Origin of the sequence: Streptacidiphilus sp. MAP5-3 (genome assembly GCF_041262505.1) — a bacterium.
Classification (GTDB): domain Bacteria; phylum Actinomycetota; class Actinomycetes; order Streptomycetales; family Streptomycetaceae; genus Streptacidiphilus.
Genome location: NZ_JBGCCL010000036.1, coordinates 1 through 55,338 on the forward strand (window position 1 = coordinate 1; position 55,338 = coordinate 55,338).

The window sequence follows — 55,338 nt, forward strand, 5'->3', positions numbered from 1 at the left end:
CCGATCGAGGTGATGATCCCGTCGGGCATGGCGGTGTACGCCTGGCTGTGCGGTTGGACCCTGGCACGGGCACACGCACGCTCCGGCGACCGCGTGGCGCTGGCCGCCTACCTCGGTGGCTCGAACCGGTTCGACCACGCCATCGCGGACTTCGCCGAAACCTACGCCGACCAGAACGAAGCCGACTTCGCCGCCTTCCAGACCGCGGTGAAAGAGGGCAGAGCCGAAGCCACTACCGGGATCTGATGGACGCCTGATCTCGTGGTTCCCGTCCGGGCAGCGCGTCGAGTTCGCGCAGGAACTCCTCGGCCTGCGGCCACTCGCCGTATCCGGACGCCGGGTTGAGGTGGCCCACCGCGCCCAGTCCGACGACGCGGCTACCCCAGTCCCCCGCCAGGGAGATGACCCGGTCGAGGTCGGCCAGCGGGTCGTCCGTGCTGGCGGCCACCGTGCTCGGGAACGGGAGCGGGCGTCGCGGTACCGGAAGCCAGCCGTTCTGCTGCAGGACCTCCGGGCTGGGGTGTGGCTCGTGCATCGGCTTGTCGAGGTCGGGCGGGGTGGCCAGCAGCGCGCCGCGGATCCGGTCGGTGGAGTGATGCTTCGCCCAGTGCGCGACGGTGAGCACACCGGCGCTGTGGGCGATCAGGACGACCGGCCCGGAGACCTTCGTGACCACCTCCTCCAGGGCTGCGACCCTGGCCGTGCGGCTGAACTTCTCCTCGGTGAGCGGCGGGACGGTGTGCACCTCGCGACCAGCGGTGGCGAGCCTTGCGGCGAGCAGGGTCTGCCAGTGCTCCGCGACGTGGTCGCGCAGGCCCGGGACGATGACCACGGCGGGGGAGCCGTCGGCGGACCGGAGGGGATCAACCGGGAGGATCATCCCGTCATCTCCAGTCGGGCGCTCGCGGCGTCCCGTTGCAGGGCGGCGACGAGGCGGAGGTTGAAGTGCCTGCGGCCGATCAGGAACGCGACGGTGGCGGGGATCGAGATCAGGGGGAGGGTCTGCAGCGCGGCGCGCAGGCCCATGTGGTCGGCGAGCAGGCCGGTCACCGCGGGGCCGGGGGCCAGGCCGAGCAGACTGTTGGCCAGGGTGAGGGTGGCGAAGGCGGTGGCCGAGATCGCGACCGGGGTCAGGTTCGCCACCATGGCGGCCGCGGGACCCGAGGTGCCGGCCGACAGCAGGCAGCCCAGGGCGAGCAGCGCGAGCTGCGCCCAGCCGTTCGGCAGTTGGAAGGCGGTGACCAGCAGCAGCATCGATCCGAGGCAGCACCCGATCGCGACGGTCCACTTGCGTGCCGCGGTGATCCGGTCGAGCCGGTCGGAGAGCATGCCGGCGCCGATCATGCCGATGCCGATGACCAGGGCGAACATGCCCGCCGTCGTGCCCGCCTTCGCGGAGGCCATGTGGTAGCAGCGGTTGAAGTAGCTGGGCAGCCAGGCGATCAGGGCTGCGCAGACCGCGAACTGCAGCCCGCTGCCCAGGTATGCGCAGACCACCGAGACCGAGGAGAACAACTTCGGCAGCTGCCCGCGCAGCCGGGCGCGGGCGGCGGTGTCCGGTTCGGAGGCGCCTGCGGGGGCAAGCCGCTTCTCGGTCACCACGACGGCGTAGACGAGGGCCATGACCAACCCGAAGAGGCCCATCGCGCCGAAGGCCCAGCGCCAGCCCGCCTGCCCGGCGATGGCGCCGCCCAGTGCCACGCCCAGTACCGAGCCGAACGCACCACCGGCGATGAACGCGCCGGACAGCGTGGCCCGCAGGGTGACCGGGAAGATGCTGAGGACGACCGCGATGCCGACGCTGCCGTAGGCGGCTTCGCCGATACCGACGACGAAGCGGCCGAGGAAGAGTTGTCCGTAGCTTGCCGCCAGTGCGCAGCCGAGCGTCGCCACGCTCCACACGGTGGCAGCCAGGACCAGACTGCGAACCCGGCCCCAACGGTCGGCGAGCAGGGACATGGGGAAGGTGAGCAGGCCGACCATCAGCGCCACCACACCGCTGAGCGAGCCCAACTTCGAGTCGGAGAGCAGCCATTGGGCCTTGAGCAGCGGAAAGACCGCGTTGAGCACCTGCCGTGACATGTAGTCGGAGAGCAGCAGGCCGAACGAGAGCGCGAAGACCACCCAGGCATAGCGCCTGGACACGGTCGGTCCGGAGGACGAAGTCCCCGGCGCAGCCTCGGCAGTGGAGGGAATCGCCATTGTCGCACCTCACCTTTCCCGGTTGTCCCGGTTGGAAGCGATCCTCAGAAGGGTCTGTCGCCGACGATCTCCGCGCGCTCCATCTTGCGAGGCGCGGGCCAGTAGTCGTTGACGGCGTAGTGCTGGGTTGCGCGGTTGTCCCAGACGGCCACGGACCCGGGCTGCCAGCGCCAGCGCACCTGGTACTCCGGGACCGCGGCCTGACCGGTCAGGTAGTTGAGCAACTGGCCGGCGCCCGGCGCGTAGTCCTGCCCGAAGCGGACCCGCTCGGGCGTGTGGTAGTTGACGAAGTGGGTGGTGAAGCTGTTGACGAAGAGGACCCTCTCGCCGGTCTCCGGGTGGGTGCGCACCACCGGGTGCTCGGCATCCGGGAACCGGGCCGCAAGGGCGTGGCGCTGTTCGGTCGGCAGCACCGCGCCGAAGGTCGCCTCGATGCTGTGACGGGCGCGCAGGCCCTCGATCTGGGCCTTGACGTGCTCCGGCAGCCGCCGGTAGGCCTCGACCATGTTGACCCAGACGGTGTCGCCGCCCATGGGCGGGCACTCGATGCAGCGCAGGACCGCGCCCATACCCGGGCACTCGCGCCAGGTGCCGTCGGCGTGCAGGGCGTTCTCGTAGTCGGGCTTCTTCTCCGGGCCGCGGCTGATGCGGACCAGGCCGGGGTGGTCCGGGTCGCTGCCGAGCGCCGGGTGGTCCATCAGCGGGCCGAAGCGGGAGGCGAAGGCGACGTGCTCGGCACGGCTGAAGTGCTGGTCGCGCAGGAACAGCACCTTGTGCGTGAGCAGCAGCGCGCGGATCTCGGCGAACAGCTCGTCGTCGCCGATCGCGTCGGCGAGGTTCACCCCGTGGAGCTCGGCGCCGATGGTGCCGGTCAGCTGTTCCGCCTCGACGGTGCCGCGGATCTCGGTCGGTGCCACCGCGGCGGCACCCAGGGTCTCGGTCATGGCGTTCCCTTCTGAGGAGGCAGTTCAGGGGATGAGGACGGAGGAGCCGGTGGTGCGCCCGGACTCCAGGTCCTTGTGCGCACGGACGGCGTCCGCGAGGTCGTAGCGCTGGTTCGTCTCGATCGAGATGCGCCCGCTCGCGACGTGGTGGAAGAGTTCGTCGGAGAGCTCCGTGCGCTCGGCCGGGTCGGCGATGTAGTCCGCGAGTGCGGGCCTGGTGACGAAGACCGAGCCGGCGAGGGCCAGTTGCATCGCGTCGATCGGCGGCACCGGACCCGACGCCGTGCCGAAGCAGACCAGCAGGCCACGGCGCTTCAGTGAGGCCAGCGAGGCGGCGAAGGTGTCCTTGCCGACGCTGTCGAGGACCACCGGTACGCCGGCGCCGTCGGTCAGCTCGCGTACCCGCTCGGCGACGTTCTCGCGGCGGAGGACGACGTGGTCGACGCCGTGGGCGCGGGCGAGTTCGGCCTTCTCCTCGGTGGAGACGGTGCCGATGACCGTCAGCCCGAGCAGCTTGGCCCACTGACTGACGATCAGGCCGACGCCGCCGGCCGCCGCGTGCAGCAGGATCGTGTCGCCCGCCGCGAGCGGGGTGATCCGCCGCATCAGGTACGCGGAGGTGAGCCCGCGCATGGTCATCGCGGCGGCGGTCTCGCAGCTGATCGCGTCCGGCAGCCTGATCAGCGGGGCGGCGGGCATGAGCCGCTCGGTGCTGTAGGCGCCGAGGGGACTGCCGGTGTAGGTGACCCGATCGCCCGCGGCGACGTGGGGCACCCCCTCACCGACCGCCTCGACCACGCCGGCAGCTTCGACGCCCATGCCCGCGGGCAGCGGGGCCGGGTAGAGGCCGGTGCGGAAGTAGGTGTCGGCGAAGTTGAGCCCGACCGCCTCGTGCCGGATCCGCACCTCGCCCGGACCGGGGTCGCCGACGCTGACCTCCTCCAGGCGCAGCACGTCGGGGCCGCCGGTCTCGTGGAAACGGATGGCGTTCGCCACAGGGGTACTCCTGTTCGCAGGTTCGACTGGGCTGCCGCCGGGGGCGTGGAGAGCGGTCACGGGCAGGCCGCGCGGTGAACGCGGGAGTTGCGGCTCTCGCCCGTGACCGCCGCTGGTGGACGTGCCGGGTCGTCAGACCAGGCTGCGGTCGCCCTCCGGGCGCAGCATGAAGCCGCGCCGACCGGGCTGCCGGTTCGGGACCATCCCGAGTCGGGCCAGGGTCTCGTCGGCATCGGAGTAGTACTCGCCGATGTGGTAGATCTCCTTGGCCTCCTGGCCGTTGGCGATGTCACGGCCGAGCGTTTCGGAGATCTTCACCAGCTGCTCGATCTGCTCGACCGTGGTCATCCGCTCGCCCTTGCGGCCCCACAGGTTGTCCTCGTTGCCGACGCGGACGTGTTGGCCGAGCGCGATGCCGACGGCGCACATCGGCGCGACCGCGCGCATGGAGGCCTCGATGGTGAGCACGGCGCCGTCCGGGACGCGGCGAATGAACTCGACCAGGTCGGCGGGGTGGTGACCGGCGAAGCCGCCGCCGATGGCGACGTAGTTGAGGACCAGCGGCCCGGTGTAGACGCCCCTGCGGATCAGCCGCTCCACGCTCTCCAGCTGGGCCAGGTTGGCGAGCTGGAAGTGCGGCTGGATGCCGTTGGCCGTAAGCCGCTTGAGGTGCTCCAGGTAGAAGTCCGGACCGGCCTCCAGGTACATGTCCCGGTACGCCTTGTACAGCGCCGGGTTCTTGCCGATCGAGGTGCCGTCGAGGTCGTCGTCGGTCATGATCTCGACGATGTTCATCTGGTTGGTGTTGATCGCGATCGTGACCTGGTCCGGCTTCGGGTCGACCTCGGCGAGCATGTGGCGGGAGTCGTAGTCGAGCCACTTGGCTTCGGCGCCTTCTTCGTCCGACTCGGGAGCGAAGGAGATCGACCCGCCGATCTGCAGCACCATGTCCGGCACCGCCTCACGCAGCCCCGCCATCAGCTCGTTGAACATCGACATCCGCTTGGAGCCGTGGCCGTCGAGTTCCCGGACGTGGATGTGCAGCACGGTCGCACCGGCGTTGTAGCAGTCCACGGCCGCCTGGACATGTTCGTCCATGGTGAGCGGGATGTCCTCGGCGTCACCAGGGAGCCACTCGGGCCCGTAGGGAGCGGCCTGGATGACGAGTTTCTCCTGGGTCTCCGGGAACAGCGAGTCGTCGTGGAAATGCACGGTCGTCTCCTTCGGTGGGATGGAACCGCCGCCGGGCGGGGTGGTCGGGCCGGCGGGGTGGTGCCACCGTAGGTGGGCCGAAGCGCGCTCGCTTTACCGGAGGAGACGAATGACTTGCCTATTCGGGACAGTGCTCTGCGCGCCAGTCACGGGCGCTGCAGCCGAACTGTTCGCGGAACCAGCGGGAGAAGGCGCTCGGCGAGGAGAAGCCGAGCAGGCCGGAGATCTCCGTCAGCGACCTGCGGCGGTTCGCCACGAACCGCTCGGCAAGCTGGGTGCGCGTGGTGTTGAGCAGGGACGAGAAGGTGTCCCCGGTCTCGCCGAGCCAGCGGTGCACCGTGCGCCGGTCGACGCCCAGGCTGTGCGCGACCTGGTCCACCGAGCAGTTGCCGGCCGGCAGGAGCACCTCGATCAGTTCGCGGACCCGGTCCTTGGCCGAGGTGTCCTTGGGTGTGGCGATCACATCGAAGAACTGCCGGGCGTAGGCACGCAGTTGGGGATCGGCGAGGGCGTTGGGAGAGTCGAGGTCGCTCGCATAGAAGACGATGCCGTCGAACTCGCGCTCGAACTCCGCCACCGGCCCGAACAGCCGCCGATGGGTGTTCGCGTCCGACGGGGCCCGATGGGAGAAGCAGACGGTCAGCGGCTGCCAGCGGTTGCCGAGGAAACCGCACAGGACGCGGTGGAACGCCGCCACGGCGAGCTCGGTCGCCTGGCGTAGCTCCAGGCGTTCACCGACGTCCAGGCCGACCTTGAGGGTAGCCAGCCCCTGCGCCTCGGACAGCCGGGTGTGCAGCGCCTCGTTGTACGTGTCCTCGTGTCGCAGCAGCAGGCCGATCGCGCTGCGCACGTCCGGCTCCTCGCGCACCACCAGCCCGATCGGGCCGAGGGTGGACAGGCGCCGGTACTCGGCCAGCCGCAACCCGAAGTCCTCGCGCCGGCTCGCCGCAGCCGAAAGCTCCAGCAGTTGGACGCAGGCCGCGCCCGAGACCCAGCGGTCCTGCACGGTGAGCGCCGCCGCGTCCAGACCGACGCGGCGGAGCAGCGCTTGCGGGTCGATCCCGAGGGAGCGGCTGAGCTCGACGTAGCCGTTGAGAGCCGCGGTACGGACAAGGGGTTTCACGCGTCGGTGCCGTTCTGATCGTCGGATCCGCCCACTCCTGGTCCCGAGAAGGTAAGTCGTGAGTCCCGGGAAGACAAGCACTCCGAGGCAGAACTGCCTCCTGTCCGTCGGCGCCACCAACATCACGGAGACCCTTGGCATCGCCATCGCCATCTGAAGGAGACCCAGTTGCCGTCGTCTGACGGTTTCCGCCGTAGCGGTTACACCGGTCTGCTGAGCCGCCCGTCCCGGGTGCTGCCCGGCCCCGCGGCGTCGTATCCTGAGGGCGTTGCGAGGGTTCGGACATTGCGGCATCCGCACCGACCGGCCGCCTGCGAGCGGTTCGAAATGGTGAATTTCTGATGGTGACGAATTGCGCGAAGGCGCCGCACCGGCCGATCGTCATCGTGGTTCTCGGCGTTTCCGGGGTCGGCAAGAGCACGGTCGGGGTGATGCTGGCCGAAAGGCTCGGGCTTCCCTTCAAAGATGCGGATGACTTCCATTCACCGGAGAACCGGGCGCGGATGACCTCGGGGCGTCCGCTCACCGACGAGGACCGGCGGCCTTGGCTCGCCGCGATCGCGCGGTGGATCGACGAGCAGCTCGAAAGTGGCGAGTCGGCCGTGCTGGCCTGCTCTGCACTGAAGCGCTCGCATCGGGACTTTCTGCGGCAAGGGCGACCGGAAGTTCGGTTGATGTACCTGGAGGGGAGTCAGGAGCTCGTCGCCGCGCGGCTGGCCGCGCGACAGGGTCACTTCTTCCCGGCCCGGTTGCTGGAGAGCCAGTTCGGCGAGCTCGAGGAACCGACCCCTGACGAGCACCCCTGTGTGGTACCGCTCGCGGATTCCCCGGAGCAGACCGTCGCCAGGGCACTGCAGTTGCTCGCCGAGCCACCTTCGCCGGGCGGCTGATGACGTGGGCTCAGCGCACTCGGAACTCCTGCGTACTCGGCTCGACGCGACGTGGTTCCCGGGTGCGGACGACGGGATCACTCAAGGGCCCGCCGCCGGTTCGCCGTTCACGCGTGACGGGTGATGCCCGACAGCGATGTCCGATGGCGCACCACGGAGTGAGGTGTTCAGTTGGATGGAGGTGATGGCCCTGGTCCTCATGGAGGAGTCGGCCCGGATCGACGCCGACTCCTTCCGGGGTATCCGGGTCGAGGCTCTTCGCGCCGTCGCCCCGCCCGCGAGGGACCGGATGCGCACCGACACCGTCCGCGCCCGGTACTCGGCCGGGATGATCGGAGGCCGCCGGATCGCCTCCTACACGGACGAACCCGGTGTCGACGTCCACCGAGACACGGAGACCTACGCCTCTCTGACAGTCCAGATCGACAACGCACGGTGGACGGGCACACCGTTCACACTGCGGTCCGGCAAGGGCCTGGCCGAGGACTCGGCCGAGATCGCCGTCCACTTCCGGTCAGCGCCCGCGTACCTGCTCGCCCGATGGCCAGGCATCGAACCCAACGTCCTCCGCCTCGGCCTCAGACAGCCTTACGTGCGCTTGGCCACCACTCTGAATGCAAGGGGACGCATCGCCCGGAGCCCGGAGCTCGAGCTCTATTCGACCGAGTCACGGCGGACCCCCTATGCCAACCTCTTCGTCGAAATGTTCCGTGGCGACGCAACCCTGTTCATCCGTGGCGACGAGGCACAGGAGGCCTGGCGCATCATCGACCCGGTCGTGAACGCGTGGACCGCCGCGGACGTCCCGAAGCAGGAATACCCCGCCGGCACGGCACCGCCCGGACCGCGTTGATGGTGGTGGGCCGCTGAATCACCCCGGAAGGGTGGTGCGGCTGCACTTCTGGAGCTGCCCAATGGGATGAGCATGCGGGCCCGGCTGCTGAGCACGCAGTCCGCGCCGGGCCCACGGAAGGAACCGGAGGGTGAGCGCCGTGAATTACCCCGTGCTCGACATTTTCTTGACCACCATGTGGTTCTTCCTCTGGGTCCTGTGGATCTTCCTGCTGGTGCGCGTGTTCATGGACCTGTTCCGGGACAGGGACATGAGCGGCTGGTGGAAGGCCGGTTGGTCGGTGTTCCTGATCGTCCTGCCCTTCCTCGGGGTCCTCGTCTACCTGATCGCCCGCGGCAAGGGCATGGCGGAGCGCCAGGCCCAGGAGGCCGCAGCGACCGAGGCCCAGTTCCGCGCCTACGTGCGGGACACGGCGCAGGAGACCCCGTCTGCCAAAACCAGCGAGTCTCCCGAAACGAGCGAGCAACTCGCCCGTCTGGTGGAGCTCAAGAACCACGGAGACCTGACCGAGGAGGAGTACCGACAGGCCAAGTCGAAGGTCCTGGCTGCCTGATCCATCCGGCCGTGCCCACGCCGGGCAGTGCGACGTGGTCCGGTCCGGACCTGTCCGCCCTCGCAGCCGGGAATCCGCGACAAGGACCGATGTGACCCCACACCCAAGGCGGAAGGACCATGGAAGACCTGAAATTCGAGCAGAAATCCACGCTCTCCCGCTCCGAGGCGGCGGCTCTGCTGACTGAGCTGGCCTCGGCACTGGAGCGGGGCGGACACGTGGAACTGGAGCTGGGACCGGGCGTGCTGACCATGCACGTCCCCGACACCGTCAAGAGCGAGGTCGAGGTCGAGGTCGGGGGCGGAGAGGTCGAGCTCGAGATCGAGCTTTCCTGGGCGACTGCAGGGGCCAGGGAGGCCGCGTCGAAGTCTGACCCGGAAGACACGGAGGAATGACGCCCCATTAGGCCCGGAGGAGCCACGCCCCGCGTCCGGTGTCCGCCTGCCCGTAGCCACCGGCTCCGTCAGGACGCCGCACGGGGAGGCCGGAAGGGTGATCGACGCCGGGCGTCAGGATGCCGCTCCGCGGGCGGACGTGAAGCCGGTATGGCCACAGTGCAGCGGCGCGCGGTCACGCGCTGCTCGCGCTCTGGCCGGGGTGTTCGGAGCCCTCCGGCCCGGTCTGCCGCAGCTCGGCGAGGCCAGGGCCGGGCGCCAGGAATTCACGGATCCCGAAGGCGACCAGGACCACGACGGCGAACCAGAACACCACCAGGCCGGTGGGGTGGTCCCAGAAGACGAAGATCAGCGAGGCGATCAGCAGGATCGCGATCCCGATCCAGCGCTTCCAGCGGCGCACGAAAGGCTCGACCGGTCCGGCCCGGAAGCCCACCTGTTCGGCAGCTTGTCGCACCCCTCCGATCCCGGTGCTGGACGCCGCGCGGATGAAGGTCGCTGCCCGGGACGGCCCGATGAAGTAGGCGCCGAGCGCCACCAGCACCGCGAGCGCCCCGACCGACCGCACCGTGACCCGCAGGAAGTGCACCAGCGCGTCGTAGACCGAGCCCGCCGCTCCGGAGTTGACGCCGGGTGGGAGCTGGTCGAGGAAGTAGCCGCGGAAGACAGCGAGTGCGACGCCCAGCAGCAGCATGGCCGCGGCCACGCCGACCGCTGCGCCGATCAGCGCCCGTCTGCGGTTCCGGGCCAGGTACACGCCCGCCGCGGCGACGAGCACGGCGATCACCGGCATCCAGTTGCCCAGGATCTGTAGCAGGCGCAGGTAGGACTTGATCTTTCCGATGGACTTCGAGGAGTAGACGGTGAAGGTCGCGTGGATGGTCGGGATCTTGGCCACCAGCCCGAGTCCGGCACCCGCCAGTTGCGTCTTGACCTGCGCGATGATCGGTGCGAGGTCGATGGTGACCTGGTTGTTGGCCAGCGAGACGGCTCCGCCGCCCTGACCGGTCAGCGCCTTGACCATGGATGCGTGCGCGGTGCGGATCGCGTTGGTCCACAGGGTTGCGAAGGCGGGGCTGGTGACGACCTTGTTCACGACGGTGCTGATCAGGCTGGTGATGCCGCTGCCGATCGGGCCGCTGAGCGAGCCGATCAGGTTCGCCGCCTTCGGCGGGACGCCCTTCTGCGAGGCGGCCTGGGAGAGTTGACTCACCAGCGAGGGCACGTCGATCTGCTGCGCCACGACATTGGTCACCCTCGCGGTGAGCGCGTCCTGCACCTGAGGGTCGCTCGCCAGCGGGGCCATCGTCGCGACGAACCGGTTCGTGTCAGTCACCTGGTCGTGCGCCCACACGGAGATCACCGCCAGCAGTGACAGCACCGCGGCCACCACGATCAGGGCCGCGGATCCGCTGGCCCGGATCCGGTGGTGCTCCCGTGCCGGCCCGCCCCGGGCTTCGAGCTGGGCGATCCGGCCGCGCAACTCCTCCAGTTCACGAGCGTTCCCGGGCTGCGGCTTCGGTTCGGGCCTCTGGTTCGACCCGCCGTCCGCCCCGCTGTCCGCTGGCGACATGCCCTGCTCCGTCCTGACTGCGTCGGCCGTCCTCGTGCCGGCAAAGCCCGCCGCCCTCGGGGCCGCGACAGGTGCTGACCCGGCCGGGTGGAGCGGTGGGCTCTCCGAAGGGCACGTCGACCAGGCATCACGTTCTCCGAGGGAGGAACCCTTGGAGCCCATTCGGTCCGGGCGCGCCCACAGCGACGCCCGGACCGCTGGTGTGTCCCCGGAGCCAGGGCTCGGCAATCGTGCTCTGACCGACTTTCAGCCGCACGGCGGCGACGCCGGCTGTGTCGCTGCACATCGCCGCCGACCGCCTGGTAGCGGTGCAGGGGGATGCGCCCCGTGCCATCTTGACGGCACCCTGTCAGATGTCTTGGACGGCCTGCATCCGATCGTCACCGGGTGAGGTCGTTCTTCTGGGCAGGAGCAGCGAGGAGGCGAGCCCGGCCAGGCTGAACGCGCCCAGCGCGATCATGGCGGCGGCATAGCCGTTTTTGGTGAGCTCGGAGACGAGGATCGTGCCGGCGACGGCCGTCCCGAGGGACGAACCGAGGTTGGAGACGCACCGGGAGAGCCCGGAGATCTCGCCTTGGAGGTTGTCCGGGAAGCAGGACTGCACGACGTTGACCGAGGGCGTCAGCATTGCGCCGAGGCCGAGTCCGATCAGCAGCAGGCCGGGGGTGAACGCCCAGACGTCGCCGAATGCGCGGACGAGCGTGAGCAGGAGGACGATGCCGGCCGTGGTGACCGCGAATCCCGTGACGATCAGGGTGCGCTGGGCGTAGCGCCTGGCGAGGCGTTCCGCCGTGAGTGACGAGGCCAGCAGGCCGACGGTCGCTGCGGTGAAGACGCCGCCGGTGGCGATCGCGCTGTAGCCGCGCACCACCTGGAGGTAGGCGCCCACGGTGAAGGAGGCGCCCATCAGCACCAGCCACTGGGCGTTCTGGGTGACCAGGCCCAGGTTGGAGACGCGGTTGCGGAACAGCGCCAGGGGGAGCAGGGGTTCGCGGCCGGACCGCTCCCGGCTCCTGAGCCAGAGGAAGAACCCGGCCAGGACAGCAGTTCCGGAGAGCAGGAGTGCGAGCATCAGCCAGATGTTGTTGTCCGCGGCCAGGATGCCGGTCACCACCAGCACCAGCCCGACCGCGGACAGGACCGCGCCGACGGTGTCGAAGGGCTGGGAGGGGTCGGCCGGCAGAGGGTCCTCAAGCCTTCGGGTGAGCACGAGGATCACGGCGATGACCAGGACCTGGAAGCCGAAGTTCGCCCGCCAGCTGATCGCCGAGGTGAGCAGCCCGCCGATGAGCGGCCCGGCGGCCGCGCCGATTCCGCCGAGCGCCATGATGGCGCCGAAGGCACGTGCCCGGGTGGCAGTGCCGGAGAACAGCAGGGTGGTCAGGATGTAGACCGGGGGGATCAGCAGTGCGGTCCCGACGCCCTCCAGGATCGAGTTGCCGAGGATGAGCACGCCCAGTCCGGGGGCCGCGGCGCTGATCAGGGCCCCGACGCCGTAGACGGCCAGGCCGACCGTCAGGCAGCGTTTGCGGCCGTAGCGGTTGGTGAGCTTCCCGCCGGGGATCATCAACGCCGCCATCACCAGCAGGAAGACGGTGATGGCGACCTGGACGCCCTGAGTGCTGGTGTCGAGGTCCTTGCTGATGTCGTTGATCATCACGTTCATGCTGGATCCGGCGAAGCTGCAGATGAACTGGGCCAGGGCCAGCGGGATCAGGACGCGCCGTCCGGCGGCCGAGGGGAGGTTGAGGGTGCTGGTCATCCTCGTGCTTCCTCGACGTTCGGCATACGGGAGATCGGCATACGGAAGAAGGGGGCCTGCTCCGTCCGCTCGTCGAGCCCCTTGAACAGGGCGAACAGGTTCAGCGCCACAGCGGCGAGGACCAGCAGGACCGGACGGCCTTCCTGCTCCGGGTGTTCCTGTCCGGGGACGGCGGACGATGCCATGGCGGTGCCTCTTTCGTCAGGCAGGTGGCCGAGCCGCCTCCGGAGAGGGGCGGGCGCTCGGCCGAGGGGAAGTCAGCCGTTGCGCCGACCTCGGTCGCGCCGCTGGGGTCCAGGAACCGGGTCACCACGATGCTCCCGTGAAGGACGAAGGAAACCGTCTGCGAGAAACGGTCTGCTCGTCAACGTAGGGATTGCGGTCGGTCCACGTATCCCCCGGGGAGGGTGACCTGCCGGAGCGGACGCAATCGACAAACCGCCCTGGGGCCAGGAGAGCAGGCCGTAGCCACTGACCGGTTCGCCTGGTTCGGGTGAGTCGGCGGCCGGCGGACACGGGGCAGCATGGGCGGCGACGGGCCAGGCGTGATCGGCTCGTCGGTGGAGCGCCGGAAGTCGTTGGAACAGGAGCACTTGTGACCGTCTCCGGACCGTCCCAGAACCTCTCGCCCGGCCCGTCGGGGGCCTCACCGCGTGGCCTCGTCGCCGGCCGGACGGACTACGCCGGCGCGGTCTACGGCTCGCTGCTGGCAGCGTCGGTCATCGCAGCCTCCGACGTGCACGCGGAGCACCCCCGGCTCTCGCTGATCGTGCTGCTGATCGTCACCGGGGTCGTCTTCTGGATGGCGCATGTCTACGCCCACCTGGCCGGGGAGCGGGAGGGCGGGCGGACGGTCGGCTGGCGCGAGGTGCGCCACGTCGGACGACATGAGTGGCCCATCGTCGAGGCTGCGGTCCTTCCGGCCTTGGCGGTGCTGGTCAGTCCCTTGCCTGGGGCGAGTGACAACGCCTGGCTGGCGATCGGGGTCGCTGTCGGTCAGCTGGTCTTCTGGACGGCTCTCGGGGCACAGCGGGCCGGGGCGTCGAAGAAGCAGACGGCCGCGGAGGCCGCGGTCAGCCTGACCCTGGGACTGATCATCGTGGGGGCCAAGGTTGTCGTGGGCCACTGAATCACCCCGGCCGAGTACTGCGGCCGGGCCCGGATCCGGTGGACGGTGAGGTGGAGGGCGGGTCGGGCGCCGGTGCGGGACGCAGCGACGGCGCAGTTCCCGACGGGCCGGGCGTTGCTCGTGCGGGCGGGACGAGCAGCGGGCGCGTAGGGCCCAAGGAGGCGGGCGATGGCCGAGGCACCACCTGCCCGTTCCGACGACCCCGCCGAGGACAGGGCACGATCGCTGCTGGCGCGGATCCGGCGAGAGCCGGCGCGCATCCCGGAGGAGCTGGCCCTGTTCGCTGTGCGGGAGATGGGCCCGCGGGCTCACGTGAGCGTGGAGCAGTTGCGGCGTCGTCTGCCGGACGCCGACGCGGAGCGCCTCCGCGAGCAGGTGATCACTCGCGGAGTACGGGCGTCGGTGGCCGAGGGTGCCTTCGTCGGCGGGCCGTTCCTTGCCTGGATCCCGGTGGCGTTCTGTCGGGCCCTGCTCGCCCAGGCCCAGTGGCTGCTCGGGCTGGCCTGTCTGGCCGGGAGCGATCCCCGGGCGCCTGGGCGTGCGGCCGAACTGCTGGTGCTGCAAGGGGTCCACCCCGACGCAGGGTCCGCCGCCGCGGCGCTGGCCGGCACCGCCGCAAACGGGGCTTCCGCCGCGGGCCGGAGCGGGCGGCCCGCGGGACTGTGGCACGTGACCATGCGGATGGCGAGCATCCTGGGCCTGCGCCAAGTCGGCGCGGCCCAAGCGTCGACCTCGTGGTTGCGGCGTGCGGGTCAGTGGCTGCTTCTCGGCGCTGTCGTGGTCGTCGGGATCGTCGCTCCGCTGGTGTGGTTGCCGTACATGGCCATCTCCTACCGGCGCGCGGGCCGTGCGATGGCCGAGCGGGCGAGCGCGTTCTACTTCGGCGGGAAGGCGGCGCCGCGGAGCGAGGCGGAGGCCACGGCCCGGACGGACCCCGGCTTGCTGGCGGCGGTCGTGCGTGCCGTGGCCTCGGTTCTGCTCGTCGTGGCCCTGGTGCTGCTGGTTCTCCTGACAGGGGCCCGACTGGCCGATCAGCAGTGGCCGCTGCTGGGGCTCGTACTGGCGGGCTCCTCCATCGCAGTCGGCGCGGGGTGGCAGCTGCGCCGCCGGGCGCGCGACCGCCGAGCTGAGAGGAGCGACCCCTGACCGCTTCCTGCGCAGCGCGTTCACTCACCCGGCGCAGGTGATTCGCGCCCGCGACGGTGTCCATAGTGTCTGAATTGCGTTCGGCCCCGTTGCGCCGCGCGACAACTGCTGTGCGAAGGGAGCGTGGCATGGCTCAGGATGAGTTGACTGAGAGCGGACCCGTCGACTACCTGGTGGTCGAGTTCCCAGGCAACCGGATGACGGGGGAGGGACTGCCGTTGCTGATCGACCTGGTGGATCGCGGGATCATCCGGATCCTGGACTTCGCGTTCGTGCGCAAGGACGCCGACGGGACCGTCACGGCCATGGAGCTCGCCGACTTCGACGGGGACGGAACGCTGGACCTGGCTGTCTTCGAAGGGGTCTCCTCCGGACTGCTGCGCGCGGATGACCTCGGCGAGGCGGCGGCGGTGTTGGAGCCCGGGAACTCCGCCGGTGTCCTCATCTACGAGAACACCTGGGCAGGTCCGTTCGCCGCGGCGCTGCGCAGGGGCGGTGCCCAGGTGGTCGCCAGTGGCCGGGTGCCGGTGCAGGACCTGCTGCGTTCGCTGGACGAACTGGAGGCGCTGGGCTAGCGCGTAGCGCAGGACGCGCGGGACACAGCTGGTGCCGAGACTTCCCTCCGCGCTTGGATTCTCCAAGACCGGATTCTCTCCGAGAGGAACCTGACATGCCTGGACTGCTGCGCGGGGTCGCGCGCACCGCCGTCGTCGCGGGCACGGCCACGGCCGTGTCCAACCGCGTCTCCCGCCGCCAGGCGGGCCGTTGGGCTGAACAGGAAGCCCCTGCACCCGCACCGGCCGCACCTCCGTCCCCGCCGGCCGCACCCCCACCGGCGGCGGCCTCGACCACGGACCAAAAGATCTCCCAGTTGCAGCGGTTGGGGCAGCTCAGGGAGCAAGGGGTGCTCACTGAGGAGGAGTTCGCCGCGCAGAAGCAGATCGTCCTCGCCGACTGAGCCCCGGGTCGCGGGTCGCGCCACCTACTGTCTGCCTGCGGCCTGACGGTGAGGCCACTTCGAAAAGGTCCTCCGCCCGGCGCGGAGCGCCTCCGCCGGGTCCCACGGCTCGCCGCGTCCGCGCGTCAGCGGGTAGCAGGCGAAGCCGATCAGCGCGGCGCTGAAGTGGCCGACGCTGGTGAAGTCGCGGCTCCGGATCAGGTCCAGGCCGTAGAAGAGGACGACGCCCGCCGCATAGACGTACCGCCACGGCTTGGCGATCCGGTACGTCAACACCGCCTCCACGCCCGCAAGGGCATAGCTGACGCCGTAGTCGAGCGTGTAGCGGGCCTGCTCGGGGGCGTAGCCGTGCTGGATGCTCCAATACAGGACGCCCTCGCTGATGTACGTCGCGCCGACGTGTGCGATCGCGGCGACGCAGAGCCAGCGCAGCGTGCCCAGCCAGCGTTCGGCCGGGACGTGGAAGATGTTGTAGAGGACCAGGTAGGAGAACCACCCGCTGCCCGAGATCCACAGCGCGCTGGTGATCAGCACCCGGACCGGGGACTTCTCCAGGTAGTGGATGTTGGTGGAGCGCCGCTCCAGGATCCGGTCTGCGGCCGCCGGAGCGACGTGGCGGATGATCAGCGTCGTCACGAAGAGGATGGCCAGCCAGACGAACGTCCCCGGCGCGCGGCGGACGTAGGCCCAGACCGCACGCGCGGCACGGGCCATCGACCTACCGGCGGCACTCCCACGCGTCTCCATGGACGAGCCCCCTCCCGCTACCGCGGCCGCTCGTCGTGGTCCAGCTCCTCGTCCAGCGACATGGCCGCGTCGATCAGCGCCAGGTGCGTGAACGCCTGCGGGAAGTTGCCGAGTTGCTCACCCGTCGGGCCGATCTCCTCGGCGAACAGACCGACGTGGTTGGCGTAGGTGAGCATCTTCTCGAAGGCGTACCGGGCTTCCTCGAGCCGACCGGCGCGGGCGAGGGCGTTGACGTAGAGGAAGCTGCACAGCGAGAAGGTTCCCTCGCTGCCCCGCAGGCCGTCGGGGGAGGCCTCCGGGTTGTAGCGGTAGACGAGGCTGTCGGAGACGACTTCCTCGCCCATCGCGTCGAGCCTCGCCAGCCACCGGGGGTCGCGGGGGGAGACGAAGCCGCTCAGCGGCATCAGCAGCAGCGAGGCGTCCAGCACGGTGCTGCCGTAGGTCTGGACGAAGGCCTGACGCTCCTCGTTCCAGCCGTGCTCCGTCACCTGGCGCAGGATCGCGTCACGGGTCGCGGTCCAGCGCGGCAGGTCGCCGACGAGGCCACGGTCGGCGATCGGGGGGTACCGGCGCATGGGGCGTTCCTCCGTGGCGTGCTGGACGGTGGACCGGACAGGCCCTAGTTCAGCAGCTTCTCCTTGGCCCGCTGGAACTCCTCGTCCGTCAGCGCACCGCTGTTCTTGAGGTCCACGAGCTTGGCCAGGTCGTCGACGTGACCGGACGACGCGCCGGCGCTCGCGGCCGTGGCACCGCCCGTACCCGTCGCGCCTGCCGCGCCGCCCGCGCCCGCCGCGCCGGAGGGCGCGGCGGCCTCGCGGATGTACTGCTTGAACGCCGCGTCCGCCTTTTGTGCCTGCTCCGCGTCGCGTTGGCCCATCGACCTGCCGCGCGCGATCACGTAGACCAGGATGCCGAGGAAGGGCAGCACGATCACGAAGATGATCCAGCCCGCCTTGCCCCAGCCGCTCATGTCGTGGCTGCGGAAGATGTCGGTCAGGACCTTGAACAGCAGGAAGAACCAGAGGATCCAGAGGAAGAACTCCAGCATGGTCCAGAACACGTTCAACAGCGGATAGTTGGACACGACGTCTCCTGACTCCTGGCCTCCCCGTGCGGGTGACGCACGATCAACAGACCTACCGCCACTCCTCCGCTCCCGCATGTGCACAGGGCCGAACGGGTGTACCCGCACCGCCGGCGCTGTGGTCGTGCCTCCGTGCGTACGTCCGAACGGTGGACATACGGGCGAGCGGTGCGGCGTGGCGGGCGCGGAGTGCGGTGCGACGGTCCTGTACTAGGGCGACCGCAGGGGCCGCGACCGGGATTGGGCGGATTGCAGCAGGTGCACGAGTTGCAGGAATTGCAGGAGCCGCAGGAGTTGCAGAGGACGCCGGAGATGCCCGCCGCGCGGGACCTGATGGGTGGCGCCGGGTGGCCGTCGCTCCAGGACGACGGGCACACCTGCGGACCCCTGTGCGAGCAGGAGCTGGACATCGCTCAGGTCCACTGGACCGAGCTGCGGTTCGCCGCGGGGCTCGGGGAGGCCTGACGCCGTGTGCCGGGTCACCCGGCCGGCGCAGCCCGTCTTCGCCAAGTACGACGTCCGCGCGGACCGGCTCCGCAGCGACCTCGCGGCGCGGGGGACGACGCTGGTCAACCTCTTCTCCGGCCCGCGCAGCGGCAGCACCGCCCTCCTGGGGGCGCTTCTCGCCCGCGCGCGGCAGCGTGACCTCCCGGTCGCCGCCTTCGCTGCGGCGAGGCAGGCCACCCAACTGGAGTACCGGGCAGCGGCGGAGCCGCCGGTCAAGCGGCTGCTGACGGACGGCCTCTGCCACCTCGAACCCGCCATGCTCGACGCGCACCTGCGTGACTGGCCGCCGTGCCCCAACCGGCTGCTGCTCGTCGAGAACGCGGGCGAACCGACCTGCCCCGCGCCCTACGCGCTCGGCGAGTCGCTGCGCGTGGCGCTGACCTCGGTGACCGAGGGGGAGCACCGGCCGCTCCGCTCCCCGCTCGGCTTCGGCCTCGCCCACGCGGTGGTGGTGACCCGGAACGACCTCGCCGAGGCGGTCGACTTCGACCGCGGTGCCTTCCTCGCCGCGATCCACCGGGTCAACCCGGGCGTGCCGGTCGTCTTCACTTCCGCCCACTCCGGCCAGGGCATCGACGGCCTCCTCGACCTGACCCTCTCCGTCGCCGACGGCGCCCCGCCCCACCGACCGGTGCTGACCGTCCCCGGTCCCCGGGTGAGTTACTTCCGCCCGGACGACTGCGCGCACGCGTACGCGCACGCGTATGCCGACGAGCTGGAGCGCTCACCGGCCCATGCTCACGGTCACGACGAGGACGCCGGGTCGGCGTCGCCTCGTTACTGAGGCGACGTCAATCCGGCGTCGAGGACTGGTGGACGGAGCGCCCCGGTCACGCCACCTGGGCCAGCTGGGCGCGGCGGGAGGTCGAGGTGAGCCGGTGGCCGCGGATCCGCAGGACCAGCATCCGGGAGACCACCTCGCCGAGGGCCATGAGCACCAGCGCCGCGACCCAGGCCTGCGGGGTGATCGAGTGCTGGACGCTGAACCGGCCGATAGACGGGCCCATGCCGTGCGTGGAGGCGAAGGCGAAGGCCATCCGCAGGCCGATGCCGACGACCCAGAGCGCGGCTGCGACGACTCCGGCCCGGGCGAACGGCACGCCGTCCTTGCCGAGGTTGAGCCGGGTGGTCGCCGCCGCGCCGATGCCCAGCGCCACGCCGAGCCCGGCCAGGCCGCCGATCAGCACCAGGTCGTTCCCGGCGGTCGGGATGGAGTGCAGGTAGCTGAAGCCGACACCGACCGTGATGGCCAGCGGCAGCACGAGATTGACCAGGTCGAGCCGGGATCCGCGGATCTGCCGGACGACAAGGAGGACCAGTACGGCGTTGAGGAGGTAGTCGGTGAGGCTCATGTCCTTCAGCCTGCCGAGTGACGCGCCCGCCGTGATCGGCTCCGGGGTGGAGCGCCGGGTGGACCTCGGGTGGAGACCGGCGTGTGCCGCAGGTGGAGCGGCAGGTGGAGCGGGGTGGAGGCGTGTACCGTCGGATCATGCTCCGTCGGTTCAGGAGCGCGAAAGTGCGGGGGGCGACCCCCGCCCAGTCGGGGGTCGCCTGCGTTCGCGAGCCGGGGGGAGCCGTGAACGCATAAGGATCATGTCATCGCGGACAGTGTTTGTCCATGGACTGTCAAAAGCTTGACTCTGTGTTCATGCGATTCGCGCGTTCATGAGACTCGCGCGTTTATGAAAATCCGGCTCCTACCTTCCTGACGAGCGTGCCGGGCCCGCCAACGGGGCACGGGTCAGGACAAGGGGGCGCCGAGTACGGAGGAGGCGCCATGCGGTGGAATGCGGCAGGGGTCGTGAGCTGCGCGGTCGCGGTCGTCCTGGGAGTTACGGGATGCTCGCTGTCGATGTCCCCGGCGAGCTCCTCGTCTTCGTCATCGTCTTCGTCCTCGGCGTCCGCGGGCTCATCGGTCCCGCCGGTGTCGGCATCCACGCCGTCGTCGACAGCGATCTCCATATCCCGGGTGGACGCCGGCATGGTCGACCTGCTCAGCCAGCAGGACCTGGCCGGAACGGCCGCTGCCGGGACGGGCATTGTGCTGACCTCGAACGGCGAGGTGCTCACCAACAACCACGTGATCACCGGATCCACCTCGCTGAGCGGGGTCGACATAGGCAACGGCCGCACCTACACGGCCTCGGTGATCGGCTACGACCGCACCCACGACCTCGCGCTCGTCCAACTCCACGGTGCCTCAGGCCTGCAGACCCTCCAGCTCGACCCGGCCGCCAAGGTCGCCGTCGGCGACGCGGTCACCGCCCTCGGCAACGCGGGCGGTAAGGGCGGCACTCCGGCCGTCGCCACCGGCTCGGTGACCGCGGTCGACCAACAGATCATCGCCAGCGACGAGGGCAGCGGCAGCTCCGAGCAGCTCAACGGCCTGATCCAGGTGGACGCGCCGATCCAGGCCGGCGACTCCGGCGGGCCGCTGCTCGACGCGTCCGGGCAGGTGATCGGCATCGACACCGCCGCCAGCGTCAGCTACCAGTTCCAGACCGGGCCCGCCGAGGGCTTCGCCATCCCGGCGGTGCAGGCGCAGACGACGGCCGCGGCGATCGCCGCCGGGCAGTCGTCCGGCACCGTCCACATCGGCCCGACGGCCTGGCTCGGCGTCGGTGTGGGCGCGGCCAACGCGTCCGTGGCCGGGACCAGCGGCGCGGAGATCCTCCAGGTGGTCCCGGGATCACCGGCCGACGGGCTGGGCCTGGCGCCCGGCGACATCATCACCTCGCTCGACGGGAAGCAGGTCGCCGACCCGACCGCACTCACCCGGATGCTCGACCTGCACCACCCGGGCGACTCGGTCACCCTCGGCTGGACCGACGCCAACGGTCACGCGCAGTCCTCCCCGCTCCGGCTGGGCAGCGGCCCGGAGGGCTGAGCCACAGGACCGGTCACAGCAGGTCATGGCGGCAATGACCTGGTGCGTCATCCTGCCGCGCCGACTCACCCGTGCGGTGGCGCTCCGGTTGCCGGGGCCGAGGGGGCGGGCGAGCCTGGGGCGAAGACTCGAGCGTCCGGACGAGGTGAGGGATGTGCTGTCCGCCAAGGGCGTGTTCCAGGAGATCCTGGACGACGACGAAGCGTTCCGGCTCTTCTGCTCGATCGCCGCGAGCGGCGAGGCGCAGGGCGGGTGGGAGAACGGCCGGATCGCCGCGCTGCTGCCGGACGGCATGGGATACCTGACGCCGCGCGTCGCCCGCCACGGGGCCGACGAGGACAAGCACGGCCGGATCTTCAACGCCCTGATGCGCAAGCGGGGGTTGACGCCCGTGCCGGTCCCTCCGGAGACCGACTACACCATGCTGTTGGAGCGGGCGGGCATCGGCCTCTCCCACCAGAAGCTGTCCGGCGAACAGCCGTTGGACGAGCGGGACGTGGTCGCCTACCTCGCGCACAGCCGGGTGACCGAGCAGCGGGCCTCCGAGCAGATGCAGCTGCTGGTCCGGTACTTCGGCGAGGACCCGGACATCGGCCGCGCGGTCCGGATGATCTGCCAGGACGAGGACAACCACCTCGCCTACTGCCACGAGGAACTGCTGCGGCTCGCCGCGACGGGCCGTGGACGCCAGATCAAGGACCTGCTGGACGGCGCCGCCGAGGTGGAGATCCGCGTCTACCGCGACGTCAGCCGCGAGGTGATGGCCCGGATGGCCGAGATCCTGCGCTGGCCCAGGGCCAAGACGACGGCGATCACGGCCGGGATCCAGGGCGTCTACGCCTTCGAGCGGGTCGGCGGCTGGTACCGGATGGTCAGCCTGCACATGCCCGAGCGGCGCGGCGCCCTGGACGGCCCGGCCGCGGCGGTGGCGGCCGAGTTCGGCTGACCCGTCGTCGGACACGGGGAGGCGCGCTGCTCGGTTCGGGTGGACCGGGGTGGCGCGCTGGTGCGTCGTGCCGTGGCAACGCGCGTCCCCGTGCTCCGCTGGAGGCGCGGCGAGCGGTGGTGGCCCGCCCGGAGCGGAGGGCGACGGCATGCGGGCACGGCGTTGGATGTGGCAGTACCCGACGGCGGCGGCGCTGGCCCTGTGCGCGCTGCTGACCGGCGGCGCGGGAACGTCGGGAGCGCGTATGGCGGCTGACGTCGGACTCCCGCTGGCGGGTCGGACCGTCGTCGTCGACCCCGGGCACAACCCGGGCAACCCGGCCCACCTGGCCGAGATCAACCAACTCGTCGACGTGGGCAACGGCCGCAAGGCCTGCAACACCACCGGCACCGCGACCGACGGCGGTTACCCCGAGTCCGCCTTCACCCTGGACGTCGCCCGGCGGGTCCGCGCGCTGCTCAGCGCGGAGGGCGCCCGCGTCGTGCTCACCCAGGACGGCGACCGGCCGTGGGGGCCGTGTGTCGACGAGCGCGCCGCGATCGGCAACCGCGAGCAGGCGGACGCGGTCGTCGCCATCCACGCCGACGGCGCGCGGCCCGACGGCTACGGCTTCCACATCATCCTGCCCGCCCTCGTCGTCGCGGGCGCGGCGGACACCAGCACCATCGTCGGTCCCTCCCGGGAGCTGGGGCTCGCCCTGCGCGCGGCCTTCGCCCAGGCCACCGGCGAGCCGTACTCCAGCTACCTCGGCCACGGCACCGCGCTGGTCACCCGCAGCGACCTCGGCGGGCTCAACCTGTCGCGCGTCCCGGCGGTCTTCATCGAGTGCGCCAACATGCGCAACACGGCCGACGCCGCCCGCGTCACGTCCCCGGCGTGGCGGGAGTCGGCGGCCCTGGGCATCGCCACGGGCATGACGGCGTTTCTGACCGATGCCACGGCGAACGTGGAGACGGCGCAGTGGCGTTGACTGACTGAGCGTCAGTTTCCCCTGCCCTCGAGCCGGCGCAACGCCGTGAGGGTGTCGAGGGAGAGGGACGGGTCGGCCTCGTCGGGGGAGTGGACGGAGAGCCGGGTGACTGTGCCCGCGTAGCGGCGGTGGATCTCCTCGGCCGCCTCGGCCGGGGTTCCGGCGACCGCGAAGGCGTCGAAGACCTCGTCGCCGATCAGCGCGCCCATCTCCTGCCAGCGCCCGCGCACCGACAACGGGTGCAGCTGGTCCTGGAGTTCGCCCCAGCCGTGTCGCTCCAGGACCGCGCGGTAGGCGGGCGTGGAGGCGTAGAACGCGATCCGCTCGCGCACCCGGGTGCGGTTGGCGGCCAGCTCCTCCCCGGTGCGGCCGATCGCGGCGAGCACGTTGCCGACCACCTCGAACGGTCGGTCCGTCGCCGTCGCTGCCGTCGTCCAGGCGGCGCCCTCGGCCTCCGCCTGGGCGCGGGCGGCGAGGACACCGGGCAGGACGTGCTCGGTGAGGTAGGGGACGGTGGTGAACGGGTGGCTGATGAAGCCGTCCGCGACCGCGCCCGCCGTGGCCGTCATCAACGGACCGACGCCGGCCAGCAGGATCCGCGGCAGACCGGCGGCGACCGGTTCGGGGGAGAAGACCGGCGTCATCAGCGTGTGGGTGTAGAAGTCGCCGCGGAAGGCCAGCCGGGTGCCGTGCTGCCAGCTGTTCCAGATCGCCCGCACGGCGTGGACGTACTCCCGCATCCGCGCGGCGGGCTGACTCCACGTCATCCCGAAGCGGCGCTCGATGTGCGGCTTGATCTGCGAACCGAGTCCCACCACCGCCCGTCCGCCGGAGGCCTCGTGCAGGCCCCAGGCCTCGTAGGCGAGCGTCATCGGGGTGCGGGCGAAGGCGATGGCGACGCCGGTGGCCAGCTCGATGGACCGGGTCCGGTCGGCGGCGCGGGCGAGTTGGACGAAGGGGTTGTGCGCGGTCTCCGCGACCACGAGCCGGTCGACGCCCGCCGCCTCCGCGCGCTCGGCGTCGGCCAGGATGCTGCCCGGCCGCCCGGAGGCGGTCGCGTCCAGCAGCAGCGGTACGGCGGCGTCAGTGGGATGGGCGGCGCGGTCTGTCATACGGCCGGATCCTAGGGTTCCGTGTTGTCGACGGCCAAAACGGACGCCCCGTCCGGTCGCGGGCAGGCACGATCGGACGGGGCTCCGGGCTGGGAGGGCTACGGCAGGGAGAAGGTGGCGGTCACCGGGTAGTGGTCGCTCGGCGCGTTGGTGTCGAGCTGGCCGCTGGTCCAGCCGGACTGCGGGTCGAAGGCGATGCCGACGGTCGGCAGCGAGGTCGGCACCGGGCGGCTGCCGTCGTTCAGGTAGCCGATGTAGTCCAGGTCGTCCTGGTAGTTGGTCGGGAAGGACTCCACCCCGCCCATGTACTGGCACCACGACGAGACCGGGCAGTCCATGGTGTACATGGACTGGCTCGGGTCCAGGGCCGGGCTGCCCAGGACGCCGCCGACGGCGTTCTGCGCGTTGGTGTAGTCGCCGCGCGACGCACCGCCGTAGTACTCGACGTTGAGGTCACCGCCGATCAGCACCGGCGCGGACGTGCCGACGATGCCGTTGACCCAGCTCTTGATCTCGCCGAGCTGCGCCAGTCGGGTCGACTGGGTGGTGTTGGTCGAGGTGCCGGACTGGTCGGCCTGCAGGTGCGTGCCGACGACCCACTCGTTGGAGCCGTTGACGTTCAGCTCGACCAGGTCGGCGCCCTTGTTGGCGTCGTAGTCCCAGGTGCCGGAGGTCGAGTTGGAGAAGATGTGCGCGTACTGCTTCTCGACCGGGTACTTGGACAGGATCATCGTCCCGCCGTTGATGACGAACGGGGAGTTCGAGCAGTCCCCGCTGATGCCCGTCCAGCCGCCGCCGGAGCAGGTCTCGCCGACGACCGGGGTCGCGTACGGGTAGAGGTCCTTGAGGGCGGACGGGATCTCGCCGTCGGAGGTGTTGTTGAACGCCTCGTCGAGGATGACCACGTCGGCGTCGTGCGTGCGGATGATCGACTCGACGGTCGGGGTGCGGCCGGCGGCGTTCTCGTTCTCCACCGAGTCGACGACCGCGGTGCCCAGGTCGACGTTCCAGGCGAAGACGGAGAGCTGGGTGGGCGCGGCGGTGGCCGCGGTGGCCGCCTGGGTCGGGGCGACGACGGCGCCGGTGAGCGCAAGCGCGGCGACGAGGGGGTACGCGGATCGGCGCGCGAAGAGGGGGTGACGCACGAGGGCTCCTGGGGTTCGGACGGTCCGTGCCTGCGGGGCACGGCATTGCCATCGGGTGCACTTGTCCGGACAAGCTCGAAAGCGGTGTTGAGCGTAGGAGCGCGCAGAACGAAGCGCAATACTCGCGGGTAGCCTGCTGGAGAACAATCAACGTCCGTTTGTATCTGCGGTTTTGATCCGGCCGAGCGGCCTTTTGCTGAGCTCCCGGCAAAGCCGCTGGTGTGCGGTGAGTCTGTGTCAGAGCTGTGGATCGGCCGACGACGTGCGCGCTACTCGCCGGTCAGTTCTGGTGTGGGCCAATGATCCGAATGTTTCGCGTGACGACGGATGCCCGTTACCCGAAGGCAGCCGGAAACCTCGCCGAAGACCTTCAGGATCGGCAACATGTCTGAACAACTTCGCGGATTCGGTAAGCGCCACACGTTGGCTGCTGCCGCAGCGCTCTCCCTCGCGCTCGTCGCCGCCGGTGGCTACCAGGCCTCCGCCCTCCCCGCCGTCGCCGGCGCCACCGTCTCGGCCCCCACGCTCAGCGAGACCACGACCGGCCCGGTCTACAAGGGACAGGCCGTCAACTTCTCCTACTCGGTGCCCGCCTCGGACCTGAGCTCGACCAACTGGGTCGGCCTCTACACGGCCGGCGCGACGCCTGGCACCCAGGGCTCGACCACCTGGCAGTACACCCCGGCCGCCAGTGGCAGCGTCACCTTCGACACCTACGGGCTCGCTGCAGGCGCCTACCAGGTCTACCTCTTCTCGAACAACGGCTACACCGTGCTGGCCGGGCCGCTCGCGCTCAACGTCGGCGCCCCGCCCACCCCGCACCCGACGCCGGAGCCGCCCGCGCCGAACGTCGGGACCGGCCCGAACCTGATCGTCAACGGTGACGCCGAGCAGGGCGCGGGAACCGACGTCGGCGTCGACACCAACACCGTCCCCGGCTGGCGGGTCACCGGCCTGCTCAACTCCGTCGCCTACGGCGCGGAGGGCGGCGAGGGCATCACCGACTTCCCCACCGCGACCACGCCGGGGCCGAGGAACCGCGGCCACAACGTCTTCTCGGGCGGTGGCGGCGGTGTCAGTACCGGCACCCAGACCGCCGACGTCTCGGCCGCGGCCCACCGCATCGACGGCGGCGACGTCAGCTACAACCTGACCGGCTACCTGGGCGGTTCGGGCGCGGTCAGCGACGACTCGACGGTCACCAGCTACTTCCTCGACGCCCACGGCAAGGTCCTGGGCCAGGCCGCTCTCGGCCCGGTCACCGCGAGCATGCGCGGCTACGCCACCGAGCTGCTGCCCGAGCAGGCCGTCGGCAAGCTGCCGCGCGGCACCCGCGCGATCCGCACGGTGATGACCGTCACCGGCCCGCAGCCGCACGACCGTCTCGGCCACGCCCAGGGCTACGTCGACAACCTCGCCCTGCACCTCTCCGCCCCGGTCCCGGCCCCGCACCCGGCCACCCCGCCGGTCGCGCACGTTCCCGGCTACGACCACGTCTTCGTGGTCATGATGGAGAACCAGGACTACAGCGGCATCATCGGCAACACCTCCGCCGCGCCGTTCATCAACAGCCTGGTCCCCAAGGGCGCCAACCTGACGAACGCCGTCGCCGAGACCCACCCCAGCGACCCCAACTACGTGGCGCTGGCAGGCGGCAGCCTCTTCGACGTCAACAACAACACGCCGTTCACCAGCACGGTGAACGCGCCGAACATCGGCGACCTGGTCACCAAGGCCGGTGGCAGCTGGCGCGGTTACATGGAGAACGCCGCCGGCCCCTGCGACACCACGGCCCACGGCGCGTACACCATCGACGACCTGCCGTTCTACTTCTTCAAGGACGTCAAGGACAACCCGGCCAACTGCAAGTCCCACCTGCTGCCGCTGACGCAGCTGTCGACGGACCTGCAGAAGACCAGCACCACCCCGACCTTCTCCTGGCTCAGCGCTGACGACTGCGACGACATGGAGGGCTGCGGCGTCACCGCCGGCGACACCTGGCTGAAGAACACCCTCACGCCGATCTTCAACTCGCCCGCCTGGAAGACCCAGCGCTCGCTCCTCATCCTCACCTGGGACGAGGACGCGGCCGACGGCCAGCAGCAGCTCCAGCGCATCCCGACCCTGGTCCTCGGCTCGCAGGGCGTCCGCCCGGGCTCGACCAGCGACCTGCGCTACACGCACTACAGCATGCTGCGCACCGTCGAGGCCGCGCTCCACCTGCCGAGCCTGACCAGGAACGACCTCTACGCCCAGCCCATCACCGGCATCTGGGACCCCGCCCGACGCGGCTGACCCGTACGTGTCCTGTCGCCGGCCCCGATCCCGTTCACGGTTCGGGGCCGGTGCGTTCTGCGGATGTCTTGCGTTCTTCGACCGGTCGCCCGACCATGCCATGGCGTTTGGCCACGCCTGTCACCATCCGTGCTCGACCTCCCCGGAAGCACCTCGCACAGTCCCGTGCACACCCGAACACTTCCGACAACGGAACGAGGACACTCGCATGACGCGACGAACGCCGCACAAGGCCGCCCTGGTCGCAGCAGCCGCGACCGGGCTGGTCCTGTCGCTCACCGCCGCCGTGCCCGCCGCCTCGGCACGCCCGGCCGTACCCGCGGACAGGGCTGTGCCGGTCACGCCGCCTGCCGGGGCGATCGACCACGTGCTGGTGATCGACCTGGAGAACGAGAGCTACGGCCAGACCTTCGGGCCGGGCTCGCCCGCGACCTACCTCAACGGCACGCTGGTGCCGCAGGGCGAACTGCTGCCCGACTACTACGCGGTGGGCCACGTCAGCCTCGACAACTACCTCGCCCAGGTCTCCGGCCAGGCGCCCAACCAGGTCACCAGCAGCGACTGCACCACCGCCACCGGCGGGGCCTACGACGACGTGCTGCCCGGCACGCCCGACGCCGACCAGGTGCGCTACCCCGGCCAGGCGGACGGGCAGGGCTGCGTCTACCCGGCGGACGTGCAGACCATCGGCGGCCAGCTCCAGGCCGCCAGGGACCTGCCCGGGATCCCGACCGCCGTCGACTGGCGCGAGTACGCGGGTGACATGGGCAACGACCCCGCCCGCGACGGCGGCACCCCCGACCCGAGCGGCGGCACCGACTGCGCCCACCCGACGCAGGCGAACGGCGTCGGGACGGACGACACCGAGAACGCCGAAGGCCCCAACGCGACCGGCTCGCAGGTGAAGTCGAGCACCACCGACCAGTACGTGGACCGGCACAACCCGTTCGCCTTCTTCCACTCGGTCACCGACGACGCGTCCTCCTGCGGTCAGCACGTCGTCCCGCTCGGCGCCGCGACGGCGCGGACGGGCGGCGGCTACCGCTACCAGGGCCACCTGGCCCAGGACCTGGCGAGCCCGTTCACCACGCCGCGGTTCGCCATGGTCAGCCCGAACGTCTGCGACGACGGCCACGACGCGACCTGTGCGGGCGTCAACACGGCGGGCACCACGACCGGCGGCCTGGTGGGCGCGGACGCGTTCCTCAAGGCGTGGATGCCGCTGATCCTCGACTCGCCTGCGTACAAGGACGGCTCGATGCTGGTGATGATCACGTTCGACGAGGGCTCGGTGGCCGACGTCGCCGCGGGCGACCACGAGCAGCCGGGCCCCGGCAGCGCCAACCCCGGCTACTCGCCGCTGCTGAACACGCCGATCGCGTCGCTCGGCGGCAAGACCTACTACCAGCTGCTCGGATTCACCGGCCTGACGCCTGGTCAGGAGCCGTCCGCCGGAACGATGCCCGGTGGCGGACAGGTCGGCGCGGTGCTGCTGAACCCGTTCTGGATCAAGGCCGGCAGCACGGACACCACCGGCAGCTACAACCACTACTCGGCGCTGCGCACCTTCGAGGACCTGCTCGGCCTGCGCACCGGCGGCGCGGACGGTCGGGGCCACCTCGGCTTCGCGGCCACGGCCTCGGACTTCGGCCCGGACGTCTTCAACGGCGTGAGTGAGGCCGCAGCGCGACGCTGACGCTGACGGTCAGGCCGCGTGCCGTCTGCTGCGTGCCGCGTGCCCTGCGCCCATGCGGCGAGTGGCACGCGGTGCGGTGGCCTCCGCTCACTCCTCGCGGGCGGCGGGCAGGCGGGCTTCGATCCGGCGGAGCAGGGCGTCGAGCTCGGCGATGTCGTCCTTGTCGGCGACCTGGTCCCCCGGGCGGAGGCGGACCAGCACCGAGCCGCCCGGTTCCAGCACCACCAGCGCGGCCTCGTCGATGCCGTCGCCGCCCTGGGTGTGCACGGCGTGCTTGATGTCGCCCCGGGTGAGCCCCTGGCGCCGCATCGCATGCAGGTTGTAGCTGCCGTTACGGGCCAGCACGGTCGGTTCGCCCTCCAGCAGCCGGGCGAACCACGGCCAGCGCGCGCCCTGCCGGACCAGCAGCGCGTCGGTCACCAGCAGCACGGCCGCGCCGAAGACACCGCCGCTGACCGAGTTGTCGTTGCCGATGACCGCGTTCTGGACCACGTTCGACAGCAGCAGCATCACCACGAGGTCGAACGTGTTCAGCTGGGCGAGGCCGCGCTTGCCGAGCAGGCGCAGCATGACCAGCAGGGCCAGGTAGACGATGATCGTGCGCAGCGCCTTCTCGCCGTAGGAGACGCCCGCGACGAACATGTCGTTCCACATCCCGGCTACTGTAGGGAGTCAGCCGGTTGCGGGGAGTGCGCCACGCGGAGCCGGGGGCCCGGCCCGGGGCTCTCAGCTGCGCGACTGCGCGGCCGCCCGCAGCTTCTCCAGGTCGGCGGCCGCGTCGGAGGCCAGGACGCGGTGCAGTGCGGCCTGGTGGCGGGCCGCGATGGCGTCGACGGCGCGGGGGTCGGACTCGACCATCTCCGCCGTGACCAGGCAGTGTCCGGGGTCGACCCACGCGGTCAGGCCGATCAGCGCGTCGGTCTCGTCCTCGGCCTCGCGGCCGTCGGCGACGGCGCCCACACCGCTGCCCAGCGTCAGGCCGATCGCGACGCCCATCGGGCCGCCCAGCAGGCCGACCAGCGCGCCGACCGCGCCGAGGCCGAACATCGCGCCGCCCGCCTGCGGGTCGTAGTCCTTGGGCACGCTGATCCGGCCGTCCGCGTCGCGCTCCAGCAGCACCGCACGGGTGACGGTGGGCAGTTGGGTGATCTCGTCGAAGACGGCAGCGGCGGCCTCGGTGTCGGCGACGTCGAGGAAGAGCATCTTGTCGTCGTGGGCCATGTCGTCGGACATCTCGTTCACGACCGGTCACCCCCTTCCGTCGCGTCGCCGCTGTCGCCGCTGTCGCCGCTGTCGCCGCTGTCGTCCGGGCCCTCCGGCCTTCGGGGCTGGTCCTGGGCGTCCCAGGCCTTGTTGTGCTCGTCGACCGACTCCAGCGCATGGCTGGCCGCCTCCGCGGTCGGGAACGGGCCGAGCAGGAACCGCTCCGGGCACTGGCGGCCCTGTTCGACGCGGTTGTGACGGAGGCACCAGTACCAGGGCTCGGGGGTGCCGAGCTGTTCCTCGTCCAGTTGCCTGTTGAGATTCTCGCCTGCGTCCCACGCCACGGGGCCCACCTCCGGGGGCTCGACAGACTCGTCCGCACCATCCTTTCGCGGGACGGGGGCCGGGCGCGCTCCGCGTGCGCCGAACGGGGCATACCGGGACACGGACCCCCGCGGGATGGACCGGTGCAGCGGACCGGGCCGATGATCTGAAATGCTGCCTCGACCTGGTTCCTTACGACATCGAATGGAGAGCTTCATGGAGCCGGACCGGCCCGAGACGCCCGAAGCCGACAACGCCGCGCAGCAGCAGCCTTCCGCCCCTGCTGCGCCGTTGTCGATGCTGGACGCGGTCGGACGCCTCAGCCCCGACCAGGCAGGCCTGATCGGCGTGCTGCTCGGTCTGCACCGCCTCAGCGACGACCCGCCGGAGAAGCCGGTGAAGCCGGTGAAGGGGGACGCGCCGGAGCTGTAGCGCCGCGTTCTTCGGCTCATCCTTGAAAAAAGAGTCGCTGCCGCTGTCGATCCCCGGGGTTCCCGTTCGTACAGAGGGTGAAGAGACTCCGGAGGAGGAGACCATGAAGCAGTATCTGCTCAGTGTGGTGACACCGACCGAGGGCACTCGGCCGGAGCCCGAGGTGCTGGCCGGGATCATGCGGGAACTGGAGGTGTTCCACGCGGAACTGCGCGCCGCGGGCGCGTGGGTCTTCGCGGGAGGCCTCCACGACCCGAGCACCGCGACCCTGCTGCGGCCCGAGCCGGCCAACGGTGACGTGCTGGTCACCGACGGCCCCTACGCCGAGGGCAAGGAGTACCTCGGCGGTATCTGCATCGTGAAGGCGCCGGACCTGGACGCGGCGTTGGAGTGGGGCCGTAAGGCCGCCCGCGCGACGACGCTGCCGATCGAGGTGCGGCCGTTCACGGGCGAGGTCGACGGCTGATGGCCGACCCGGGTGAGGTGTCGGGGGTCGACGAGACCCCCGACGTCGCCGGGATCGAGCGGGTCTTCCGCAGCCACTACGGCAAGGCTGTCGCCGTCCTGGTCCGCGCCTTCGGCGACATCGACCTCGCCGAGGAGGCGGTCCAGGAGGCGTTCGCCGCGGCCGTTCAGCGCTGGCCCGTATCCGGGCCGCCGCCCAGCCCGGAGGGCTGGATCGTGACCACCGCCCGCAACCGCGCCGTCGACCGCCTACGCCGTGAGGCGGGACGCGACGCCCGGCACGCCGAGGCGCTGGCCCTCCACGGCGACGCCGACCCGGCACCGCAGGACCGGGAGGAGGAGAGTGCCGTGCCGGACGACCGACTGCGCCTGATCTTCACCTGCTGCCACCCGGCCCTCGCCGTCCCGTCCCAAGTCGCTTTGACGCTGCGCCTGTTGGGCGGACTCAGCACGGCCGAGACCGCGCGGGCGTTCCTGGTGCCGGAGCCGACCATGGCCCAGCGACTGGTCCGGGCCAAGGGCAAGATCCGCGACGCCCGCATCCCCTACCGCGTGCCGCGCGAGGCGGACCTGCCGGACCGGCTCCGCTCGGTGCTCGCGGTGCTCTACCTCGTCTTCAACGAGGGCTATGCCGCCACCGGCGGGGACGTGTTGGTGCGTCAGGACCTCTGCGCGGAGGCGATCCGGCTGGCCCGGCTGCTGGTCGCGCTGATGCCCGACGAGCCGGAGGCGCAGGGCCTGTTGGCGCTGATGCTGCTCACCGAGGCCCGTCGTCCGGCCCGGACCGCGCCGGACGGCTCGCTGGTGCTGCTGCCCGACCAGGACCGCTCCCGCTGGGACGCCGCCCTGGTGGCCGAGGGCCAGGAGCTCGTCCGTCGCTGCCTGCGCCGGAACACGCCCGGGCCCTATCAGGTCCAGGCGGCCATCGCCGCCGTCCACAGCGACGCGGCGGGCGCGCAGGACACCGACTGGGCGCAGATTGTCACCCTCTACGACCGCCTGCTGGACCTCGCGCCGAGCCCGGTGACCGCGCTCAACCGGGCCGTCGCGGTGGGGGAGCGGGACGGAGCGGCGGTCGCGCTGCCGCTGGTGGACGCCGTCGCAGGGGAGTTGGACCGCCTCTACGTGCTCCATGCGGTCCGCGCGGACCTGCTGCGTCGCCTCGGTCGGCGGGAGGAGGCGCTCGCCGCCTACGAGTCCGCGCTGGCCCGCGCGGACAACGCGGCGACCTCCGCCTTCCTGCGGTCACGCCGCGACGCGCTTCAGGACCTCTCCGGGGGCTCGACGGGTTCGACGGGGTCCGTGGGCTCGACGGGGTCTGCGGGCGCGACCGGGTCCACCGGGTCCACCGAGTCCGCCGCCGAGACGTAGGCCTTTTCGCGCAGCGGGAGTTCCCTGAGGAACCAGCTCAGCACGAAGGCCAGCAGCCCGATCGGCACGGCGACCAGGAAGACCACGTGCAGCGAGGCGTCGAAGGCCTGGATGAACCCGTGCCGGATCGGCGCCGGCAGGGCGTTCAGCTGGGCGGGGCTGGCCGTCACCGTGCTGCCGTGGAGCTGCTGGACCGCCTGCGGCGGAAGGTACTTGGGCAGGTTGGCGGTCAACTGCCGGTTGAACACCTCACCCAGCGCGGCGACGCCGAACGAGCCGCCGATGGTGCGGAAGAAGGTCGTCGACGAGGTCGCCGTGCCCAACTGCTCGCGCGGGACCGCGTTCTGGACCGCGACGACCAGCACCTGCATCACCAGGCCGATGCCGAAGCCGACCACGAACATGTAGGCCGAGGACACTGCCAGGCTCGTCGTCGGCGTCATCAGCGAGAGCAGCCAGACGCCGAAGGACATGATCGCGGTGCCGATGATCGGGAAGACCTTGTAGCGCCCCCGGGAGGTGACCAGCCGACCGCTGGTGATGAAGGTGATCAGCATCCCCAGGATCAGCGGCAGCAGTTGGAGGCCGGAACTGGTGGGGCTGGCCGAGTGGACGGTCTGCAGGTAGAGCGGGATGTAGATGATGACGCCGAACATCGTCGCGCCGATCAGGAACCCGATCGCGTTGGCGATCGCGAAGACCGGCGTCCGGAAGAGGGCCAGCGGCAGGACGGGCTGCGCCGCGTGCCGCTCCACCAGCACGAAGAGCGCGAGCGACACGATCGTCGCCACGCCCAGACCCAGGATCGGCCCGGAGGTCCAGCCGTAGGTGGTGCCGCCCCAGGTGGTGAGCAGGATGACGGCTGTCGCCGCCGCGCCCAGCAGGGCCGCGCCCGCGTAGTCGATCCGCTGCCGGGTGCGGGTACGCGGCAGGTGCAGCACGGCGGCGATGACGAAGACAGCGACGGCGCCGAGCGGAATGTTGATGTAGAAGACCCAGCGCCAGCTCAGGTGCTCGGTGAAGAATCCGCCCGCCAGCGGGCCGATCACCGAGGAGGCGCCGAAGACCGCGCCGAAGTAGCCCATGTACCGGCCGCGTTCACGCGGGCTGACCACCTCGCCGATGATCGCCTGCGCACCCACGATCAGACCGCCCGCGCCCGCACCCTGGATCGCGCGGAAGGCGATCAGCTCGATCATGTTCTGGGAGATCCCGGACAGTGCCGAGCCGATCAGGAAGATCACGATCGCGGCCTGGAAAAGCTGCTTGCGCCCGAAGAGGTCGCCCAGCTTGCCCCAGAGCGGCGTGGAGATGGTCGACGTCAGCAGATACGCCGTCACCACCCAGGCCAGGTGGTTCAGTCCGTGCAGGTCGCCCGCGATGGTGGGCAGCGCGGTGGCGACGATGGTCTGGTCGAGGGCGGCCAGGAACATGCCCATCATCAGGGCCGAGATGATGATCAGGATCCTGCGGTGCTCGGCGCGCGGATCGGGCTCGCGGCGCCGCCCGTCGCGCCCGCCGCTTCCGCCCGAGCCGGTGCCGGTGCTTGCGACGGCGGATGTGCCTGAACCACCGCCCGGCCGGTCAGCTGTGTTCCCGGTCATGCCGCACCTCCTGGTGGCGGGGCCCGAGCGCTGTTGCCTCACCTCCAGGCTAGTTAGTTGCGTGTAACAGGTAAACCGCAGGGAATCGTGACGGGTACGGCGGAATGCCGCGGAATGCGGTGGAAGTGGAGGGATGAGTTTCGGTAAGCCGGTGGCGGGTAGCGCGGACAGTAGTGCCCGTGTGGGTTCCGGACAACGGAGCGTTCCCATGACTGCCACGACTGCCAAGCACCCTGAGCAGAGCGCCGAGGAGGAGGTCTGCGTCCAGTTCGCCGGATGCCGACCCGAGGATGCCGACGCGGTGATGACCGCGCTCGAAACGGCCTTCCCGCCCGAGGCCCACGCCGGCCACGCCCAGCACGGGGGCGCCGCCGCACCCGAGGAGAGCCGTCTCGGCCCGAACGTCTGGTCCCTGCTGCTGGACACCGGTGGACGCCACGGCGTCCACCTCGCCCCGCTCCACCTCGACGGTGAGGTCTCCGCAGACCTGATCGGCGCGGCCGAACCGGTGCACCGCGTCCGAGAGGCGCTGGAGGAGGCCGTCCACGTCCAGGACCGCGGCACGGTCCCCGGTGAGCACGAGCTGGAGCTGAGACTGCTGCTGACCTGAACGCCTCCTCGGTCATGCGCTTCCGCGACCGGATCGACGCGGGCAGACAGCTCGCCGAACGCCTGCTGGACCGCGGCGTGTCGGACCTGCCCGATCCGCTGCTGCTCGGCCTCGCCCGCGGCGGTGTGCCGGTCGCCGCGCGGGTCGGCGTCGCCCTGGACTGGCCGTGGGACGTGCTGGTCGTCCGCAAGATCGGCGCTCCGGGCTGGCCCGAGGTCGGCATCGGCGCGCTGGCGGGCGACGACCCGCCCCTCTTCGACCACGCCTCGCTGACCACTCTCGGCCTCACCCCGGACGAGCTCGCCCCCGACGTGGCCCGCGAGCGCGCGGAACTCCAGCGCAGGGCGCTTCGCTATCGGGGTGACCGGCCGACGCCCGTCATCCGCGACCGGGCAGTGGTCGTCGTGGACGACGGGCTTGCGACGGGGATCACCGCTCGCGCGGCGTGCACCTATCTGCGCGGAGCGAAGCCGGCACGGTTGCTGGTCGCCGTCCCGGTCGCGGCGCGGGAGGCGGTGGGCGCGGTGGGGCGCGTCTGCGACGAGGTGATCTGCGTCGAAGTCCCGCGCTTCTTCGGCGCGGTGGGGGAGTGGTACCAGGATTTCCACCAACTGACGGACGAGGACGTCCTGAGAGCGCTGCGTTAGTCGCACGACCTGGTGGTGCAACCGCGCGCGGCAGCACAGAGGAATTTCCTAAGTCATCCCTCTGCCTCCGCCCGCTCAGCGAACGCTCAGCAGGCTGTCGCAGAGTTGTGACGCTCGTGACCCCCAACTCGGCCCGAAGGCCCTGACCTCGCGCCTTAGGGTTGGCCCGTGGCAGCGAAGCGATCCCCCCTCTCCGGTAAGTCCCCGCGCGAGTCCCGCGGCCCGGGACACAAAGCTCTGCTCGGCGTTCAGCTCGTCGGCGCCTCCGCGCTCGCCGGCGCGGTCGTCGCGGGGATCGCGTTGCCCGCCGTCGGCGGGGTGGGGCTGTCGGCCAAGGCCGCTGCCAATGACTTCAACAACCTGCCCGGCAGCCTCGTCGTCCCGACGCTCTCGCAGGCGTCGACGATCTACGACGCCGACGGCGGCGTCATCGCCACCGTCTACTCGCGCGACCGGACGGTCGTCCCGCTCGGCCAGATCGCCCCGGAGATGCAGAACGCGCTGGTCGACATCGAGGACCACCGCTTCTACCAGCACGGTGCGATCGACCTCCAGGGCACGCTGCGCGCGCTGCTCAAGGACAGCAGCAGCGGCGGCGTCTCCCAGGGCGGGTCGACGCTGACCCAGCAGTACGTGAAGAACGTCTTCATCGAGGAGGCCGGCGACAGCGCGGCCGGAGTCGCCGCGGCGACGCGGCAGACCGCCGGGCGCAAGATCCAGGAGCTGAAGTACGCCATCGAGCTGGAGCAGAAGCTCAGCAAGGCGCAGATCCTGAACAACTATCTGAACATCACCTACTTCGGTGGCGGCGCTTACGGCGTCGAGGCCGCGTCGGAGCTGTACTTCAGCAAGCACGCGAGCCAGCTGACGCTGCCCGAGGCGGCCCTCCTCGCCGGTCTGGTGCAGTCGCCCTCCGCCTACGACCCGGTGCAGAACCCGGCGGCCGCGGTGACCCGCCGCAACGAGGTGCTGGACGCGATGGCCACCTACGGGAGCATCTCCACGGCCCAGGCGGTCCAGGCCAAGGCCCAGCCGCTGGGCCTGAAGGTGACCCCGCCGCGGACCGGCTGCATCGCCGCCAAGGCGGGCGACGAGTTCTTCTGCAACTACGTCGAGCACGTGCTGCTGGACGACCCCGCGTTCGGTGCGACGTCGGACGCCCGGCAGGCGCTGTTCGACCAGGGCGGACTGCAGATCCACACCACGCTCAACCCGCAGGACCAGGCCGCCGAAGCGCAGGCCATGCAGAGCCACATCTACTCCAGCGACAAGGCCGTCTCGGTCTCCAGCATGGTGCAGCCCGGCAGCGGGCAGATCCTGGCGATGGCGCAGAGCCGTCCCTTCGGCACCGGCACCAACCAGACCGAGATCAACTACAACGTCGACGCCCTGCACGGCGGCGGCGAGGGCTTCCAGACCGGATCGGTCTTCAAGGCCGTCACCGCGGCCACCGCGCTGTCGCAGGGCGTCCCGCTCAGCTACCCGATCAACTCGCCCGCCTCCGCGGACTATCCGGCAATGACGGACTGCAACGGAGTCGTCCACCCGGCCGTCCCCGGCGACCAGAACGACACCACCGTCCCGTACGGGAACATCGACATGGTCAAGGCCATGGCCGACTCCGTGAACACCTACTTCGTGCCGCTGGAGGCCCAGGCGGGTCTCTGCAACGTCGTGCACATGGCGCAGAGCCTCGGCCTCGGCAGCCAGGGCATGATGAACGCCTCCGGGACCGGCCTGGAGCCGCTCGCCCAGGCACAGTCGCTGACCCTCGGTGTCAACGACCTCACCCCGCTGCAGATCGCCAACGCGTACGCGGCCTTCGCCGCCAACGGGACGTACTGCAGCCCGACGGCGATCACGCAGGTGGTCGACTCCTCCGGCAAGAGCCTGACGGTGCCGTCGGGCAACTGCCACCAGGTGCTCACGCCCGCAGTGGCGCAGCAGGTCAACACGCTGCTCCACTCGGTCGTCTCCGACCAGGGCACCGGCGCGTCGGTCGCCATCCCGTACTCGGACGCGGGCAAGACCGGTACCACCAACAGCGAGGCCCAGGCCTGGTTCTCCGGGTACACCACGCAGATCTCGGACGCGACCGTGGTCACCAACCCGAACTACCCGCTGAACTCCCTCAACGGCGTGGACATCGGCGGCCACAGCTACGACCCGGCCTACGGCTTCGAGACCGCAGGCCCGATCTGGCACGACGCGATGATCTCGGCGATGACGGGCCTGCCGAACACCCCGCTGGGCTTCGCGCCCGGCAAGTAGCCCGAGGCGTCGTCGAGGCGTCGTCGCGAACTGCACCTGCCGGAAGCCCCGCGCGGCGGAATGATGACCATGTCCGCCGCGTTGGGCTGGGTGGAACGGATCGAAGGAGGAACTCGTGGTGGCGCAGACGGAGAAGGCAGTCCTGGCGGGCGGCTGTTTCTGGGGCATGCAGCAGCTGATCCGGCGGCAGCCGGGCGTGCTGACGACCAGGGTCGGCTACAGCGGAGGTGACGTGCCCAACGCCACCTACCGCAACCACGGCACCCACGCGGAGTCGATCGAGATCGTCTTCGACCCGACGGAGACCGACTACCGGGCGATCCTGGAGTTCTTCTTCCAGGTCCACGACCCGACGACCAAGAACCGCCAGGGCAACGACATCGGCGCCAGCTACCGCTCGGCGATCTTCTATCTGGACGACGAGCAGAAGCGGATCGCCGAGGACACCATCGCCGACGTGGACGCCTCCGGGCTCTGGCCGGGCAAGGTCGTCACCGAGGTGGCCCCGATCGGGCCGTTCTGGGAGGCCGAGCCGGAGCACCAGGACTACCTGGAGCGCTACCCCAACGGCTACACCTGCCACTTCCCGCGCCCGGGCTGGAAGCTGCCGCGCCGCGAGAGCTGAGCAGCCGCTGAGTTGCTTCTGACGACGACCCGGAGGCAGTAGGGCTGCCTCCGGGTCGCGTGTGTTCTGCCGCTATGGTGTCCCGATGCCCGACACCATCGCGCCTGCCAGCGCCACCGCCAACGTGACCTCCTCCGTGCGTACACGTCTCTACCGCGACGGGAAGCTCGCCCTCGAGAACTTCCCCGTCGCCGAGATATCGGACCACGTCGCCGAGGACGGTTCGGTGGTCTGGCTGGACCTGTGCGCGCCGTCCCCGGACGACTTCGCGATGCTCACGGAGGAGTTCGGCCTCCACGAGCTGGCCGTCGAGGACGCCCGGCACGAGCACCAGCGGCCCAAGCTGGACCGCTACCGGGACCACTGCTTCCTCTCCATGTACGCGGTCTGTGCCGCCCGGGACCACGAGGACCTGGTCATCCGCGAGCTGTCGGTCTTCGTGACCGCGAACGCGTTGATCACCGTCCGGCTCGACGACCGCTTCGACATGGACGACGTCGTCTCCCGCTGGGACGACGAGCCCGAGCTGGGCCAGCACGGTGTCGGCTTCCTGCTGCACGGGCTGCTCGACCACGTCGTGGACGGGCACTTCCGTGCTGTGCAGGACATGGACGACCGGATCGAGGAACTCGAGGAGATCCTCTTCGACGCCAACGCCAAGGAGACGCGCGACATCCAGCGCGCGTCCTTCGCGCTGCGCAAGAGCCTGGTGCGGCTGCGGCGGATGGCGCTGCCCATGCGCGAGATGGTGAACACCCTGATGCGCCGCGACCTGCACGTGGTGGCCGACCCGATGATGCCCTACTACCAGGACGTCTACGACCACGTGCTGCGCGTGACCGAGTGGACCGAGTCGCTGCGCGACATGGTCGGCTCGATCATGGAGACCAACCTGACGGTCCAGGGCAACCGAATGAACATGATCATGAAGAAGGTGACCAGCTGGGCGTCGATCGTCGCCGTCCCGACCGCGGTCACCGGCTTCTACGGCCAGAACGTCCCCTACCCGGGATTCGGCACCCAGTGGGGTTTCTGGGTCTCGACGGGCGTGACCATCGGCATCTCGGTCGCGCTCTACTTCGGCTTCAAGCGCCGCGACTGGATCTGATCCAGGGGATCCGAACCGGTCGTGGCGGGGTAAGGGAGAGGCGGGGGACCTCTTTCGACCGGAGGTGCTTCTGATGGGTATCGAGACCGACATCGGACGCGACCGCGCCCGAGGCGATCTGATCGACGGACTGATCGCCGACCACGAGGAAATCACCCGGACCTTCAGCGCTTTCCTGGGCGTCGGCTTCGGCCACCCGGAGCGCAAGGAGATCGCCGACCAGGCCACCCGGCAGATCGTGGCGCACGACGCCATCGAGGAGGCCCTGGTCTACCCGATGATCCGCGAACGGGCCGAGGGCGGTAGCGCCCTGGCCGTCCCGTGCCTCGGCGCGCACGCCCAGACGGACGTACTGTTGCGCCGGATCCGGCTGCTCGACGCGCACGCGCCCGGCTTCGACCGGCTGATGGGAGTGCTGGGCACGCACGTCACCGGGCACATGCACTGGGAGGAGGCGCAGATCTTCCCGCTGCTGCGGGCCACGCTCGACCAGCAGGAACTGGACCACCTCGGCGACCGGGCCCGCGAGATGCGCCGCCACCCGCTGCTGGAACCGGCCCCGCACCCCGGCGTCGAGCCACCGCCGGACGACTACCGGCCGCCGGAGCGCACCACGACCGGCAAGCTCCGCTACCTCTTCACTCCTGCGGGAGGCTGGGACCGGATGCGTCCGCACTGACCGCACGGACGGCACTGACCCCTGCGGTGGCGAGTTGCTGCGCGGGCGGGGCCGGTTGAGCCTGCTGCGCAGCGGTCCAGCGCGCCTGGAACGACGGCAGGAGGCGGAGCAGGTAGCCGACGCGTAGCGGTTCGCCGGTACGGCCCTTGATGTCGTGCTGTTCGAAGAGCCAGGTGGACAACTGCTCGGCGTTCGGGTGGGCGCCGTGCTGCTGGGTGTACTCGTCGAAGCCCTGCTGGTACTGCTCGATGGCCGTGCCCGCGCCGAACACGGTCGGCGTGGACGGGACGGTCAGGGGGGCCGATTCGGGCTGCTCTGCGGCGGTCTCGGCCTCCACGGCCGCGGCCTCGGCTGGCGCGGGCGCAGCCGGGAGCGCGGGGCGGACCGGGGGAGCCGGCGTGGGATCGGGCTCGATCCGGGCGACCTCCAGCTCGAACGCCGGGAGCGGCTCGCCCAGGTTGGCCAGCCTGAGCAGCAGGATCTGGTCGACCGGGGCCTTCTGCCGCCAGAACAGGCCGTAGCGCGAGCGCAGCCGGGCCCGGAAGACCAGTCGGCGGCGCTCCATCTCCAGCGCCTCCTGGTAGTTGCGCAGCTCCCACAGCTGGCGGCGGCGCCAGAGCCGGAAGGTGGCGACGGGGGCGAAGAACCAACGGCCCAGCCGCGTCCCCTCCATGAACTGGTCGGCCTCGATCTGGGCCATCCGCCCGACCATGTGGCGCGCCGCCTCGATCGCCGCGACGAACAGCAGCGGGACCACCGCGTGCATGCTCGTCGCCAGCGGATTCGGCCACGCCGAGGCGGCGTTGAAGACGATGGTGGCCGCCGTCAGCAGCCACGCCAGCTGCCGCAGCAGCGCCAGCGGGATCCGCATCCAGGTCAGCAGCAGGTCCAGCGCCAGGAAGACGGTGATGCCGACGTCGATGCCGATCGGCAGCACGTAGGCGAACCAGCCGAAGCCGTTGCGCTGGGCCAGCCGCATCACCGCGTCGTACGAGCCGACGAAGCCGATCGTCGCGATCACCAGTGTGCCGGCGACCACGACGAGCGCCAGCCTCCTTTGCCCACGCAGCAGTTGGCGGCGTTCCATGTCCCGTCCCCTTGGAAGTGCTCGGTTGTCCGTTGTGCCGCTGTGCCGTGGCGTGCAGTGCCGTACCGTGCCGTGCAGTGCTGGTCGGTCAGTCGCTCAGACCGTGGTGCCGATGCCGCCGTCGACCGGGATGACCGCGCCGGTGACGTAGGAACCCGCCCGGCTGGACAGGTAGACGGCGACCCCGGCCATGTCGTCCGGGCGGCCGATCCGGCGCAGCGGCGCGGCCTGGGCGATCGCCTCGCCGAAGGTCTCCAGCGTCGCCGCCATCATCTTGGACTCGAACGGGCCCGGAGCGATCGCGTTGACGGTGATGCCCTGCGGCCCGAGCTCCTTCGCAAGCACGCGGGTCAGGTGGTGCAGCCCGGCCTTGCTGGCCGCGTAGGAGTAGGCGGGGAGCGGGCTGACGTGCAGGCCGTCGATGGAGCCGACGTTGATGACGCGGGCGGGGTCGCCCTGGTCCGGGTCCTCGTGAGAGGCGGCGGCGCGCAGCAGCGGGAGCAGGGCCTGGGTGAGCAGGAACGGGCTGCGCAGGTTCAGGTCCATGACCTTGTCCCAGCCGCTGACCGGGAACTCGTCCAGCGGCGCGCCCCAGGTCGCGCCCGCGTTGTTGACCAGGATGTGCAGCCGCTCCTCGCGGGAGGCGAGCTCCTCGGCGAGGCGGCGGCACTCGTCCGCCTGCGCCAGGTCGGCCGGGAGCGCCACGGCCTCGCCGTACTGGGCGAGTTCCTTGACCGCGGCCTCGCAGGCCTCCGCCTTGCGCGAGCTGACGTAGACCTTCGCGCCCGCCTGGACCAGTCCGCGCGCGATCATCAGGCCGATGCCCCGGGTACCTCCGGTGACCAGGGCGGTCTTTCCGGCGACGGAGAAGAGATCGTTCACGGCGGGCTCCGAAAGTCTCTGGGGCAACGGGGACTGCTGCGGCGTGGGTGCGGGCGTGCGGGTGGGCGTGGGCGTGGGGTGATCTTGCGCGGCCCCAACCTAGAGGGTCTCGGCGCGGTGTGCCAGGTGCGCCCGGGACCACGCCCCCGAGCCCGGTTTGAGCGCGTCCCCCGGGCGCAGAATCCCAGGGGAGGGTGTAGGGAAGGGAGGCGGCGGCCATGAACGGTTCCGTGCCCCTGGGCAGGCTCTTCGGGATCCCGCTGCGGGTCCACTGGAGCGCGCCGCTGCTCGTCGTCCTGCTGACCTTCGGCCTGGCCGGGAACGTCCTCCCCGCCTGGGTGCCGGGACGCTCCTCCGGCGTCTACCTGCTCGGCGGCCTGGTCGGGGCGCTGCTGCTGATCGCCAGCCTGGTGCTGCACGAGGTCGCCCACGGCGTGGTCGCCCGACGGGCCGGGACGCGGGTCGACGACATGACCGTCTGGGGCCTCGGCGGCGTGACCCGGATCGGACGGTTGCACGGCCCCGGCCGGGAGCTGCTGGTCGCGCTCGCCGGCCCGGTGGTCAGCCTGCTCCTCGCGGCGGCCACCTGGGGCGCGGCGCTGCTGGCCCTGAACGTCCTGGACTGGGACGTCCCGGCGGCGGTGCTGATCTGGACCGGTGTCGTCAACCTGCTGGTCGCCGTCTTCAACATGCTGCCCGGTGCCCCGCTGGACGGCGGCCGGGTGCTGCAGGCGGCACTCTGGTGGCGCGGCGGTGACCGGGACCGGGCCGAGCGGCAGGCCGGTCGGTGTGGTCAAGTGCTGGGCGCGGCACTGGTGCTGGGCGGCTGGATCGTGCTGCTGCGCACCGCGACCGGCTCGGCGGGCGTGTGGCTGCTGCTGGTAGGGGCGTTTCTCATGGTGGCCGCCTCGGCCGAGGTCCGGCACGCGGCGCTGGCGGCGTCCGCGCGTGGCGTCCGGGTCGGCGAGGCGATGACCACGCCCGCGTTCACCCGCCCCGACTGGTCCACGGTCGACCGCGTCTTCGAGGAGAGCACCACCTGGCGCAGCCTCGGTGCGGTCCCAGTCGTGGACCTGAACGGTTATCCGAGCGGTGTGGTCCGCTGGCGCACACTGCTCGGCATCCCGCCGGGTCGGCGCGGTGACGTGCGGCTGCGGGACGTCGCGGTCCCGGTCTCGACCTGGGCGACGGCGGCGACCCAGGACGATCTGCTGGACGCGCTCGACGACAGCCGCGGACGGCTTCCGCTGCTCGTCCTGGACGGCGGCCTCCTGGTCGGCACCGTCACCACGCTCGACCTGGCCCGGCTGGTCCGGGGCGGACGGTTCGTCCCCGGGACGCAGACCTGAGCGGCCTGCTGGTTACAGCTGGAAGTGCATGGACATCCGGCAGTGGCCGGTGAGGGCGAACACCTCGTCCTCTTCGTCATCTGTGCCGCTCACCGTGCCGCTCACCGGGCCGACGACGGGCTGCGTGGCGGTCTGTGAGGCGGTCTGCACGAAGGAGGTCCCGGCCCGCGCGTCGGCGGCGGGGAATGCTGGGTACGCCGGGGTCGCCAGGTTGCCGAGGGCCGACAGGCTGTCGCGGGTGTCGTCGAGGACCATCACTGGATGAGTCATGGCACCAGTTCACCCCCGTCCGGGCCCGCGTGGGGCGGTCCTTGACGCGTTCCGAGCGCTACGGCGGCAGACCCTGATGCGGCCTTGGCGCGGCCCGGCGGGCCAAGCGGCGAGCCCGGCGTGTGCCACTCGGACGGGTGACGGCGGGAACGGTTTTCATCTCACACCCATTCGGGCTACGATGAAAACCGTTTCCAAGTTAACCTGAAGACGTCGCCGCACCGCCGTCCCAGCCCAGGGGGTCCCTGATCATGCCCGCGCCCGCCACCTTCCGCCGTCGTACCACCAAGCTGGCGCTGGGTGCAGGAGCGGTCGCGCTGGTGGCCTCGGTCAGCGCCTGCGCGACCACCGCACCCGCCGGGACCAACGCGGGGTCCTCGGGCGCCTCCGGCGGCAAGGTGATCCAGGTCGCCGCGGCCGAGAACTTCTGGGGCAGCATCGCCACCCAGCTCGGCGGCTCGCACGTGCATGTGACCAGCATCATCACCAACCCGAACACGGACCCGCACTCCTACGAGCCCACCGCCTCCGACGCCCGCACCGTCACCACGGCGCAGCTGGCCATCGTCAACGGCATCGGCTACGACGCGTGGGCGGACAAGCTGCTGGCCACCAACCCGGGCACGGGCCGCGCGGAGCTCAACGTCGGCGACCTCGTCGGGATCAAGCCGGGCGGCAACCCGCACCGCTGGTACTCGCCGGACAACGTCAAGCAGGTCATCGCCGCGATCACCGACGAGTACAAGAAGCTCGACCCGGCCGACGCCGCCTACTTCGACGCGCAGCAGCAGACCTTCGAGACGCAGACCCTCGCCCAGTACAACCAGCTGATCGCGCAGATCAAGCAGAAGTACGCGGGCACGCCGATCGGGGCGTCCGAGTCGATCGTCACGCCGCTCGCCGAGGGCCTCGGGCTGAAGATGATGACGCCGGAGACCTTCCTGGACGCGATGAGCGAGGGCACCGACCCGACCGCCGCGGACAAGGCGCTGATCGACCAGCAGATCAAGAACAAGCAGATCAAGGTCTACGTCTACAACAGCCAGAACTCGACCCCGGATGTGGTCGCGCAGGTCAACCTGGCCAAGTCCGAGGGCATTCCGGTCGCCCAGGTGACCGAGACCCTGGCCCCTGCGAACGACACGTTCCAGCAGTGGCAGGTCGCCGAGCTCCAGGGCCTGGAGCAGGCTCTCCACCAGGCCACCGGGAAGTGACGCCATGAATCCTCCCCCCGTGAGCGCACCCGCTGACGCAGCACCGGCCGAAGCACCGGCCGTCGAGAAGGCCACCCCGACGCCCACCGAAGCCGCGGCGCCCGTCGTCGGCCTCAGGGGCGCCGCCGTGCGCGTGGGCGGGCGGACGCTGTGGTCCGGCGTCGACCTCGAGGTGCAGGCGGGCGAGTTCGTCGCCGTCCTCGGGCCCAACGGCGTCGGCAAGTCCACGCTGGTCAAGGTGCTGCTCGGCGTCGTGCCCGCCGCCGAGGGCGAGATACGCGTGCTCGGCCGTCGGCCCGGCGAGGCGGGCAGCCGCGTCGGCTACCTGCCGCAGCGCCGCAGCTTCGACCCGAGCCTGCGGATCCGTGGCGTCGACATCGTCCGGATGGGCCTGGACGGCGACCGCTGGGGCATACCCCTGCCCTGGGCGCGCAACCGGCATGCCGCGCGCGAGCGGGTCCGTGAGGTGATCGAGCTGGTCGGCGCGAGCGCGTACGCGCACCGCCCGATCGGGCAGTGCTCCGGCGGTGAGCAGCAGCGGCTGCTGATCGCGCAGGCCCTCGTCCGCAAGCCCGAAGTGCTGCTGCTGGACGAGCCGTTGGACAGCCTGGACCTTCCCAACCAGAGCGCCGTCGCCGCGCTGATCGGCCGGATCTGCCACCAGGAGCAGGTCGCCGTGGTCATGGTCGCGCACGACGTCAACCCGATCCTGCACCACCTGGACCGGGTCGTGTACATCGCCGAGGGCGGCGCCGTCAGCGGCCGGCCCACCGAGGTGATCACCTCCGAGACGCTGACCCGCCTCTACCGCACCCCGGTCGAGGTCCTCTCCACCCAGGACGGCCGCCTCGTCGTCGTCGGACAGCCCGAGGGCACCGGCGCACACGCCGGAGTGCACGGAGCACGGGCAGACGCGAGCGCCGGAGCACCCGCCGGAGCGGGTGGCTGAGATGGGATCCGCTCCTCCGTTCTCCTGGAACCTGCTCTACGACTTCCAGGTCATGTGGTCGTACCCGTTCATGCTCAACGCCTTCCGCGCGGGTGCGATCGTCGCCGTCGTCGCGGGCGTCGTCGGCTGGTACGTCGTGCTGCGGCGGCAGACCTTCGCCGCGCACACCCTGTCCGTCGTCGCCTTTCCCGGCGCGGCGTTCGCGACGCTGGCCGGATTCGCGCTCAGCCTCGGCTACTTCGGCTTCTGCATCGCCGCCGCGCTGGTGCTGGCCATGCTCCGACGCAACCGCGGGGGTCAGCCCGGCGACTCGGAGGAGTCGGCGGCGACCGGCACCGTCCAAGCCTTCCTGCTGGCCTGCGGATACCTCTTCATGGCGCTCTACAAGGGCCTGTTGGAGGGCCCGCAGGCGTTGCTCTTCGGCAACTTCACCGGCATCACCACCGGTCAGGTGACGACGCTGGCCGTCGCCGGCGTCGTGGTGCTGGGCGTGCTCGCGGTGATCGGCCGCCCGCTGCTCTTCGCCTCCGTCGACCCGCAGGTCGCCGCCGCGCGCGGGGTGCCGGTGCGGGCGCTGTCGGTGGCGTTCCTGGTGCTGCTCGGTGCCGCGACCGCCGAGGCCGCGCAGATCACCGGCGCGTTGCTGGTCTTCGCGCTGATGGTGTTGCCCGCCGCGACGGCCCAGGTGCTCACCGCCCGGCCGGGGTTGAGCCTGCTGCTCACCGTCGTCATCGGCTTCGGCGTGACCTGGCTGGGTCTGTTCGCGGGCTGGTACTGGAACTACCCGCTCGGCTTCTTCGTCACCACGTTCGCGTTCGCGCTCTTCCTGCTCGCTCACGGCGTGCGGGCGTTGGCCGCGGCCGCCGAGCGGCGACGCGCGGTCCCGACCCTGGCAGGTGCGGCATGACGGCCCCGACCATGTCCCTCGCGGTTTCCGCGTGGACCCAGCCGTTCTTCCAGCACGCGCTGCTGGCGGGCACGTTCATCGCACTGGCGGCGGGGCTGGTCGGCTTCTTCCTGGTGCTGCGCGCGCAGGTCTTCACCGGGGACGCGCTGAGCCATGTCGCCTTCACCGGCGCGATGGCCGCACTCGCCGCCGGATACGACCTGCGGCTCGGCCTCTTCGTCGCCTGCGTCCTGGTCGGTCTGCTGCTCGGCGGTATCGGCCGCCGCGGCAAGGCGGACGACGTGGTGATCGGCAGCGCCTTCGCCTGGATCCTGGGCCTCGGCTCGTTCTTCCTCACCCTCTACACCACCTCGGCCAGCGGCATGGGGAACGGCGGCGCGGGCACCTCGGTGCTCTTCGGCTCGATCTTCGGCCTGGACGGCGGCCAGACGACGGTCGCGGTCGTGATCGCGCTCGTGGTGACGGCGCTGGTACTGCTGATCGCCCGGCCGCTGCTCTTCGCGACGCTGGATGAGAACGTCGCCGCCGCGCGTGGAGTCCCGGTCAAGGCGCTGGGGTTGGGCTTCCTGGCCCTGGTCGGCCTGACGGCCGGCGAGGCGACCCAGGCCGTCGGTTCGCTGCTGCTGCTCGGCCTGCTGGCCGCCCCGGCGGGCGCGGCGCTGCGGATGACGCAGCGGCCCTTCGTCGGCCTCGCGCTGGCGGGCGGCCTGGCGGTCGCGGAGATGTGGGCCGGTCTGGCCGCCGCCGCGTGGATCCCGCAGTGCCCGCCCAGCTTCGGCATCATGGCGGCGGCGACCCTCGTCTACGCCGCGACCTACCTGCCCCGCCCGGCCGGTCGGCGCGCGCGGACGGCTGAGGCAGCCGTGTAGCGAACGCGCAGGTCAGATCCAGCCGAGAGCGACCAGCGCGCCGATCACCAGCAGCGTGACCGCCGTCAGCATGTTGGCGCGCTTGTCGATCCACGGTGTCGTCAGCATCCGCGCCCCGAGCGCGGCGGCGACGGTCAGACCGACGATCGTGCCGATCGTCACCAGGGTGAAGACGACCAGCGAGCCGACCGCGGCCGTCGCTCCGAGCGCGCCTGCGGCGAGGAAGACCGGAAGGATCGTCAGATCCGGCGAGGCTGCGGCCCCGAAGGGGATCAGCAGCCCGGCCAGCCCGCGCGGGCTGCGCTGTGGGTGGCTGTGCTCGTGTTCCGCTTTCGGTCGGTCCAGAACCGCCGTGGTGCCGACGGCGTGGGTGTGGCGGCCGTCGTGGTCGGGGGCGTGCCCGTGGTCGTGCGTGTGTCCGTGTCCGCGTCCGTGACCCTGGCTGTGCCCGCCGTCGCCGTCGTGGCTGTGGCCGTGGCCCTTGCCCAGCAGGTCCAGGACGAGGAAGACCGCGCCCGTCACCAGCAGCACGCCCCCGACGACGAGGTCGGTGTGGCGGGCGACCGTCGTGCGGAACTGGAGCCCGACGACCACCAGCACCGCGCCGAGCAGCAGCGAGACGAGGACGTGCGTCAGCGCGGCGGCGAGCGACAGCCGGACGACTCGCCCGGTGCGGTAGCGCCTCGTGCGGGAGAGGACGGCGAGCGGCAGCCAGTGGTCCGGCATGACGGCGTGGCCGAAGCCGACGCCACCGGCCGCGAGCAGCAGGGCAGGAAGCGTGTTCACAGGACCACGGTACACAATCATCTTCGCATCCGTGAAGATGAGAAGACAGATGCCCGAGCCTTCTACCTGCAACAACGTCGCAGTTGCGCCGCCGCGGCTACGGCGCGGGGTCGTACTTGTACCCCACGCCGCGCACGGTGGCCAGCATCCACCGGTACGGATCGCCCAGTTTCCGGCGCAGCCGGGCGACATGGACGTCGACGGTCCGGCCGTCGTCGACGTCCGGCTGCTCCCAGACGAGTTCCAGCAGCTGGGTGCGCGAGAAGACCAGCTCCGCGTTGACGACCAGATGGGCCAGCAGGTCGAACTGACGCCGGGTCAGGTCCAGGGGCCGCCCGCCGGCGACGGCCCGGCGGCGCCGCCGGTCGACCTCGATGCGTGGCGGGACCGCCACCGGGACCGGTGGCCTGCGGCCGGCCGAAGGCAGGCGGGTCGGCGGGATGGCAGCGGACAGCTCGCGGTGCTGGTGTGCGCGCTGATAGGTGACCGTCACGGGGGGGTCCTTCCGGGTAGGTGATGGGCTCAGCGGCGTGCGACGGCGTTGCGCGGGCCGCGTGGGCCGTGGCGCTCCGCTCGGGCGCAGATCGCGCGGGCGGCGGAGAGCGGCAGGTCGAGGTGGGGCGCGAGCCACTCCGGGCGGTGGCCCTGGGCGGCCAGGATGTACGCGGCGTGGACCCGCGCGTCGTAGGCCACCTCGGCGGAGGTGGTCGCGGCGAAGTCGTGCGGGTCGAGCAGGTAGACGCGCTCGACGCCGTCGTGGAGGGCGAGGCGCAGTGTCCCGTACGCGGTCGAAGGCTCGGCGGCGGTGGTATGCAGCGCGGTGACGGTGGCCTGGGCGAGCGACGCCTCGGCGGACACGGCGGGAGGCCCTGATGTGCCGGAGTCGGCCGAGCGCGCCGCGCACTACGTCATGCAGTACGTCGTGCGGGCGACGGCCGGACGTCTGCGGGGTGGTGTGCGGGCTGGTGTGCGGGGTGTGCGGGCGAAAGGACATCACGGTCATGACGAAGAGGCTCCTTCTGGGCAGGCGTGCCCGCGCCACGACGCCGTCGACGGCGTGGCGGACGGCGCGGGCGTGCGGTCAGCGGTGAACGCGGGCCGGACCAGGCTCGGCGGGATGGCCGGGCAGGGGTCGGCCCGGACATGGACTCGGACTGTCGTCCATGACTTCGCCTCCTTCCGGCCGTGGTGCGCGTGGCACCGATGCGACGCGGCAAGGAGCGGACCGGCTGTGAGAGACCGCGACAGGACGCGGTAGCCGGAACACCCCAACTCGTCAGAGCTTTGGCACTCCACGGCGTGATCCCAAGTGCGCTGACTGGGAAGCCACTTGGCCTCAACCCTTAGGTCGGGAGGAGGTGTCCTGATCCGGAGCGTCTCTCGACGGGTGGGATCAGTGGCCTGTGTCCGTGAAGACGCCTCACCGAACGAGGTGCCCTCTTCGTTTCAACGCCCTCAGCATAGATCAGTGATTCGGTGGTGAAGCAAGTTCCCGGATTCTTTGACGTGTTGTTGTCGCCGTTGTCCGGTGACTTCTGTGGCTGACGGGAATTCATTCCTCCGTCCACCTGCGACCGATGTGCAACTGCCGGAGCGGCTGATTGTTACGTGCCGGGTTGACTTTCCCCCGCGTGGGTCGGTTCACTTCTCCTGCGACACCTCGTTCGGTGAGGCGTCTGCACGGACACAGGCCACTGACCCGACGACGTCGAGAGACGCCCAGGGTCAGGACACCTCTTCCCGGCTTAAGGGTTGAGGCCAAGTGGCTTCCCGCCCGACCGATGGGCGGGACACGCCGTGCAGTGCCGAAGCTCTTACGTGGGAGGTGTCGGTGTTCCGCACGGGAGTGCGCTGACCTGGGGAGGTGGGGCCTGATGAAACCTGGCAGTAGTCCGCATCCGCGCTCGACCGGTCCCGCAGCAGGCAGTTCCTGACACACGGGTACGCACACGCATGGCCTGATCCGGTCATTTCGCCGTTCCGGCCACGGGTGTGAATTTGTGCTGCCCGCATTCGGTCCGAGGAATTTCCCGATCCTTCCGCCAGGTCCGCTTTTCGTCTGCCCACGTGACGGGGGGGAGACGTCCCGCCGACGTGCCGACGTCTGGAGTTCCCCAGCAGGACGGCTCCGACCACGCATACTCGGCCCGACCACGCAAACGAACCACCTAACACGAGCCACCGAACACGAACCACCGAAGGAGTCCGGGCTGTGCAGTCCCTGACCACCGCCGAATTCCTGATCCGTCTCGGCACCGGCGTCGGCTGCGGCGCACTGATCGGCGTCGAACGACAGTGGCGCGCCCGGATGGCCGGGCTGCGCACCAACGCGCTGGTCGCCACCGGCGCGACGCTGTTCGTCCTCTACAGCGTCGCGGCCGGGGACACCAGCAGCCCCACCCGCGTCGCGTCCTACGTCGTGTCCGGCATCGGCTTCCTCGGCGGTGGCGTGATCCTGCGCGACAGCGGCGGCGTGCGCGGGCTCAACACCGCTGCCACGCTGTGGTGCTCGGCGGCCGTCGGAGTGCTGGCGGCGTCCGGGCGGCTCCAGTTGGCGCTGGTCGGGACGTTCGCCGTACTCGCCGTCCACCTGGTGCTCCGCCCGGCCGGGCGGCTGCTGGACCGGGCGCCTTCGGCCGGGTCCGACCCGGACACCAGCAGCCGGGTGACCGTGCACCTGCGCTGCAGCCGTCGCAACGAGTCGCACATCCGCGCCCTGCTGTTGCAGGCACTCACCGGCGCCGGTCTCACTCCCGCCGGGCTGCGTGCCACCCGGGAGGGCGAGGACGTGGCCAGCCTCCGCGCGACCGTCACCGTCGAGGGGGATGCGGGCAAGGCGCTGGAGCCGGTCGTCACCCGGCTTTCCCTGGAACCGGGCGTGCTGGACCTGCACTGGCATCTGGAGGAGGAGGCCAACGGCGAGTCCGCCCTCGCCTGACGACCGCTCAGCCCGCACGCCCCTGCCCACACCCCGGCCACCGAGAGGCGGTGCCACCGTGCCGATCCCACGACGCCGGATCAACGGCGAAGTCGCCGCCGCAGCCCGGTTGCTGACACGAGGTGGGTGAGCGAAAGCCTTCAGGTCAGTCCGTGGCCGAGCCCGAACCGGTCTGACCCTCCGTCGGCTGCGTCCCGTCGGCCTCGGCCTGTCCGGCCTGTCCCGCCGTCGCGGCCTGCCGCATGGCGGCCGGAGCCAGCGGGCGCAGCGCGTGGTAGCCGAAGAGGACCACGATCGTGCCCAGGGCGATGCCACCGAGCGAGAAGCTGCTGCTGATCTTCATAGTGACGCCGCCCGCGCCGATGATGATCCCGGCCGCGCAGGGGATCAGGTTGATTGGGTTGGTCAGGTCCACCTTGTTGCGGATCCAGATCTGCGCGCCGAGCAGGCCGATCATGCCGTAGAGGACGACCGTGATGCCGCCCAGCACCCCGCCGGGGATCGCCGTGATGATCGCGCCGAACTTCGGGCAGAGGCCGAACAGCAAGGCGAAGACCGCCGCGCACCAGTAGGCGGCCGTGGAGTAGACGCGGGTGGCCGCCATCACGCCGATGTTCTCGGCGTAGGTGGTGGTGGCCCCGCCGCCGACCGCCGTGGAGAGGACCGTCGCGATGCCGTCAGCGGCGATCGCGTCGCCCATCCTGTCGTCCAGGTCCGCGCCGGTCATCTCGCTGACCGCCTTGACGTGACCGGTGTTCTCCGCGATCAGCGCGATGACGACCGGCAGCGCGACCACGATCGCCGACCCGCTGAACGTCGGTCCGTGGAAGTGCGGCAGGCCGACCCAGCGGGCGTGGCCGACGCCGGAGAGGTTGAGCCGCCAGTGGTCGGTGACCTTGCCGCTGCCGTCCGGCGAGTAGATCTTGCCGAGCGTGCGGTCCAACACCCAGGAGAACGCGTAGCCGAAGACCAGCCCCAGGAAGATCGCGATACGGGACCAGAAGCCGCGCAGCGCCACCAGCGCGAAGCCGGTCGCCGCCATCGTGGCCAGCGCCACCCACTGGTCCTGCGGCCAGTACGTGCCGGCGGTCACCGGCGCGAGGTTGAAGCCGATCAGCATGACCACCGCGCCGGTCACCGCGGGCGGCAGTACCACGTGGATGATCCGGGCCCCGCCCGCCTTCACCACCAGCCCGAACACGGCCAGCACCAGACCGGTCACCAGCAGCGCGCCGGTGATCGCCGACGTCGAGCCGCCCTGCAGCCTGATCGTCGTCGCCGCGCCTACGAAGGAGAGGCTGCTGCCGAGGTAGCTCGGGATCCGGCCGCGGGTCAGCAGCAGGAAGAGGATGGTCGCGACGCCCGACATCATCACGGTGAGGTTCGGGTCCAGGCCCATCAGCAGCGGTGCGACGTAGCAGGCGCCGATCATCGACGCGACGTGCTGCGCGCCCAGGCCGATGGTCCGGCCCCAGCTCAGCCGCTCCCAGGGCTTGACGACCTCGCCGGTCTCGATGTGCCGGCCGTCCCCGTGCAGTTCCCAGCCGCCGAGGCCCCGGCCACTCACGTCTGTTCCTTCGCGCTTCGCTTCGGCTCCGCTCCGCTGCGACTCAGCTCGCCGCTCATGGCTGTTCCTTCGCGCTTCGCTTCGGCTCCGCTCCGCTGCGACTCAGCTCGCCGCTCATCGGCTCTCCACATCGTCGCGGTTCTGTTCGCGTGACAGCAGTCGTGTTCGAGGGCGCTGGGGTAGAAATCCCCGTAAGCCGTCCAAACCGGACCAGGTTATACGAGGTGGCACGTAGGTTCGGCCCAGGTGATCGGTACCACGGCATGACGGTCCATGACCGCTTTGCCTCTACCGTTGAAGCCATGGACCTGCTCCGCCGCATCCGCCTCTTCGCGCGTGCCCATCCCTACTGGATGGACACGCTGCTGGCGTTCGGGCTCTACGGGCTCACCCTCGTCTGGCGCGACGGCGGCCCGACCAAGAGCTGGTCCGAGATCGACCCCTCCGAGGTGCTGGTCGTCGCCGGGTTCCTGGTCTACGCTCCGCTGGCGCTGCGTCGCCGCTATCCGGTGTCGGTGCTGGCGCTCACCGTGGCCGCGACCGTTGGGTACATGTTCGTCGGGCCCGTGCGTGGCCCGATCCTGGCCGGTGCCGGTCTCGGGATCTACACCGTCTGCTCCGTCGTCGAGCGTCGGCTCGCCCTCGCCATCGGCGGCATCGCGGTGCTCTCCGTCGGCATCGCGAGCATGGCGCTCTCTCCGGAGAAGTGGGACCAGGCCGTCAACGGCTACGCCTTCGCCTGGACCGCGATGACCGTCGCGATAGGCGAGGCGGTGCGCAGCCGTCGCGCCTTCGTCGCGGCGATAGAGGAGCGGGCCCGCCGCGCCGAGCACACCCGCGAGGAGGAGGCCCGCCGCCGTGTCGCCGAAGAACGGCTGCGGATCGCCCGCGAACTGCACGACATCGTCGGTCACCACATAGCGCTGATCAACATCCAGGCCGGGGTCGCCTCGACCGTGCTGGCCACCCAGCCCGACACCGCGCGCGAGGCGCTCGCCCAGGTCCGCGAGGCCGGGCGCGCCGCGCTTACCGAGCTCGGCGCGACCGTGGCCGTGCTGCGGCAGACCGGCGAGAACGACGAGAACTCCGTCAGCCCGCGCGAGCCCGCGCCGGGACTGGACCAGCTTCCGGCGTTGCTGGCCAAGTTCGAGAAGGCGGGCCTGCGGGTCGAACGGCATGTCGAGGGCGTGCCGCAGCCGCTTCCGGCCACCGTCGACCTGACCGCCTACCGGGTCGTCCAGGAGTCGCTGACCAATGTCGGCAAGCACGCCGGGAGCTCCTCGGCCGTGGTGCGGCTCGACTACCGGTCGCGCACGCTGCGCATCGAGGTCGAGGACGAGGGGCCCACGGGCGGCCCGTCCGAGCGCTCCGACCGCAGTGAGCGTCCCGAGCGGGGCGAGCGTGGTGACCGCGCCGCGCGCGGGGAGCCCCGCACGTCCGGCGGATACGGGATCATCGGCATGCGCGAGCGCGCGGCCACCGTGGGCGGCAGCTTCCGGGCCGGGCCGCGCCCGGACGGGGGGTTCCGCGTCGTGGTGGAGCTGCCCTACGAGCCGGGCGCAGGCTCCGCCACGCCCGCGCAGACAACGTCGCAGACGACCTCGCTGACCACCCCAGCGGCAGACGCCCCTGCCGTCGCCGGAATGACGGGAACCGCATGACCATCCGTGTGCTGCTCGCTGACGACCAGGTCCTGGTCAGGGCGGGCCTCAAGGTGCTTGTGGACTCCGCGCCCGACCTCACGGTCGTCGGCGAGGCCGCCACCGGGCACGAGGCGGTCGCGCTGGCCAAGAAGGCCCGCGCCGACGTCGTGCTGATGGACATCCGGATGCCGGAGATGGACGGCCTGGAGGCCACCGCCCGGATCATCGCCGACGAGGACCTGGCGGGTGTCCGGGTGCTGGTGCTGACCACCTTCGAGATAGACGACTACGTCTTCCAGGCGCTGCGTGCCGGGGCCAGCGGCTTCCTGGGCAAGGGCGCGGAGCCGGACGCGCTGCTCGACGCGATCCGGGTGGTCGCCCGGGGCGAGGCGCTGTTGACGCCCGCCGCGACC

58 protein-coding genes, 1 pseudogene and 2 riboswitches (1 of these 61 only partly in view) are annotated in these 55,338 nt (G+C 70.9%); of the genes and pseudogenes, 33 read left to right on the forward strand and 26 right to left on the reverse strand.

The genetic code is table 11. The annotated features are described in order from the left end of the window. Positions 1-246, forward strand: a 246-nt coding sequence (locus tag ABH928_RS32600; protein ID WP_370072292.1) for a DUF2252 family protein, incomplete at its 5' end; no start/stop codon positions are given. Here ABH928_RS32600 and ABH928_RS32605 read toward each other — a convergent pair. From ABH928_RS32605 to ABH928_RS32630, 6 genes are all read right to left on the reverse strand, one after another. Then, positions 233-880 carry an RBBP9/YdeN family alpha/beta hydrolase gene (locus ABH928_RS32605; protein ID WP_370072293.1) on the reverse strand — a complete coding sequence of 216 codons (648 nt, stop codon included), beginning with the start codon at positions 878-880 and terminating at the stop codon, positions 233-235. The two genes, ABH928_RS32600 and ABH928_RS32605, sit on opposite strands and share 14 nt — an antisense overlap. Next, a complete protein-coding gene (locus tag ABH928_RS32610) occupies positions 877-2,145 on the reverse strand; it encodes an MFS transporter (RefSeq protein ID WP_370072294.1) in 1,269 nt (422 codons plus the stop codon). Before ABH928_RS32610 ends, ABH928_RS32605 begins: the two co-directional genes overlap by 4 nt. A 101-nt stretch (positions 2,146-2,246) precedes the next feature. Further along, the gene (locus tag ABH928_RS32615) at positions 2,247-3,146 is read right to left on the reverse strand and encodes a TauD/TfdA dioxygenase family protein (protein WP_370072295.1); all 900 of its coding nucleotides are present in this window, start codon (positions 3,144-3,146) and stop codon (positions 2,247-2,249) included. A 24-nt stretch (positions 3,147-3,170) separates the two neighbouring features. Beyond that, a complete protein-coding gene (locus ABH928_RS32620; protein WP_370072296.1) occupies positions 3,171-4,142 on the reverse strand; it encodes a quinone oxidoreductase in 972 nt (323 codons plus the stop codon). Positions 4,143-4,274: 132 nt separating this feature from the next. After that, complete coding sequence (locus ABH928_RS32625) at positions 4,275-5,354, reverse strand: 3-keto-5-aminohexanoate cleavage protein (protein WP_370072298.1); 1,080 nt, start codon at positions 5,352-5,354, stop codon at positions 4,275-4,277. 118 nt (positions 5,355-5,472) lie between these two features. Beyond that, positions 5,473-6,477, reverse strand: coding sequence for an AraC family transcriptional regulator (locus ABH928_RS32630; RefSeq protein WP_370072299.1), 1,005 nt, complete (start codon positions 6,475-6,477; stop codon positions 5,473-5,475). A 341-nt stretch (positions 6,478-6,818) separates the two neighbouring features. Between ABH928_RS32630 and ABH928_RS32635 the strand changes: the two genes are divergently transcribed. The 4 genes from ABH928_RS32635 to ABH928_RS32650 all read left to right on the forward strand — a co-directional run bounded on the left by ABH928_RS32635 (position 6,819) and on the right by ABH928_RS32650 (position 9,168). After that, the gene (locus ABH928_RS32635; RefSeq protein ID WP_370072300.1) at positions 6,819-7,367 is read left to right on the forward strand and encodes a gluconokinase; all 549 of its coding nucleotides are present in this window, start codon (positions 6,819-6,821) and stop codon (positions 7,365-7,367) included. Positions 7,368-7,530: 163 nt separating this feature from the next. Further along, positions 7,531-8,220 (forward strand): hypothetical protein, encoded by a 690-nt coding sequence (locus tag ABH928_RS32640; protein ID WP_370072301.1) that lies wholly within the window; start codon positions 7,531-7,533, stop codon positions 8,218-8,220. Between the two features lie 130 nt (positions 8,221-8,350). Then, positions 8,351-8,773 (forward strand): SHOCT domain-containing protein, encoded by a 423-nt coding sequence (locus ABH928_RS32645; protein ID WP_370072302.1) that lies wholly within the window; start codon positions 8,351-8,353, stop codon positions 8,771-8,773. A 119-nt stretch (positions 8,774-8,892) separates the two neighbouring features. Further along, positions 8,893-9,168, forward strand: coding sequence for an amphi-Trp domain-containing protein (locus tag ABH928_RS32650; RefSeq protein ID WP_370072303.1), 276 nt, complete (start codon positions 8,893-8,895; stop codon positions 9,166-9,168). 175 nt (positions 9,169-9,343) lie between these two features. On the opposite strand, the gene ABH928_RS32655 is transcribed toward ABH928_RS32650, so the two are convergent. The 3 genes from ABH928_RS32655 to ABH928_RS32665 form a co-directional block, all read right to left on the reverse strand. Next, positions 9,344-10,741, reverse strand: a complete 1,398-nt coding sequence (locus ABH928_RS32655) for a hypothetical protein (protein WP_370072304.1) — start codon at positions 10,739-10,741, stop codon at positions 9,344-9,346. Between the two features lie 349 nt (positions 10,742-11,090). Next, positions 11,091-12,503, reverse strand: a complete 1,413-nt coding sequence (locus ABH928_RS32660) for an MFS transporter (protein ID WP_370072305.1) — start codon at positions 12,501-12,503, stop codon at positions 11,091-11,093. Continuing rightward, positions 12,500-12,688, reverse strand: coding sequence for a hypothetical protein (locus ABH928_RS32665; protein WP_370072306.1), 189 nt, complete (start codon positions 12,686-12,688; stop codon positions 12,500-12,502). Before ABH928_RS32665 ends, ABH928_RS32660 begins: the two co-directional genes overlap by 4 nt. Positions 12,689-13,098: 410 nt before the next feature. Here ABH928_RS32665 and ABH928_RS32670 point away from each other — a divergent pair, with 410 nt between their 5' ends. The 4 genes from ABH928_RS32670 to ABH928_RS32685 all read left to right on the forward strand — a co-directional run bounded on the left by ABH928_RS32670 (position 13,099) and on the right by ABH928_RS32685 (position 15,736). Next, a complete protein-coding gene (locus tag ABH928_RS32670) occupies positions 13,099-13,632 on the forward strand; it encodes a hypothetical protein (protein ID WP_370072307.1) in 534 nt (177 codons plus the stop codon). Between the two features lie 168 nt (positions 13,633-13,800). After that, entirely contained in the window at positions 13,801-14,778 is a 978-nt protein-coding gene (locus ABH928_RS32675; RefSeq protein ID WP_370072308.1) for a hypothetical protein, read from the forward strand. A 128-nt stretch (positions 14,779-14,906) separates the two neighbouring features. Next, positions 14,907-15,353, forward strand: coding sequence for a DUF6325 family protein (locus tag ABH928_RS32680; RefSeq protein WP_370072309.1), 447 nt, complete (start codon positions 14,907-14,909; stop codon positions 15,351-15,353). A 95-nt stretch (positions 15,354-15,448) separates the two neighbouring features. Next, positions 15,449-15,736: an SHOCT domain-containing protein gene (locus ABH928_RS32685; RefSeq protein ID WP_370072310.1), complete on the forward strand. Its 288-nt coding sequence runs from the start codon at positions 15,449-15,451 to the stop codon at positions 15,734-15,736. 24 nt (positions 15,737-15,760) lie between these two features. Here ABH928_RS32685 and ABH928_RS32690 read toward each other — a convergent pair whose 3' ends face one another. The 3 genes and pseudogenes from ABH928_RS32690 to ABH928_RS32700 form a co-directional block, all read right to left on the reverse strand. After that, complete coding sequence (locus tag ABH928_RS32690; protein ID WP_370072311.1) at positions 15,761-16,483, reverse strand: rhomboid-like protein; 723 nt, start codon at positions 16,481-16,483, stop codon at positions 15,761-15,763. Between the two features lie 17 nt (positions 16,484-16,500). Beyond that, positions 16,501-17,037, reverse strand: a pseudogene (locus ABH928_RS32695) (glycoside hydrolase family 15 protein); the annotation flags it as partial. 65 nt (positions 17,038-17,102) lie between these two features. Then, the gene (locus ABH928_RS32700) at positions 17,103-17,567 is read right to left on the reverse strand and encodes an SHOCT domain-containing protein (RefSeq protein WP_370072312.1); all 465 of its coding nucleotides are present in this window, start codon (positions 17,565-17,567) and stop codon (positions 17,103-17,105) included. Positions 17,568-17,879: 312 nt separating this feature from the next. Between ABH928_RS32700 and ABH928_RS32705 the strand changes: the two genes are divergently transcribed. Together ABH928_RS32705 and hypB are read left to right on the forward strand one after the other, a co-directional pair. Beyond that, the gene (locus ABH928_RS32705; RefSeq protein ID WP_370072314.1) at positions 17,880-18,032 is read left to right on the forward strand and encodes a hypothetical protein; all 153 of its coding nucleotides are present in this window, start codon (positions 17,880-17,882) and stop codon (positions 18,030-18,032) included. Between the two features lie 4 nt (positions 18,033-18,036). Then, positions 18,037-18,858: a hydrogenase nickel incorporation protein HypB gene (gene hypB, locus ABH928_RS32710; protein WP_370072315.1), complete on the forward strand. Its 822-nt coding sequence runs from the start codon at positions 18,037-18,039 to the stop codon at positions 18,856-18,858. A 46-nt stretch (positions 18,859-18,904) separates the two neighbouring features. Here hypB and ABH928_RS32715 read toward each other — a convergent pair whose 3' ends face one another. Further along, positions 18,905-19,426: a hypothetical protein gene (locus ABH928_RS32715; protein WP_370072316.1), complete on the reverse strand. Its 522-nt coding sequence runs from the start codon at positions 19,424-19,426 to the stop codon at positions 18,905-18,907. Positions 19,427-19,998: 572 nt separating this feature from the next. Here ABH928_RS32715 and ABH928_RS32720 point away from each other — a divergent pair. From ABH928_RS32720 to ABH928_RS32730, 3 genes are all read left to right on the forward strand, one after another. After that, positions 19,999-20,961 carry a S1C family serine protease gene (locus tag ABH928_RS32720; RefSeq protein WP_370072317.1) on the forward strand — a complete coding sequence of 321 codons (963 nt, stop codon included), beginning with the start codon at positions 19,999-20,001 and terminating at the stop codon, positions 20,959-20,961. 154 nt (positions 20,962-21,115) lie between these two features. Then, positions 21,116-21,907, forward strand: a complete 792-nt coding sequence (locus ABH928_RS32725) for a ferritin-like domain-containing protein (RefSeq protein WP_370072318.1) — start codon at positions 21,116-21,118, stop codon at positions 21,905-21,907. 148 nt (positions 21,908-22,055) lie between these two features. Further along, positions 22,056-22,877, forward strand: a complete 822-nt coding sequence (locus tag ABH928_RS32730) for an N-acetylmuramoyl-L-alanine amidase (protein WP_370072319.1) — start codon at positions 22,056-22,058, stop codon at positions 22,875-22,877. An 11-nt stretch (positions 22,878-22,888) separates the two neighbouring features. Here ABH928_RS32730 and ABH928_RS32735 read toward each other — a convergent pair whose 3' ends face one another. Beyond that, a complete protein-coding gene (locus ABH928_RS32735) occupies positions 22,889-23,989 on the reverse strand; it encodes a TIGR03617 family F420-dependent LLM class oxidoreductase (protein ID WP_370072320.1) in 1,101 nt (366 codons plus the stop codon). A gap of 98 nt (positions 23,990-24,087) precedes the next feature. Further along, complete coding sequence (locus ABH928_RS32740) at positions 24,088-25,134, reverse strand: sphingomyelin phosphodiesterase (protein ID WP_370072321.1); 1,047 nt, start codon at positions 25,132-25,134, stop codon at positions 24,088-24,090. A 384-nt stretch (positions 25,135-25,518) separates the two neighbouring features. Between ABH928_RS32740 and ABH928_RS32745 the strand changes: the two genes are divergently transcribed. Together ABH928_RS32745 and ABH928_RS32750 are read left to right on the forward strand one after the other, a co-directional pair. Next, positions 25,519-27,429 carry an alkaline phosphatase family protein gene (locus tag ABH928_RS32745; protein ID WP_370072322.1) on the forward strand — a complete coding sequence of 637 codons (1,911 nt, stop codon included), beginning with the start codon at positions 25,519-25,521 and terminating at the stop codon, positions 27,427-27,429. A 208-nt stretch (positions 27,430-27,637) separates the two neighbouring features. After that, complete coding sequence (locus tag ABH928_RS32750) at positions 27,638-29,125, forward strand: hypothetical protein (RefSeq protein WP_370072323.1); 1,488 nt, start codon at positions 27,638-27,640, stop codon at positions 29,123-29,125. Positions 29,126-29,212: 87 nt separating this feature from the next. On the opposite strand, the gene ABH928_RS32755 is transcribed toward ABH928_RS32750, so the two are convergent. The 3 genes from ABH928_RS32755 to ABH928_RS32765 all read right to left on the reverse strand — a co-directional run bounded on the left by ABH928_RS32755 (position 29,213) and on the right by ABH928_RS32765 (position 30,672). Continuing rightward, positions 29,213-29,779 carry a DUF421 domain-containing protein gene (locus ABH928_RS32755; protein ID WP_370072324.1) on the reverse strand — a complete coding sequence of 189 codons (567 nt, stop codon included), beginning with the start codon at positions 29,777-29,779 and terminating at the stop codon, positions 29,213-29,215. 72 nt (positions 29,780-29,851) lie between these two features. Continuing rightward, on the reverse strand, positions 29,852-30,367 hold the full coding sequence (locus ABH928_RS32760; protein WP_370072325.1) for a histidine kinase: 516 nt from the start codon (positions 30,365-30,367) through the stop codon (positions 29,852-29,854). Next, positions 30,364-30,672, reverse strand: a complete 309-nt coding sequence (locus ABH928_RS32765; RefSeq protein WP_370072326.1) for a hypothetical protein — start codon at positions 30,670-30,672, stop codon at positions 30,364-30,366. The genes ABH928_RS32760 and ABH928_RS32765 overlap by 4 nt, the downstream gene beginning before the upstream one ends. Before the next feature lie 196 nt (positions 30,673-30,868). Here ABH928_RS32765 and ABH928_RS32770 point away from each other — a divergent pair, with 196 nt between their 5' ends. The 3 genes from ABH928_RS32770 to ABH928_RS32780 all read left to right on the forward strand — a co-directional run bounded on the left by ABH928_RS32770 (position 30,869) and on the right by ABH928_RS32780 (position 32,920). Then, positions 30,869-31,084 carry a hypothetical protein gene (locus ABH928_RS32770; RefSeq protein WP_370072327.1) on the forward strand — a complete coding sequence of 72 codons (216 nt, stop codon included), beginning with the start codon at positions 30,869-30,871 and terminating at the stop codon, positions 31,082-31,084. A 103-nt stretch (positions 31,085-31,187) separates the two neighbouring features. Continuing rightward, on the forward strand, positions 31,188-31,550 hold the full coding sequence (locus ABH928_RS32775; RefSeq protein WP_370072328.1) for a YciI family protein: 363 nt from the start codon (positions 31,188-31,190) through the stop codon (positions 31,548-31,550). Beyond that, positions 31,550-32,920, forward strand: a complete 1,371-nt coding sequence (locus tag ABH928_RS32780; RefSeq protein ID WP_370072329.1) for an RNA polymerase sigma factor — start codon at positions 31,550-31,552, stop codon at positions 32,918-32,920. Before ABH928_RS32775 ends, ABH928_RS32780 begins: the two co-directional genes overlap by 1 nt. On the opposite strand, the gene ABH928_RS32785 is transcribed toward ABH928_RS32780, so the two are convergent. Continuing rightward, positions 32,812-34,524 carry an MDR family MFS transporter gene (locus ABH928_RS32785; protein ID WP_370072330.1) on the reverse strand — a complete coding sequence of 571 codons (1,713 nt, stop codon included), beginning with the start codon at positions 34,522-34,524 and terminating at the stop codon, positions 32,812-32,814. The two genes, ABH928_RS32780 and ABH928_RS32785, sit on opposite strands and share 109 nt — an antisense overlap. 208 nt (positions 34,525-34,732) lie before the next feature. Between ABH928_RS32785 and ABH928_RS32790 the strand changes: the two genes are divergently transcribed. The 6 genes from ABH928_RS32790 (at position 34,733) to ABH928_RS32815 (ending at position 40,464) form a co-directional block, all read left to right on the forward strand. After that, complete coding sequence (locus ABH928_RS32790; RefSeq protein WP_370072331.1) at positions 34,733-35,134, forward strand: hypothetical protein; 402 nt, start codon at positions 34,733-34,735, stop codon at positions 35,132-35,134. Between the two features lie 14 nt (positions 35,135-35,148). Next, entirely contained in the window at positions 35,149-35,781 is a 633-nt protein-coding gene (locus ABH928_RS32795) for a phosphoribosyltransferase (RefSeq protein ID WP_370072332.1), read from the forward strand. A 168-nt stretch (positions 35,782-35,949) separates the two neighbouring features. Beyond that, positions 35,950-38,052 carry a transglycosylase domain-containing protein gene (locus ABH928_RS32800; RefSeq protein WP_370072333.1) on the forward strand — a complete coding sequence of 701 codons (2,103 nt, stop codon included), beginning with the start codon at positions 35,950-35,952 and terminating at the stop codon, positions 38,050-38,052. Positions 38,053-38,167: 115 nt separating this feature from the next. Beyond that, entirely contained in the window at positions 38,168-38,677 is a 510-nt protein-coding gene (gene msrA, locus ABH928_RS32805; protein WP_370072334.1) for a peptide-methionine (S)-S-oxide reductase MsrA, read from the forward strand. Between the two features lie 85 nt (positions 38,678-38,762). Continuing rightward, positions 38,763-39,785: a magnesium transporter CorA family protein gene (locus ABH928_RS32810; RefSeq protein ID WP_370072335.1), complete on the forward strand. Its 1,023-nt coding sequence runs from the start codon at positions 38,763-38,765 to the stop codon at positions 39,783-39,785. A gap of 73 nt (positions 39,786-39,858) precedes the next feature. Further along, positions 39,859-40,464 carry a hemerythrin domain-containing protein gene (locus tag ABH928_RS32815; protein WP_370072336.1) on the forward strand — a complete coding sequence of 202 codons (606 nt, stop codon included), beginning with the start codon at positions 39,859-39,861 and terminating at the stop codon, positions 40,462-40,464. On the opposite strand, the gene ABH928_RS32820 is transcribed toward ABH928_RS32815, so the two are convergent. Together ABH928_RS32820 and ABH928_RS32825 are read right to left on the reverse strand one after the other, a co-directional pair. After that, a complete protein-coding gene (locus ABH928_RS32820; RefSeq protein ID WP_370072337.1) occupies positions 40,424-41,551 on the reverse strand; it encodes a DUF2637 domain-containing protein in 1,128 nt (375 codons plus the stop codon). The two genes, ABH928_RS32815 and ABH928_RS32820, sit on opposite strands and share 41 nt — an antisense overlap. A 96-nt stretch (positions 41,552-41,647) precedes the next feature. Beyond that, positions 41,648-42,433 carry an SDR family oxidoreductase gene (locus ABH928_RS32825; protein WP_370072338.1) on the reverse strand — a complete coding sequence of 262 codons (786 nt, stop codon included), beginning with the start codon at positions 42,431-42,433 and terminating at the stop codon, positions 41,648-41,650. Between the two features lie 218 nt (positions 42,434-42,651). Between ABH928_RS32825 and ABH928_RS32830 the strand changes: the two genes are divergently transcribed. Continuing rightward, positions 42,652-43,782: a site-2 protease family protein gene (locus ABH928_RS32830; protein ID WP_370072339.1), complete on the forward strand. Its 1,131-nt coding sequence runs from the start codon at positions 42,652-42,654 to the stop codon at positions 43,780-43,782. Positions 43,783-43,794: 12 nt separating this feature from the next. Here the strand turns inward: ABH928_RS32830 and ABH928_RS32835 are convergent, their stop codons facing one another. Next, entirely contained in the window at positions 43,795-44,052 is a 258-nt protein-coding gene (locus tag ABH928_RS32835; RefSeq protein WP_370072340.1) for a hypothetical protein, read from the reverse strand. Positions 44,053-44,303: 251 nt separating this feature from the next. On the opposite strand from ABH928_RS32835, the gene ABH928_RS32840 reads away from it, so the two are divergent. From ABH928_RS32840 to ABH928_RS32855, 4 genes are read left to right on the forward strand one after another with little or no spacing between them, the layout of a single operon-like run. Beyond that, on the forward strand, positions 44,304-45,266 hold the full coding sequence (locus ABH928_RS32840) for a metal ABC transporter solute-binding protein, Zn/Mn family (RefSeq protein ID WP_370072341.1): 963 nt from the start codon (positions 44,304-44,306) through the stop codon (positions 45,264-45,266). A 19-nt stretch (positions 45,267-45,285) separates the two neighbouring features. Further along, a complete protein-coding gene (locus tag ABH928_RS32845; RefSeq protein WP_370072342.1) occupies positions 45,286-46,215 on the forward strand; it encodes a metal ABC transporter ATP-binding protein in 930 nt (309 codons plus the stop codon). Between the two features lies 1 nt (position 46,216). Continuing rightward, complete coding sequence (locus tag ABH928_RS32850) at positions 46,217-47,122, forward strand: metal ABC transporter permease (RefSeq protein WP_370072343.1); 906 nt, start codon at positions 46,217-46,219, stop codon at positions 47,120-47,122. Next, the gene (locus tag ABH928_RS32855) at positions 47,119-47,991 is read left to right on the forward strand and encodes a metal ABC transporter permease (protein WP_370072344.1); all 873 of its coding nucleotides are present in this window, start codon (positions 47,119-47,121) and stop codon (positions 47,989-47,991) included. Before ABH928_RS32850 ends, ABH928_RS32855 begins: the two co-directional genes overlap by 4 nt. Positions 47,992-48,003: 12 nt before the next feature. Here the strand turns inward: ABH928_RS32855 and ABH928_RS32860 are convergent, their stop codons facing one another. From ABH928_RS32860 to ABH928_RS32870, 3 genes are all read right to left on the reverse strand, one after another. Then, positions 48,004-48,777 (reverse strand): hypothetical protein, encoded by a 774-nt coding sequence (locus ABH928_RS32860; protein WP_370072345.1) that lies wholly within the window; start codon positions 48,775-48,777, stop codon positions 48,004-48,006. 97 nt (positions 48,778-48,874) lie between these two features. Continuing rightward, positions 48,875-49,270 carry a helix-turn-helix domain-containing protein gene (locus ABH928_RS32865; RefSeq protein WP_370072346.1) on the reverse strand — a complete coding sequence of 132 codons (396 nt, stop codon included), beginning with the start codon at positions 49,268-49,270 and terminating at the stop codon, positions 48,875-48,877. Positions 49,271-49,299: 29 nt separating this feature from the next. After that, the gene (locus ABH928_RS32870; protein WP_370072347.1) at positions 49,300-49,635 is read right to left on the reverse strand and encodes a hypothetical protein; all 336 of its coding nucleotides are present in this window, start codon (positions 49,633-49,635) and stop codon (positions 49,300-49,302) included. Between the two features lie 402 nt (positions 49,636-50,037). Beyond that, positions 50,038-50,216: riboswitch (M-box (ykoK) riboswitch) on the reverse strand. A gap of 213 nt (positions 50,217-50,429) precedes the next feature. Next, a riboswitch (M-box (ykoK) riboswitch) is annotated at positions 50,430-50,609 on the forward strand. Between the two features lie 380 nt (positions 50,610-50,989). Here ABH928_RS32870 and ABH928_RS32875 point away from each other — a divergent pair. Beyond that, on the forward strand, positions 50,990-51,715 hold the full coding sequence (locus tag ABH928_RS32875) for an MgtC/SapB family protein (protein ID WP_370072348.1): 726 nt from the start codon (positions 50,990-50,992) through the stop codon (positions 51,713-51,715). Between the two features lie 145 nt (positions 51,716-51,860). On the opposite strand, the gene ABH928_RS32880 is transcribed toward ABH928_RS32875, so the two are convergent. After that, the gene (locus ABH928_RS32880) at positions 51,861-53,282 is read right to left on the reverse strand and encodes a uracil-xanthine permease family protein (protein WP_370072349.1); all 1,422 of its coding nucleotides are present in this window, start codon (positions 53,280-53,282) and stop codon (positions 51,861-51,863) included. 302 nt (positions 53,283-53,584) lie between these two features. Between ABH928_RS32880 and ABH928_RS32885 the strand changes: the two genes are divergently transcribed. Both ABH928_RS32885 and ABH928_RS32890 read left to right on the forward strand, forming a co-directional pair. Further along, a complete protein-coding gene (locus ABH928_RS32885) occupies positions 53,585-54,943 on the forward strand; it encodes a sensor histidine kinase (protein WP_370072350.1) in 1,359 nt (452 codons plus the stop codon). After that, a protein-coding gene (locus tag ABH928_RS32890; protein ID WP_370072351.1) for a response regulator crosses the window boundary here: on the forward strand, positions 54,940-55,338 show its 5' portion. 291 nt of this gene lie beyond the right edge of the window; the window shows 399 of its 690 coding nt (coding positions 1-399); it begins with the start codon at positions 54,940-54,942; its stop codon lies off the right edge, out of view. Before ABH928_RS32885 ends, ABH928_RS32890 begins: the two co-directional genes overlap by 4 nt.

Bases quoted from the DNA above. Each gene is read 5' to 3' on its own strand.
- ABH928_RS32715 (WP_370072316.1), bottom strand. From the start codon at position 19,426: ATGAGCCTCACCGACTACCTCCTCAACGCCGTACTGGTCCTCCTTGTC.
- ABH928_RS32830 (WP_370072339.1), top strand. From the start codon at position 42,652: ATGAACGGTTCCGTGCCCCTGGGCAGGCTCTTCGGGATCCCGCTGCGG.
- ABH928_RS32850 (WP_370072343.1), top strand. From the start codon at position 46,217: ATGGGATCCGCTCCTCCGTTCTCCTGGAACCTGCTCTACGACTTCCAG.
- ABH928_RS32665 (WP_370072306.1), bottom strand. From the start codon at position 12,688: ATGGCATCGTCCGCCGTCCCCGGACAGGAACACCCGGAGCAGGAAGGC.
- ABH928_RS32835 (WP_370072340.1), bottom strand. From the start codon at position 44,052: ATGACTCATCCAGTGATGGTCCTCGACGACACCCGCGACAGCCTGTCG.
- ABH928_RS32685 (WP_370072310.1), top strand. From the start codon at position 15,449: ATGCCTGGACTGCTGCGCGGGGTCGCGCGCACCGCCGTCGTCGCGGGC.
- ABH928_RS32605 (WP_370072293.1), bottom strand. From the start codon at position 880: ATGATCCTCCCGGTTGATCCCCTCCGGTCCGCCGACGGCTCCCCCGCC.
- ABH928_RS32770 (WP_370072327.1), top strand. From the start codon at position 30,869: ATGGAGCCGGACCGGCCCGAGACGCCCGAAGCCGACAACGCCGCGCAG.
- ABH928_RS32735 (WP_370072320.1), bottom strand. From the start codon at position 23,989: ATGACAGACCGCGCCGCCCATCCCACTGACGCCGCCGTACCGCTGCTG.
- ABH928_RS32635 (WP_370072300.1), top strand. From the start codon at position 6,819: ATGGTGACGAATTGCGCGAAGGCGCCGCACCGGCCGATCGTCATCGTG.
- ABH928_RS32795 (WP_370072332.1), top strand. From the start codon at position 35,149: ATGCGCTTCCGCGACCGGATCGACGCGGGCAGACAGCTCGCCGAACGC.
- ABH928_RS32785 (WP_370072330.1), bottom strand. From the start codon at position 34,524: ATGACCGGGAACACAGCTGACCGGCCGGGCGGTGGTTCAGGCACATCC.
- ABH928_RS32815 (WP_370072336.1), top strand. From the start codon at position 39,859: ATGGGTATCGAGACCGACATCGGACGCGACCGCGCCCGAGGCGATCTG.
- ABH928_RS32820 (WP_370072337.1), bottom strand. From the start codon at position 41,551: ATGGAACGCCGCCAACTGCTGCGTGGGCAAAGGAGGCTGGCGCTCGTC.
- ABH928_RS32680 (WP_370072309.1), top strand. From the start codon at position 14,907: ATGGCTCAGGATGAGTTGACTGAGAGCGGACCCGTCGACTACCTGGTG.
- ABH928_RS32810 (WP_370072335.1), top strand. From the start codon at position 38,763: ATGCCCGACACCATCGCGCCTGCCAGCGCCACCGCCAACGTGACCTCC.
- ABH928_RS32750 (WP_370072323.1), top strand. From the start codon at position 27,638: ATGACGCGACGAACGCCGCACAAGGCCGCCCTGGTCGCAGCAGCCGCG.
- ABH928_RS32705 (WP_370072314.1), top strand. From the start codon at position 17,880: ATGCCCGCCGCGCGGGACCTGATGGGTGGCGCCGGGTGGCCGTCGCTC.
- ABH928_RS32660 (WP_370072305.1), bottom strand. From the start codon at position 12,503: ATGACCAGCACCCTCAACCTCCCCTCGGCCGCCGGACGGCGCGTCCTG.
- ABH928_RS32780 (WP_370072329.1), top strand. From the start codon at position 31,550: ATGGCCGACCCGGGTGAGGTGTCGGGGGTCGACGAGACCCCCGACGTC.
- ABH928_RS32790 (WP_370072331.1), top strand. From the start codon at position 34,733: ATGACTGCCACGACTGCCAAGCACCCTGAGCAGAGCGCCGAGGAGGAG.
- ABH928_RS32775 (WP_370072328.1), top strand. From the start codon at position 31,188: ATGAAGCAGTATCTGCTCAGTGTGGTGACACCGACCGAGGGCACTCGG.
- ABH928_RS32655 (WP_370072304.1), bottom strand. From the start codon at position 10,741: ATGTCGCCAGCGGACAGCGGGGCGGACGGCGGGTCGAACCAGAGGCCC.
- ABH928_RS32675 (WP_370072308.1), top strand. From the start codon at position 13,801: ATGGCCGAGGCACCACCTGCCCGTTCCGACGACCCCGCCGAGGACAGG.
- ABH928_RS32885 (WP_370072350.1), top strand. From the start codon at position 53,585: ATGGACCTGCTCCGCCGCATCCGCCTCTTCGCGCGTGCCCATCCCTAC.
- ABH928_RS32615 (WP_370072295.1), bottom strand. From the start codon at position 3,146: ATGACCGAGACCCTGGGTGCCGCCGCGGTGGCACCGACCGAGATCCGC.
- ABH928_RS32730 (WP_370072319.1), top strand. From the start codon at position 22,056: ATGCGGGCACGGCGTTGGATGTGGCAGTACCCGACGGCGGCGGCGCTG.
- ABH928_RS32840 (WP_370072341.1), top strand. From the start codon at position 44,304: ATGCCCGCGCCCGCCACCTTCCGCCGTCGTACCACCAAGCTGGCGCTG.
- ABH928_RS32755 (WP_370072324.1), bottom strand. From the start codon at position 29,779: ATGTGGAACGACATGTTCGTCGCGGGCGTCTCCTACGGCGAGAAGGCG.
- ABH928_RS32855 (WP_370072344.1), top strand. From the start codon at position 47,119: ATGACGGCCCCGACCATGTCCCTCGCGGTTTCCGCGTGGACCCAGCCG.
- ABH928_RS32690 (WP_370072311.1), bottom strand. From the start codon at position 16,483: ATGGAGACGCGTGGGAGTGCCGCCGGTAGGTCGATGGCCCGTGCCGCG.
- ABH928_RS32745 (WP_370072322.1), top strand. From the start codon at position 25,519: ATGTCTGAACAACTTCGCGGATTCGGTAAGCGCCACACGTTGGCTGCT.
- ABH928_RS32650 (WP_370072303.1), top strand. From the start codon at position 8,893: ATGGAAGACCTGAAATTCGAGCAGAAATCCACGCTCTCCCGCTCCGAG.